This window comes from Burkholderia sp. BCC1640 (assembly GCF_902833125.1).
GTDB lineage: Bacteria > Pseudomonadota > Gammaproteobacteria > Burkholderiales > Burkholderiaceae > Burkholderia > Burkholderia diffusa.
In genome coordinates, this window is the sequence record NZ_CADFEF010000007.1 from 56,755 (window position 1) to 113,587 (window position 56,833).

The 56,833-nt window shown below is 62.9% G+C and carries 52 protein-coding genes, 1 tRNA gene and 2 pseudogenes (2 of these 55 running past the window's edge); 28 read left to right on the plus strand and 27 right to left on the minus strand.

Annotated features, from left to right (window positions below):
- The 4 genes in view from tssM to HWX25_RS09885 are tightly spaced (at most 36 nt apart) and all read left to right on the plus strand, a layout consistent with a single transcriptional unit that may run on beyond the window.
- Window positions 1-3,152, plus strand: partial view of a type VI secretion system membrane subunit TssM gene (gene tssM, locus HWX25_RS09870; protein ID WP_175908391.1) — the 3' portion only. 808 nt of this gene lie to the left of the window's left edge; only the last 3,152 of its 3,960 coding nucleotides appear in the window; the start codon falls outside the window, past its left edge; the stop codon is at window positions 3,150-3,152.
- Window positions 3,149-4,138, plus strand: a complete 990-nt coding sequence (gene tagF / locus HWX25_RS09875; RefSeq protein WP_059532784.1) for a type VI secretion system-associated protein TagF — start codon at window positions 3,149-3,151, stop codon at window positions 4,136-4,138. Before tssM ends, tagF begins: the two co-directional genes overlap by 4 nt.
- A gap of 4 nt (window positions 4,139-4,142) precedes the next feature.
- On the plus strand, window positions 4,143-5,093 hold the full coding sequence (locus HWX25_RS09880; protein ID WP_175908392.1) for an OmpA family protein: 951 nt from the start codon (window positions 4,143-4,145) through the stop codon (window positions 5,091-5,093).
- Window positions 5,094-5,129: 36 nt separating this feature from the next.
- Window positions 5,130-5,705, plus strand: a complete 576-nt coding sequence (locus HWX25_RS09885) for a DUF3592 domain-containing protein (protein ID WP_175908393.1) — start codon at window positions 5,130-5,132, stop codon at window positions 5,703-5,705.
- Window positions 5,706-5,750: 45 nt separating this feature from the next.
- Here the strand turns inward: HWX25_RS09885 and HWX25_RS09890 are convergent, their stop codons facing one another.
- The 13 genes from HWX25_RS09890 to HWX25_RS09950 form a co-directional block, all read right to left on the minus strand.
- Window positions 5,751-5,978: a hypothetical protein gene (locus HWX25_RS09890; RefSeq protein WP_175908394.1), complete on the minus strand. Its 228-nt coding sequence runs from the start codon at window positions 5,976-5,978 to the stop codon at window positions 5,751-5,753.
- 168 nt (window positions 5,979-6,146) lie between these two features.
- Window positions 6,147-6,911: a hypothetical protein gene (locus HWX25_RS09895; RefSeq protein ID WP_244135305.1), complete on the minus strand. Its 765-nt coding sequence runs from the start codon at window positions 6,909-6,911 to the stop codon at window positions 6,147-6,149.
- Window positions 6,912-6,944: 33 nt separating this feature from the next.
- Entirely contained in the window at window positions 6,945-8,351 is a 1,407-nt protein-coding gene (locus tag HWX25_RS09900; protein ID WP_175908396.1) for a hypothetical protein, read from the minus strand.
- A 2-nt stretch (window positions 8,352-8,353) separates the two neighbouring features.
- The gene (locus HWX25_RS09905; RefSeq protein ID WP_175908397.1) at window positions 8,354-11,035 is read right to left on the minus strand and encodes a type VI secretion system Vgr family protein; all 2,682 of its coding nucleotides are present in this window, start codon (window positions 11,033-11,035) and stop codon (window positions 8,354-8,356) included.
- A gap of 65 nt (window positions 11,036-11,100) precedes the next feature.
- The gene (gene tssA / locus HWX25_RS09910; RefSeq protein ID WP_059532808.1) at window positions 11,101-12,222 is read right to left on the minus strand and encodes a type VI secretion system protein TssA; all 1,122 of its coding nucleotides are present in this window, start codon (window positions 12,220-12,222) and stop codon (window positions 11,101-11,103) included.
- Between the two features lie 44 nt (window positions 12,223-12,266).
- Window positions 12,267-14,936, minus strand: a complete 2,670-nt coding sequence (gene tssH, locus HWX25_RS09915; protein ID WP_175908398.1) for a type VI secretion system ATPase TssH — start codon at window positions 14,934-14,936, stop codon at window positions 12,267-12,269.
- 44 nt (window positions 14,937-14,980) lie between these two features.
- Entirely contained in the window at window positions 14,981-16,081 is a 1,101-nt protein-coding gene (gene tssG / locus HWX25_RS09920) for a type VI secretion system baseplate subunit TssG (protein ID WP_175908399.1), read from the minus strand.
- Complete coding sequence (tssF, locus tag HWX25_RS09925) at window positions 16,045-17,880, minus strand: type VI secretion system baseplate subunit TssF (RefSeq protein ID WP_059532816.1); 1,836 nt, start codon at window positions 17,878-17,880, stop codon at window positions 16,045-16,047. The genes tssG and tssF overlap by 37 nt, the downstream gene beginning before the upstream one ends.
- A gap of 79 nt (window positions 17,881-17,959) precedes the next feature.
- Window positions 17,960-18,445: a type VI secretion system baseplate subunit TssE gene (tssE, locus tag HWX25_RS09930; protein ID WP_059465243.1), complete on the minus strand. Its 486-nt coding sequence runs from the start codon at window positions 18,443-18,445 to the stop codon at window positions 17,960-17,962.
- 346 nt (window positions 18,446-18,791) lie between these two features.
- Complete coding sequence (locus HWX25_RS09935; RefSeq protein WP_006477093.1) at window positions 18,792-19,295, minus strand: type VI secretion system tube protein Hcp; 504 nt, start codon at window positions 19,293-19,295, stop codon at window positions 18,792-18,794.
- Between the two features lie 70 nt (window positions 19,296-19,365).
- Entirely contained in the window at window positions 19,366-20,856 is a 1,491-nt protein-coding gene (tssC, locus tag HWX25_RS09940) for a type VI secretion system contractile sheath large subunit (RefSeq protein ID WP_039320274.1), read from the minus strand.
- A gap of 15 nt (window positions 20,857-20,871) precedes the next feature.
- The gene (gene tssB / locus HWX25_RS09945; RefSeq protein ID WP_044845930.1) at window positions 20,872-21,387 is read right to left on the minus strand and encodes a type VI secretion system contractile sheath small subunit; all 516 of its coding nucleotides are present in this window, start codon (window positions 21,385-21,387) and stop codon (window positions 20,872-20,874) included.
- Between the two features lie 44 nt (window positions 21,388-21,431).
- Window positions 21,432-22,064, minus strand: a complete 633-nt coding sequence (locus HWX25_RS09950) for a tetratricopeptide repeat protein (protein WP_059692352.1) — start codon at window positions 22,062-22,064, stop codon at window positions 21,432-21,434.
- A 377-nt stretch (window positions 22,065-22,441) separates the two neighbouring features.
- On the opposite strand from HWX25_RS09950, the gene tssJ reads away from it, so the two are divergent.
- The 3 genes from tssJ (at window position 22,442) to icmH (ending at window position 25,282) form a co-directional block, all read left to right on the plus strand.
- The gene (tssJ, locus tag HWX25_RS09955) at window positions 22,442-23,053 is read left to right on the plus strand and encodes a type VI secretion system lipoprotein TssJ (protein WP_059532823.1); all 612 of its coding nucleotides are present in this window, start codon (window positions 22,442-22,444) and stop codon (window positions 23,051-23,053) included.
- Window positions 23,054-23,156: 103 nt separating this feature from the next.
- The gene (gene tssK / locus HWX25_RS09960) at window positions 23,157-24,503 is read left to right on the plus strand and encodes a type VI secretion system baseplate subunit TssK (protein ID WP_059532826.1); all 1,347 of its coding nucleotides are present in this window, start codon (window positions 23,157-23,159) and stop codon (window positions 24,501-24,503) included.
- Entirely contained in the window at window positions 24,500-25,282 is a 783-nt protein-coding gene (icmH, locus tag HWX25_RS09965) for a type IVB secretion system protein IcmH/DotU (protein WP_059532829.1), read from the plus strand. The genes tssK and icmH overlap by 4 nt, the downstream gene beginning before the upstream one ends.
- Window positions 25,283-25,375: 93 nt before the next feature.
- Here the strand turns inward: icmH and HWX25_RS09970 are convergent, their stop codons facing one another.
- The 7 genes and pseudogenes from HWX25_RS09970 to tssI all read right to left on the minus strand — a co-directional run bounded on the left by HWX25_RS09970 (window position 25,376) and on the right by tssI (window position 35,987).
- Window positions 25,376-25,702: a hypothetical protein gene (locus HWX25_RS09970; protein WP_175908400.1), complete on the minus strand. Its 327-nt coding sequence runs from the start codon at window positions 25,700-25,702 to the stop codon at window positions 25,376-25,378.
- Window positions 25,703-25,914: 212 nt separating this feature from the next.
- On the minus strand, window positions 25,915-26,499 hold the full coding sequence (locus HWX25_RS09975) for a hypothetical protein (RefSeq protein WP_156437288.1): 585 nt from the start codon (window positions 26,497-26,499) through the stop codon (window positions 25,915-25,917).
- A gap of 185 nt (window positions 26,500-26,684) precedes the next feature.
- The gene (locus tag HWX25_RS09980) at window positions 26,685-27,188 is read right to left on the minus strand and encodes a hypothetical protein (RefSeq protein ID WP_175908401.1); all 504 of its coding nucleotides are present in this window, start codon (window positions 27,186-27,188) and stop codon (window positions 26,685-26,687) included.
- Window positions 27,157-27,708: pseudogene (locus HWX25_RS09985) on the minus strand (RHS repeat-associated core domain-containing protein); the annotation flags it as partial. The pseudogene HWX25_RS09985 and the gene HWX25_RS09980, both read right to left, overlap by 32 nt.
- A gap of 44 nt (window positions 27,709-27,752) precedes the next feature.
- Window positions 27,753-28,136, minus strand: a complete 384-nt coding sequence (locus HWX25_RS09990; RefSeq protein ID WP_175908402.1) for an Imm10 family immunity protein — start codon at window positions 28,134-28,136, stop codon at window positions 27,753-27,755.
- Window position 28,137: 1 nt separating this feature from the next.
- Window positions 28,138-32,772 carry an RHS repeat-associated core domain-containing protein gene (locus HWX25_RS09995; protein WP_175908403.1) on the minus strand — a complete coding sequence of 1,545 codons (4,635 nt, stop codon included), beginning with the start codon at window positions 32,770-32,772 and terminating at the stop codon, window positions 28,138-28,140.
- A 35-nt stretch (window positions 32,773-32,807) separates the two neighbouring features.
- Window positions 32,808-35,987, minus strand: a complete 3,180-nt coding sequence (gene tssI, locus HWX25_RS10000) for a type VI secretion system Vgr family protein (RefSeq protein ID WP_175908404.1) — start codon at window positions 35,985-35,987, stop codon at window positions 32,808-32,810.
- Window positions 35,988-36,324: 337 nt separating this feature from the next.
- On the opposite strand from tssI, the gene HWX25_RS10005 reads away from it, so the two are divergent.
- Window positions 36,325-37,125, plus strand: a complete 801-nt coding sequence (locus tag HWX25_RS10005; protein ID WP_059535667.1) for a cystine ABC transporter substrate-binding protein — start codon at window positions 36,325-36,327, stop codon at window positions 37,123-37,125.
- Window positions 37,126-37,206: 81 nt separating this feature from the next.
- On the opposite strand, the gene HWX25_RS10010 is transcribed toward HWX25_RS10005, so the two are convergent.
- Both HWX25_RS10010 and HWX25_RS10015 read right to left on the minus strand, forming a co-directional pair.
- Window positions 37,207-37,410 carry a hypothetical protein gene (locus HWX25_RS10010; protein ID WP_059535665.1) on the minus strand — a complete coding sequence of 68 codons (204 nt, stop codon included), beginning with the start codon at window positions 37,408-37,410 and terminating at the stop codon, window positions 37,207-37,209.
- A gap of 575 nt (window positions 37,411-37,985) precedes the next feature.
- Window positions 37,986-38,090 (minus strand) — tRNA-Thr (locus HWX25_RS10015).
- Window positions 38,091-38,343: 253 nt separating this feature from the next.
- Here HWX25_RS10015 and HWX25_RS10020 point away from each other — a divergent pair.
- From HWX25_RS10020 to HWX25_RS10030, 3 genes are all read left to right on the plus strand, one after another.
- Entirely contained in the window at window positions 38,344-38,697 is a 354-nt protein-coding gene (locus HWX25_RS10020; protein ID WP_175908405.1) for a helix-turn-helix transcriptional regulator, read from the plus strand.
- A gap of 180 nt (window positions 38,698-38,877) precedes the next feature.
- On the plus strand, window positions 38,878-40,146 hold the full coding sequence (locus HWX25_RS10025; RefSeq protein ID WP_175908406.1) for a hypothetical protein: 1,269 nt from the start codon (window positions 38,878-38,880) through the stop codon (window positions 40,144-40,146).
- Window positions 40,139-40,342, plus strand: a complete 204-nt coding sequence (locus tag HWX25_RS10030; protein WP_175908407.1) for a hypothetical protein — start codon at window positions 40,139-40,141, stop codon at window positions 40,340-40,342. The genes HWX25_RS10025 and HWX25_RS10030 overlap by 8 nt, the downstream gene beginning before the upstream one ends.
- 478 nt (window positions 40,343-40,820) lie before the next feature.
- On the opposite strand, the gene HWX25_RS10035 is transcribed toward HWX25_RS10030, so the two are convergent.
- Window positions 40,821-41,873: a phage portal protein gene (locus HWX25_RS10035; protein ID WP_175908408.1), complete on the minus strand. Its 1,053-nt coding sequence runs from the start codon at window positions 41,871-41,873 to the stop codon at window positions 40,821-40,823.
- Entirely contained in the window at window positions 41,873-43,639 is a 1,767-nt protein-coding gene (locus HWX25_RS10040) for a terminase ATPase subunit family protein (RefSeq protein ID WP_175908409.1), read from the minus strand. Before HWX25_RS10040 ends, HWX25_RS10035 begins: the two co-directional genes overlap by 1 nt.
- Window positions 43,640-43,783: 144 nt before the next feature.
- On the opposite strand from HWX25_RS10040, the gene HWX25_RS10045 reads away from it, so the two are divergent.
- The 12 genes and pseudogenes from HWX25_RS10045 to HWX25_RS10100 all read left to right on the plus strand — a co-directional run.
- The gene (locus tag HWX25_RS10045) at window positions 43,784-44,602 is read left to right on the plus strand and encodes a GPO family capsid scaffolding protein (protein ID WP_175908410.1); all 819 of its coding nucleotides are present in this window, start codon (window positions 43,784-43,786) and stop codon (window positions 44,600-44,602) included.
- A gap of 36 nt (window positions 44,603-44,638) precedes the next feature.
- Window positions 44,639-45,664 (plus strand): phage major capsid protein, P2 family, encoded by a 1,026-nt coding sequence (locus tag HWX25_RS10050; protein WP_175908411.1) that lies wholly within the window; start codon window positions 44,639-44,641, stop codon window positions 45,662-45,664.
- Window positions 45,661-46,347: a terminase endonuclease subunit gene (locus HWX25_RS10055; RefSeq protein WP_175908412.1), complete on the plus strand. Its 687-nt coding sequence runs from the start codon at window positions 45,661-45,663 to the stop codon at window positions 46,345-46,347. The genes HWX25_RS10050 and HWX25_RS10055 overlap by 4 nt, the downstream gene beginning before the upstream one ends.
- 104 nt (window positions 46,348-46,451) lie before the next feature.
- A complete protein-coding gene (locus HWX25_RS10060; protein WP_175908413.1) occupies window positions 46,452-46,934 on the plus strand; it encodes a head completion/stabilization protein in 483 nt (160 codons plus the stop codon).
- Window positions 46,934-47,146 (plus strand): tail protein X, encoded by a 213-nt coding sequence (locus HWX25_RS10065; RefSeq protein ID WP_175908414.1) that lies wholly within the window; start codon window positions 46,934-46,936, stop codon window positions 47,144-47,146. The genes HWX25_RS10060 and HWX25_RS10065 overlap by 1 nt, the downstream gene beginning before the upstream one ends.
- Before the next feature lie 2 nt (window positions 47,147-47,148).
- Window positions 47,149-47,523, plus strand: a complete 375-nt coding sequence (locus HWX25_RS10070) for a putative holin (protein WP_175908415.1) — start codon at window positions 47,149-47,151, stop codon at window positions 47,521-47,523.
- Window positions 47,523-47,843, plus strand: coding sequence for a phage holin family protein (locus HWX25_RS10075; protein WP_175908472.1), 321 nt, complete (start codon window positions 47,523-47,525; stop codon window positions 47,841-47,843). Before HWX25_RS10070 ends, HWX25_RS10075 begins: the two co-directional genes overlap by 1 nt.
- Window positions 47,836-48,636, plus strand: coding sequence for an N-acetylmuramidase domain-containing protein (locus tag HWX25_RS10080; protein ID WP_175908416.1), 801 nt, complete (start codon window positions 47,836-47,838; stop codon window positions 48,634-48,636). The genes HWX25_RS10075 and HWX25_RS10080 overlap by 8 nt, the downstream gene beginning before the upstream one ends.
- Entirely contained in the window at window positions 48,633-49,136 is a 504-nt protein-coding gene (locus HWX25_RS10085) for a hypothetical protein (RefSeq protein WP_175908417.1), read from the plus strand. The genes HWX25_RS10080 and HWX25_RS10085 overlap by 4 nt, the downstream gene beginning before the upstream one ends.
- Window positions 49,133-49,543 (plus strand): phage tail protein, encoded by a 411-nt coding sequence (locus HWX25_RS10090; protein ID WP_175908418.1) that lies wholly within the window; start codon window positions 49,133-49,135, stop codon window positions 49,541-49,543. Before HWX25_RS10085 ends, HWX25_RS10090 begins: the two co-directional genes overlap by 4 nt.
- Window positions 49,543-49,992, plus strand: coding sequence for a phage virion morphogenesis protein (locus HWX25_RS10095; protein WP_175908419.1), 450 nt, complete (start codon window positions 49,543-49,545; stop codon window positions 49,990-49,992). Before HWX25_RS10090 ends, HWX25_RS10095 begins: the two co-directional genes overlap by 1 nt.
- A 45-nt stretch (window positions 49,993-50,037) precedes the next feature.
- Window positions 50,038-50,331, plus strand: a pseudogene (locus tag HWX25_RS10100) (ion channel); the annotation flags it as partial.
- 275 nt (window positions 50,332-50,606) lie between these two features.
- Here HWX25_RS10100 and HWX25_RS10105 read toward each other — a convergent pair.
- Entirely contained in the window at window positions 50,607-51,524 is a 918-nt protein-coding gene (locus HWX25_RS10105) for a LysR family transcriptional regulator (RefSeq protein WP_175908420.1), read from the minus strand.
- 129 nt (window positions 51,525-51,653) lie between these two features.
- Here HWX25_RS10105 and HWX25_RS10110 point away from each other — a divergent pair, with 129 nt between their 5' ends.
- A complete protein-coding gene (locus HWX25_RS10110; protein WP_175908421.1) occupies window positions 51,654-52,052 on the plus strand; it encodes a RidA family protein in 399 nt (132 codons plus the stop codon).
- Between the two features lie 304 nt (window positions 52,053-52,356).
- Here the strand turns inward: HWX25_RS10110 and HWX25_RS10115 are convergent, their stop codons facing one another.
- Both HWX25_RS10115 and HWX25_RS10120 read right to left on the minus strand, forming a co-directional pair.
- Complete coding sequence (locus tag HWX25_RS10115) at window positions 52,357-53,286, minus strand: threonine/serine dehydratase (RefSeq protein WP_175863489.1); 930 nt, start codon at window positions 53,284-53,286, stop codon at window positions 52,357-52,359.
- Complete coding sequence (locus HWX25_RS10120; RefSeq protein WP_175891469.1) at window positions 53,283-54,272, minus strand: nitrilase-related carbon-nitrogen hydrolase; 990 nt, start codon at window positions 54,270-54,272, stop codon at window positions 53,283-53,285. The genes HWX25_RS10115 and HWX25_RS10120 overlap by 4 nt, the downstream gene beginning before the upstream one ends.
- A gap of 123 nt (window positions 54,273-54,395) precedes the next feature.
- Between HWX25_RS10120 and HWX25_RS10125 the strand changes: the two genes are divergently transcribed.
- From HWX25_RS10125 to HWX25_RS10140, 4 genes are all read left to right on the plus strand, one after another.
- On the plus strand, window positions 54,396-55,139 hold the full coding sequence (locus tag HWX25_RS10125) for an IclR family transcriptional regulator (protein ID WP_175863491.1): 744 nt from the start codon (window positions 54,396-54,398) through the stop codon (window positions 55,137-55,139).
- Between the two features lie 406 nt (window positions 55,140-55,545).
- Entirely contained in the window at window positions 55,546-56,253 is a 708-nt protein-coding gene (locus HWX25_RS10130) for a phage baseplate assembly protein V (protein ID WP_175908422.1), read from the plus strand.
- Window positions 56,250-56,615, plus strand: coding sequence for a GPW/gp25 family protein (locus HWX25_RS10135; protein ID WP_175908423.1), 366 nt, complete (start codon window positions 56,250-56,252; stop codon window positions 56,613-56,615). The genes HWX25_RS10130 and HWX25_RS10135 overlap by 4 nt, the downstream gene beginning before the upstream one ends.
- A protein-coding gene (locus HWX25_RS10140; RefSeq protein ID WP_175908424.1) for a baseplate J/gp47 family protein crosses the window boundary here: on the plus strand, window positions 56,612-56,833 show its beginning. The gene runs 684 nt beyond the window's last position; 222 of the gene's 906 nt are visible here — the first part of the coding sequence; the start codon lies at window positions 56,612-56,614; the stop codon falls past the right edge of the window. The genes HWX25_RS10135 and HWX25_RS10140 overlap by 4 nt, the downstream gene beginning before the upstream one ends.

Sequence of the window (56,833 nt, forward strand, 5' to 3'; positions counted from 1 at the left end):
TCACCGGCTTCACCGAATTCTTCAGCAGCAGCGACAAGCACGAATACGACCGCGTGTGGGGCGCCACCCTGCCCTACGAGCCAGACGACAAGCGCGACGTCGTCGCGCAGTTCGATACGCACTTCGAGGAACTCTACGAAGGGCTGAAGGAAATCAGCGTCGCGCAGCTGTCGCTGTCGCGCGGCAACCAGCTGTCGCCGGGCCAGTTGAGCTTCCCGCTCGAATTCTCGACGATCAAGCCGGCGCTGCGCGCGTTCCTGGCGACGCTGTTCGAGAACAACCCGTTCCAGTACAAGCCGATCTTCCGCGGCTTCTACTTCACCAGCGCGCTGCAGGAAGGCGAAACCAACAGCGCCGCCGCGCAGCGCATCGCGCACCGCTTCGGCCTCGACGCGAGCGCGCTGCCGAAGCCGCACAGCGCGTTTTCGAAGAACGGCTTCTTCCTGCGCGACCTGTTCTCGAAGGTGATCTTCGCGGACCGCCAGACCGTGCGCCAGTTCGCGAGCCCGACCAAGACCCGCCTGCGCTACGCAACCTTCTTCGGCTTCGTCGCGGCGCTCGCGCTCGCGCTCGGCGGCTGGACCTGGTCGACGATCGGCAACCAGCAGCTCGTCGCGAACGTGCAGGCCGACCTCGACAACGTCACGCGTCTGCAACAGGGCCGCAACGACCTGCAGTCGCGTCTGCAGGCGATGGACATCCTGGAAGACCGCATCGAACAGCTCGAACAGTTCCGCCGCGACAAGCCGGTGTCGGTGTCGCTCGGCCTGTACCAGGGCGACCGTCTCGAACAGCACCTGCTGACCGAGTACTACAACGGCGTGCGCCAGATCCTGCTGGCGCCGGTCTCGCAGAACCTCGCGTCGTTCATGAAGGACGTGAACGCGCACCCCGAACAGCTCGTGCCGATGACGCGCCCGCCCGAATCGGGCGCCGTGCAGGGCGGCGCGATTCCCGTGTCGACGAACCCGCCGGGCGCCACGCCGCTCGCCGGCGCCGCGCAGGGCGCATCCGCCGCGACGGCCGCCGCGCCGCAACAGGCGGCGGCACCGCAGGGCGGGCTATACAGCGACGCATCGCCGACCAACGTGCAGGACGCGTACAACGCGCTGAAGACCTACCTGATGCTGTCCGACAAGCGTCACGTCGAACAGGCGCACCTGACCGACCAGCTCGCCCGCTTCTGGCGCGGCTGGCTCGAGACGAATCGCGGCAACATGCCGCGCGACGAGATGATCAAGAGCGCCGAGCGCATGATCTCCTTCTACCTCGCGCGCGTGAACGACGACGACTGGCCGATGATCGACGCGAACCTCGCGCTCGTCGACCAGACCCGCGAGAACCTGCGCCGCGTCGTGCGCGGCATGCCGGCCCGCCAGCGTGTTTATGAGGAAATCAAGGCGCGCGCGTCGACCCGCTTCGCGCCGATGACCATCGCACGCATCGTCGGCGACGGCAACCAGGGGCTGGTCGCCGGCAGCTACGCGATTCCGGGCACGTTCACGCGCGAGGCGTGGTTCGACTACGTGCAGCCGGCGATCCGCGACGCGGCGACCAAGGAACTGCAGGCGAAGGACTGGGTGCTGAACACGTCGACGCAGGACGACCTGACGCTGGAAGGCAGCCCCGAGCAGATCCAGAAGACGCTCGTCGGGATGTACAAGACCGAATACGCGCAGCACTGGCAGAAGTTCATGCAGGGCATCGCGGTGCAGGGCTTCAGCAGCTTCGGCCAGGCCGTCGACGGGATGAACCGCCTCGGCGATCCGCAGGATTCGCCGATCCGCAAGATCCTCGAGACCGCGTACGACCAGACGTCGTGGGACAACCCGTCGCTGGCGAACGTCGCGATCAAGAAGGCGCAGACCGGCGTCGTGAACTGGGTCAAGCAACTGTTCACGCGCTCGCAGGCCGGCCAGATGGCGGCCGCGAACATCGACATCAACGGCAACCCGGCCGAGGTGCCGATGGGTCCGATCGGCCAGGAGTTCATCGGGCTCGCGCGGATCGTCGCGACGCACGACGGCACGTCGATGCTCAAGGGCTACATGGACTCACTGTCGAAGGTCCGCACGCGCTTCAACGTGATCAAGAACCAGGGCGACCCCGGCCCCGGCGCGCGCCAGCTGATGCAGCAGACGCTCGACGGCAACGGTTCGGAACTGGCCGATTCGCTGAAGTTCGTCGACGAGCAGATGCTGACCGGCCTGACCGACTCGCAACGCAAGTCGCTGCGTCCGCTGCTGGTGCGCCCGCTGATGCAGGCGTTCTCGGTGGTGATCCAGCCGGCGAGCGCCGAAGTCAACAAGGTGTGGAACGCGCAGGTCTACCAGCCGTTCCAGAGCTCGCTCGCGACGAAGTACCCGTTCGCGGCGAACGCGAAGGTCGAGGCCGGCGCCGGCGAGATCGCGCAGGTGTTCGGTCCGGACGGTGCGATCGCGAAGTTCGTCGGCACGACGCTGGGCCCGCTCGCGGTGCGCCGCGGCGACACGCTCGCCGCCCGCACGTGGGGCGACATGGGCATCGGCCTCACGCCCGACTTCACGAACGGCTTCGCGCGCTGGGTCGCCCCGCTCGCCGGCGGCGCCGCAGGCGGCACGGCCGCGGCGGCCGAACCGCAGACCGTGTTCCAGATCCTGCCGCAGCCGAGCACGGGCACGACGGAATACACGATCGCGATCGACGGCCAGCAACTGCGCTATCGCAACACGCCGCCGCAGTGGACCAACTTCGTGTGGCCGAACCCGCAGGGCTCGCCGGGCGCGACGCTGTCCGCGACGACCTTCGACGGCCGCACCGTGCAGCTCGTCAACGAACCGGGCCGCTACGGTCTCGAGAAGCTGATCAACTCGGCGCAGCGCAAGCGCCGTCCGGACGGCACCTTCGACCTCACGTGGGTCCAGGGCAGCGTGAACGTGTCGGTGACGATGCGCATCATCAGCACGTCGCAGCCGACGAGCGGCGGCGGCGACCAGCCGCAGCAGCAGAGCCTGCGCGGCCTGCAGCTGCCGTCGTCGGTCGCCGACGCGAGTGCGGGCGCCGCGCAGAACGCGACGCAGGCCGGCACGGGCGCGCCGGCCGCGGCACCGGCACCGGCACCGGCACCGGCCGTCGCGGCCACCGCCGCAACGAATGCACAGGGGGCGCAATGACGCAAACCGTTCAGGCGCAGATCGCCTACTTCGGCAAGATTCCGTCGCGCGGCGACTTCGTGAAGAGCCCGCACAATCCGCAGCTGCTGCAGACGCTCGATCGCTGGATCGCGCAGGCGCTCGAACTGCTCGCGGAAGATCCGCGCTGGAAGATCGTCTACGAGGATGCGAAGCCGATGCATTTCGCGTTCCTCGGCTCGCGCAGCAAGCTCGCGATCGCGGGGCACATGGTCGCGAGCCACGACGTGTCGATGCGCCGCTTCCCGTTTCTCGGCGCGACCGCGCTCGAGGTCGACCGGCCGCTCGCGTTCCTCGCGCGCAGCCCGCTCGCATTCGCGCGGCTGTGGTCGCGCGTCGCCGCGCAGATGCCGCCGCTGCTCGCGAAGGAGGAGCCGCCCGGCGCGCTGCAGGCGCTCGGCGACACGCAGGTGCCGATCGACGTCGGCGGCCCCGGCACGTCGCATGACGGCACCTTCAACGACTTCATCGAACACCAGTCGCTGTATGGCCTGCAGCAGATGCTGCTCGAAAGCGGCCATCCGGTCCGGCTGCGCGGCGCCATGCTCGCGCTCGGCTCGCTGCTGCGGCCCGTGATGCAGAGCGGCTCGTCGCACATCGAGCGCGGCCTGACGCTGCCGCTGCCGATCGACCCGTTCTATCGCAGCCTCGTCGCCGCGTTCTGGCTCGAACTGATCGCACCGTTCGTCGCGCAGGCCGACTTCGAGCTTGCGATCTTCATCGGCACGATCGCCGAGCGCGAACGGCTGATCATCGGCTTCAACGGCGCGTCGTCGAAGACGCTGCTGAGCGTCGTCGACCCGCAGACCTACGCCGCCCACAACATCGACATCGACGATCCCGAATGGATCGACGCCCATGCGCAAAACGATCAGCAGATCAGCAAGCTCGTCAGCTACCTCGACCAACCGCAACTCTCGCTGCGCGTCGCCATCGACGCGTTCCGCGAAGCGTTCATCGGAGGCTGACGGGATGCAACGCACGATTCACGTCCGCCGCACGCGCTGCTCGGCATTCGTTGCCGCCCTCGCCGCCGCCGGCCTCGTCGCCAGCGGCGCGGCCCACGCGCAGAACACCGGCGGCGCGACCGTCACGCCGGTCGGCAACGGCACGGTCGCGGCCGCGGCCCTGCCCGCGAACACCAACCCCGGCGCCGCGCCGGCCACGGCGTCCGGCACGGTGGTGCACGGCACGGCCGGCACGATCTCGCCACCGCCCGCGAACGCGACGCCCGGCCAGGTGGTGGTCGGCGGCAAGGTGCCCGACGAGGCGACCAAGGCCGCCGTGCTGCAGAAACTGCGCGACACCTACGGCGCGACGAACGTGGTCGACCAGATCGAGGTCGGCGACGTCGCGACGCCGCCGAACTGGAGCGCGAACGTGCAGAAGCTGCTCGGCGCGCAGTTGAAGCAGATCAGCAAGGGCCAGTTGAAGATCAACGGCACGCAGATCGAGATGAAGGGCGAGGTGCACAACGAGGCGCAGCGCCAGCAGCTCGCGAGCGACATGGCGAACACGCTGAATCCGACGTACACGATCAAGAACGGGCTGCGCGTGTCGGCGTCCGAGCAGGGGCTGCTCGACCAGACGCTCGCGAACCGCACGATCGAGTTCGAGACGGGCAGCGCGACGCTGACACCGCAAGGCAGGCAGATTCTCGACCAGATGGCGGCCGCGCTGTCGAAGCTGCAGAACCGCACGGTCGACATCATCGGCCACACCGACAACTCGGGGAACCGGACGTCGAACATCGCGCTGAGCCAGGCGCGCGCGGATGCGGTGAAGGGTTATCTGATCACGAAGAGCATCCCGCCGCAGCAGATGACGACGACGGGCGTCGGGCCGGATCAGCCGATTGCGCCGAATGATACGGCCGAGGGGCGGGCGAGGAATCGGCGGATCGAGTTTAGGGTGGGGCAGTAGGCGGCGCATTCAGGGACAGAGAACCCAGCAAATCCGATGAAATTCGCTTTGCGCTGCTTGCGATCCGCCATTCTCCTGGTCGTCGGTGCGGTCTTCGTGCTGATGGGTGTGGCTAGTGCGATCAATTCGGCCATCCTCGTTCGCGCCGGTGCGTGGCCTCACGTCCCCGCCTTCGTCGAGCAATGCGAGTTGTCTCTGCGATATGGCAAGTCCGACGCGACATGGGAGGCGCGCGCCGTCTTCCGCTATGGTGCAGGGCAGACGCAGCACTACGAGACAACGTGGCAGCCTGCCGGCTCGCCCGTTTATTCGCGATCGGCCGCTTCGAACATCAGCCGCGAACAGTTCGCCGCGTTCACGAAGACGTATTGCAGCGACGCCGCGAACGATGGCCTGCGCGTTTCGCCGATGTTTCCGGGTATTGCCCGACGCAACGAAGCGGTTGTGGGCAGGGAATGGGTACGTGAAATCGGATTCGGTCTGTTTGCGCTGGTCGGCGGGTTGATGCTGTGTGCGATGAGCATTTCGATGCTGCCGTGGATCGAGGATCGCAACAAGTACGCGGTGAGGCGCAAGATGCGGCGGGCGCGGAATCGGGTCAGCGGTTCGTGATGCGGACGTGCAGGCTGGTTTCGGATCGCGCTTGACCTCCTCCACCTATGTAAGGGCGACTGATCGCCGATTCATCGAATAGTGAACATACAACACGATCGACACAAAGCACTGTACCGCCAGCGTCAACTTCCACACCCAGTGCGCCACCACACCAAGTTGCGAGAAAACGTAATAGATGCCGGCCACGAGCATACCGAGCGCCAGCTCGATCACGGCCAACCTTCCGTGCTGATCTATCGGCGAACCATCGTCAAGGTTGGATTTCATCATCAACATAACCAACAACCAATCATGGATCGAGGATGGTGTCGTTGCCGGATTCCCGCTCTAACTCGATCAGCAGGCAGATATGAAATATGCCAACCGCACCATGAAACCCGTGGCCATCAGAGATGGAAAACGGAAAACCAACCATCAACAGAATTAACGGATTAACCTCTATCCAGCCACCAATACACGCTTACCACGCTCTTTTTCGATCTGCCTCGGCAAGGACATCATCAAAATATAGTTACGCACAAGCAAATTAACAAACAGCAGCGCAAGCGGCATACCGAATACCGCCAGAAACAACAGTACACCATTAGTTCCAAAATTAGATGAAAGCAGGCGATTAATTACCAAATAGAACGGCGCAATCGCGAAGACGACATATTTAAAGATCTTCGGCATGATATTCGGCTCGCGATGATATCGGTCGAACTCCATTGCACCACGTTGAACATCGTAGACGAGTGCCCCGCCATGCTCCTTGATCACCCTGTCGAGGAAGGGGGTAGCGTTGACTGTGTGGCGCACGTTGCGCTGTACCACCAGAGCCCAAACGATGTTAAGCGCAATTCCACCAATCAATCCCGGCCATCGCACTCCGCCAGGCATCGGTGCAAACGCGAAATAGCAGAAATAGCAAAATACTCCAAAAAAATAGTAAGTCGAGAGAGTACCAATCGACATAACCATTCCATATGCATACAGATCGTTCGTGCCACGATATCGGACGTAGACGAAAAGCAGCGCGACGCAGCTCAGTACCGCGACCAAAACGCCAATCCTCCATGGCCATGCCGATACCGACAACTCGTCAGAATAGGCTGCATACGATAGCGCTGCTCCCAGCAACGACATCACCAAAACCAGCGGAACCGCTTTCTTCACCACTGCCAGAACGTGGTCCGACTCAGGTTGCGAAATATTCTTTATCATCATCGTTTCTGTTCTCTAGAGCATTACGCACTATCAAGGCGTAAACATCATCGGATAGCCCTCGTAGTCCTTCGGCATGACCTTCTCCAGATAGGTTGCCGCGCTTTTAAGCGACTCGCCTAGCCATTTGAAACCGGCAGTAACAATCTCAGTCGCATGGACCTTCTTGTCCAGATAATCCAGACCGTACCCCACCGCACACGCAACGACGATGGTACCAACCACGATCCCCCATACGGGCAAGCCAGCTGTGCCGAAGAATCCAACAATCAAACCAATGACAAGCGACGTGACGGCCGCATTCAGTCCGGCCTTGGTGACATCAATAAGAATCTTCCCAAGCAAATCGGAGACATGCTTGCGGCGCTTGCCTTCATGATCGATCTGCTCGTAGTCACGCAGCCACTCGGCCGTATCCAATGCAATCGTAAAGACGAACGCGATTCTCCCGGCATTTTTGAACGCCCCCTTGACGGCCTCCTTCGCCGCGGCCGCGCGAGACGCGGCGTTGCCGGCGCCGCCTGCGATCGTCAACACCTTTTCGTGCTGCACACCATATCGCGCCGCAGACATTAGCTGACGCAATTTCTGGTTGCCCGAAAACACGACGTACCACTTCTCCCCAGCATTCTTATGAACGACCTTTACTAATCGAAATTTTTGCGACCAAAGCTCGCTTGCCCATTTCTTGTTGTCGTTAAGGAACGCAGCGACTCCGGCAAGTTGGGCCGTCAGCCAGTTGCGTGTCGCAATCTTGTTTGGATCAATCGCGGTTTCCTCCGCGCCTCCTGACGACAGCGCATCTAGGATTTCGTGGGGCACCGCGGCAAGATTGACTTCGGTTACGTGTGCATACTGCGTCGACTTAACGTCGGCATCGGGACTCAAATTGATAGGTAGGGGAAATGCTCCTGCCTGTCCGATAGACAATGGGTCTGGTTCAAACGTCTGTAGCGGCCGAAGCACGGCCCCTTCCGGACTTGCACCGATCGGCATGCCAAGCCGGCCCACCTGCGTTGCTGCAAACGGGGGCTGACTAGTCGACGTGTTGAGATTCATTGCGATGATGATCGGTTCCGGTTTGGCCTTCGGATCGGAGCTACCGTCAACCAGGCCAAACTGAAGCATTGAATACCGCTGAAACACCTTCCCGTCGCGCTTCAACACCAATTCGCCCTTGAAATCGCGTCCGATCCAGATGTGGTAGCGCTGGCCGTCCGCGAAACGCCCCTGCTTCACACGCTTCTTTTGCGCGACGTCATACATCCAGTCTTCCGGCGCCTCGACGGTATAAGTCGCGCCTTTGCTTATATGAAAATCAAAAATGACATCCCGATGCTTGCGCAGCAGCACCGTGATATCCGACTCGGCCCAGCAACTCACCGGCTCCCCCGGCAGATCAATACAAACGTTATGTTGAACAAGCGCCTTGCCGCCCATTTTCACTCTCCCGTCCGCTTGACCTGACTGGCCACGAACTCGTCAAAATCGATGTTCTTCAATTCCGCCTTGCCTTCCGCGTCGAGCGCGACGCTATGCTCGGTCCCGTCTTCCGTCGTGAACTTGATCGGCTCCCCGTGCGGCACGTTGCCGTCGGCATCCACATAGCGAATCCGCATGTCTGCCTTCTTGCCTTCCGCCTTGAACGTCTTGTGCATGCTCGTCGGTCCGCTGAACGCATGCTGTCCGCCCTTCACGTCGATCTTGCCCGGCGCATGAATCTCGATGTTGCCGCCCTTGATCCGGACATACGCGCCGCCGGAAGTCAGCAGAATCTCCTCCTTAGCGACGCCTTCGATCGTTGAGGTCGCCGACAGCACCTTGATCGTCTTCTGCGCGACCATCTCGACGTTGTCGTTCTGCGCCTGTATCTCGACGGCACCTTGCCCGGCGAACAGCTTCATCCCCGCGTTCTGCGCGAACAGGCTCAGTTTTTCCTTGACGCTCGCCACCAGCGATTTCCCGCTGGTGATGAACGTACTTTGACCACTGACGATATTGGTCTGCCGGTCGCTTGCCAGATGCACCGACTGCTGCGACGCCACCCCGATCCCCGCCGGGCTCGCGAACAGCATCACCGGCTCCTTGAACGCATTCGCGTTCCCCGTCCCGCCGCCGGCCGTCCTGCCCCCGCCCGCGCTCGCTCCCGCCACGCTGTTCTGCGTTGCATCGGTGAACTGCTTCAGCGCATCGTGGCCGGCGCCGAGACTCTCCGCCTGATGCATCTCGCTGACCTGCGACATCGACTCGACCAGCCCCTGCGCATTGGCCAGCTGCTGCTTCGCCTCGCTCACGTCGAGCGGCTGGCTGTTCGCCTGCTTCGGATGCGTCGTCACGTACAAACCCTGCCCGGCGCGCATCGCACCGTACGCATCCGTGCGCAGGTCGAAGCCGGAACCGAGATACGCACCGCGCGTATTGCCGTTCTGCTCGATCAGGTAGCCGAGGTGAAGCAGCGAATTCGCGCTGCTGCTGAACAGGCGCGCGCGGTTCTGCCCGGTCGCGTCGTCGAGCACCATCTCGTTGTGGCCCGACCCCGCATACTCCTTCGACCGGAAGCCCGACAGGATCCCGTCGCTATGCCACTGCGGCTTGACGGCGCCGTTGTACACGCGATGCATGACGATCGGCCGGTCGCAGTCGCCGCCGATGTAGCCGATCAGCACTTCCTCGCCGACCCGCGGAATATGCACGCCACCGTAGCCGCCGCCGGTATCCGACTGCACGACGCGCATCCAGCACGATGCCGTCTCGCGGCCTTCGCTTTGCCGGTCCCAGACGAACATGACCTTGATCCGGTTCAGCTCGTCGGTGTACACCTCTTCGCCCTTCGGCCCGACGACGACGGCCGTCTCGAGCTGCATCGCGGGCTTGCGGTGCTCGAACGGGCTGCGATACGACACGCTCGCGCGCTGCGCCTCGACCTCGACGAGATAGAACCCGGCGGAACCGTCGTCATGCCCGACCTGAAACGCAGCCGCCTCACCATGACCGGCCCTCGCCTGTGCCAACTGGTCCTGCAGGCTATGCGGGAAGTTCGCTTCGTGGTCCGAGATCGGCAGATTGTTCTCGATGTAACGCGTGACGCCGATGGCCGCGAATTCGCGATCGCTCGCCGAATCGCGATCGTGCTCGGGATGACCGGTCAGCGTGAAGCGCCGGCCCGCATCGATCGCGCGCACGCCGCCCACGCCGAAGAAGCGCTTCGCGCGCGACTCCCACTCCTCGAGGCGAATCTTCGACAGATGTTCGCCGCGGTCCTGGCCCGGATACGTGTACGCGCCGGTGTATTCGTAGATTTCCGCCTGGCCCGGCAGGTCGCCCTGGCCGGCCTTCGTCGGCAGCGACGTGCCGTTCGGATTGCCCGCCGACGACGGCGATTTGTAGTCGAACGTGCGCGTCGTGTGCAGCGTGCTTTGCAATGTCCGCGACGCGGCCCATTGCGTGAAACCGGCCGTTTCGGTGCCCGTGCCCGAGCGGTCGAACGTGACGGCATTCGGCGACAGCGCATCGACTGCATGCACGTCGTCGGTGATGACGAGCGTGTGCGACTTCCCGTCTTCGCCGTGCCGCCAGAAACCGAACAGCCCTTCGTCCTCCATCAGCCGATGCACGAAGTTCCAGTCCGTTTCGCTCTGCCGGCAGTACGACCGCGACGGCAACGGTTTCGACAACGCGAACTGGTATCGGCCTCTGGCCTGCGGGTGCATGTCGAACACGTCGGCGAGAATCGCGTCGACGGGCTTGTCCTGCCAGTACCGCATGTCGCTGCGGAACTTGAGGAAATGCATCCACGACGCGAAGCGCAGCTGATAGCTCGACAGGCTGCCGTCGGCGCCGAGCCGCCGCGCCGTGTGCACATAGCCGTTGATCGGCAGATACGACTTGTCCGCCTGCTGGATCCACAGCGTGATCGGTTGCGCGATCAGCGTCTTGAGCTCGACGTCGCTCGCCGTGGACACCAGATCGAGCGTCACGCTGAAATCGCGACCCAGCTCGGAACGGGTCACGGCGCGGCGCGGCACGAGCGCATTGTTCGGCAGCGACGGGATGTCCGTCTTCAGCAAGCGGTCCTGCTGAATCAGGCCGCCGCGGATCGCCTGTGCCAGTTCGGTCACGTTCATGCGTCTTCCTGTTCTTGTTGCCGCGAGCCAGCCGGGCCCGCGCTCTCAGGTCAAGGTTCCGTCGTTCAGGACTGCTCGTCGGGCCTTACCCCGAGCAGTTCGCGGATGTGCGACAGCGACCCGTCGTCCTTCACGACACTCTCCAGCCACTTGTGCAGCGGCATGTCGGCCCATTCGGCGGCCTTGTCCGCGAGATACGCGACCGGGCTGTGCGGCTCGGTCTGGCGGAAGTAACGCGCGACGGCACGCAGCTGGTCGACGGCCTGCGCACGGTTCTGGATGCCGGCGATCATCTGCGTCACCGGCGGACGCGGAGCGGTCTGCGACTGCACGTGGGTCTCCTCGCTGTGGAACGTGTCGCCGAAGCTCGGCTCGATACGCTCGGGCTGCGCCTGCGGCGCCGACGGCGCATGCGGCGCGCTCCCCGTATAACCCTGCTCGCGTGCGAAGCGCTCGACGAGCCGATACACGGTCTCGAACGCGTCGCGCGCCTGCCGGAAGCTCGGCGCCGAATCGCCGGCGCGTTCGACGAGCCGCTCCTCGAACGCATCGAGCGCGAATTCGAACGCCTTCAGGTTCGCGAGCAGCGTCGTGTAGAACGCGATCGACGTCACGCGCCGCGACGCATCGACCTGCTCGACCGACGGTTTGCCGCGCGCGATGTCGTCGGCGTGTTCGGGGTCGCGCTTCACGGCCTGCGCCACGTGCAGCGCGACTTCCCAGTCGAGCGTGGTGAACGCGTTCGACGCGCCGTCCGTCACCGGAATGCCGCGCAGCAGCTCGGCCGTGCGGCCGGACAGCCACGCGACGTTGCCGAGCCGGTATTCGACGTCGTCGCCTTCGGGCAGCGGATGCACGGTGTCCCAGTAGTCTCGGCACAGGCCTTCCAGCAGCGCATAACCTTCGGTGAGGCCGGTGATGCCGTCCTCCAGCGCGAGCGCCTCGGTCAGCCACACGGCGAGCCGCAGGTCCTTGGTGCGCGTGCGCAGCAGCTCGCCCGCGTGATCGACGACGAAGCCCCAGTCGGCCTCCTTGATCTCGGTCACCCACTCGCCCTGGTCGAGCGTCGGATCGTCATAGCGCCGCGCGTCCTGGATCGCGTCGAATTCGTTCGAGAACAGCAGGTCGTCGCCGCTGGGCGACGCGTCGCTGATCGGCGTCAGCAGCTCGGGGAGATTGATCGGCATGGTTCAGTGAATCCGTTGATGCATGAGATGTCGCGCGCGCGGGCTCATTCGACCGTGTACGCGAATTCGCCGGCCTCGTCCGCGCGCACCGCGATGCGCGCGATGGCCGCGCCGTCGGCGATCCGGCCGAGCACGTGGCCCGCGATCTCCGGCAGCAGCGTGCCGTTCAGGATGTGGTCGACGTTGCGGGCGCCCGAATCGACCTCGGTGCAGCGCGCGAGCACCGCGTCGACGAGCGATTCGTCCCACTCGAACGCGGCCTTGTGGTTCGCTTCGATGCGGCGGCGGATCCGTTCGAGCTTCAGCGCGATGATCTCGGCCAGCACGTCGTCGGAAATCGGGTAGTACGGCACGACCTTCATCCGGCCGAGGAACGCCGGCTTGAACGTCTTGTACAGCTGCGGCCGCAGCGCCTCGGCGAGCGCGTCCGGATCGGGCAGCTCCTCGGCCGGCTTGTTCAGGCATGCCTGCATCACCGCCGCCGACCCGACGTTCGACGTCAGGATGATCAGCGTGTTGCGGAAGTCGATCTCGCGCCCTTCGGCATCGTCCATCGTGCCCTTGTCGAATACCTGGAAGAACATCTCGAGCACGTCCGGGTGCGCCTTCTCGACCTCGTCGAGCAGCACGACGGAATACGGATTGCGGCGCACGGCCTCGGTCAGCACGCCGCCCTCGCCGTAGCCGACGTAGCCCGGCGGCGAACCCTTCAGGCCCGACACGCTGTGCGCTTCCTGGTACTCGCTCATGTTGATCGTGACCATCTTGCGCTCGCCGCCGTACAGGATGTCGGCCAGCGCGAGCGCGGTCTCGGTCTTGCCGACGCCCGACGGGCCGACGAACATGAACACGCCGCGCGGCTTGTTCGGATCCTCGAGGTTCGCGGTCGCCGTGCGCACGCGCTGCGCGATCGCGTCGAGCGCATGGTCCTGACCGATCACGCGCGCGGTCAGCAGCGGCTGCAGGTTCAGCACGGTGTCGATCTCGTCCTTCACCATCCGGCCGAGCGGAATGCCCGTCCACGCGGCGACGATCTCGGCGACGACGTGGCCGTCGACCTGCAGCGGCACCATCGGCTCGCCGCCCTGCAGCGCATGCAGCGACGCGACGCGTTCGGCCAGCTTCTCGCGCGTGGCCGGCACGTCGACCGGCTCGCCGTCTTCGGACGGGCCGCGCGCCTTGTCGAGCGTCTCGCGCAGCACGGTGATCTCGGCGACGATCGCACGCTCGGCTTCATAGCGCGCCTCGTCCTCGGTCAATTGCGCGAGCGCCGTGTCGCGTGCGCCGCGCAGCTCGCCGAGCCGCTCGTCGTGCGCCGCGCCGCCCGCCGCCTCGCGCTCCAGCGACGCGATTTCCGCGTCGATGCGCTCGATGCGCTTCTTCGTGTCGTCGATCGCCGCCGGCGTCGCGCTGTGTGCGAGCGCGACCTTCGCGCACGCGGTGTCGAGCACGCTGATCGCCTTGTCCGGCAGCTGGCGACCACTGATGTAGCGATGCGACAGGCGCACGGCCTCGGTGATCGCGTCGTCGAGAATCCGCACGTTGAAGTGCTTCTCCATCAGCCCCGACATCCCGCGCAGCATCGCGGCCGCGAGCGGCTCGCTCGGCTCCTCGACCTTCACGACCTGGAAGCGCCGCGCGAGGGCCGCGTCCTTCTCGAAGTACTTCTTGTATTCGCTCCACGTCGTCGCGGCGATCGTGCGCAGTTCGCCGCGCGCGAGCGCCGGCTTCAGCAGGTTCGCCGCGTCGTTCTGGCCGGCCTGGCCACCCGCGCCGATGATCGTGTGCGCCTCGTCGATGAACAGGATGATCGGGTGCGCGCTCTTCTTCACCTCGTCGATCACGCTCTTCAGTCGGTTCTCGAACTCGCCCTTCACGCTCGCGCCGGCCTGCAGCAGGCCCATGTCGAGCACGTGCAGCGCGACGCCGGAAAGCGGCGGCGGCACGTCGTCGGCCGCGATCCGCAGCGCGAGGCCCTCGACGACCGCCGTTTTGCCGACACCGGCCTCGCCGGTCATGATCGGGTTGTTCTGGCGGCGGCGCATCAGGATGTCGATCGCCTGGCGAATCTCGGCTTCGCGGCCGATCACCGGGTCGATCTTGCCGTCGCGCGCGCGCTGCGTGAGGTTGGTCGTGTACGTGTCGAGCGCGGGCGTCTTGGACGGGCCGGCCGCGGGCGCGGCGCCGTCGCCAACCGGCGCGACGTCGCCGTCTTCCGCATCCGCCTGACGCGGCTCGGCCTCGCTCGACCCGGCCATGATTTCGTCGAACTTGTGCTTCAGGTCCGTCACGTTCATTTCCGCGAACTGCGACGACATGCGCTGCGCGAACTGCGCGAGATCGGGTGCGGTCAGCAGCGCGAGCAGCAGGTGCCCCGAGCGGATGCGGCCGAGCTGCGAATCGAGCGACGCGATCAGCCAGGCCTGCTCGAACAGCGCGATCAGGTGCACGGAGAACACCGGCGTGCGCGTGTTGCCCGTCTTCAGGCGCGTGAGTTCACGCTCGAGATCGGCACGCAGCGCATGCGGATCGACGCGGCTCGCGCGCAGCGCGAGCGGCAGGTCGCCCGTCGCTTCCTCGAGCAGCGCGAGGAACAGATGCTCCAGATCGACTTCGTAGTGGCCGCGCGCCAGGCACGCGCTCGCCGCGCGCTCGGTCGCGTGCCGGCACAGCGGATTCAGTTTCGTGATCAGGGTCTTCAGAGGCGTGCTCATGGCGTCGATCTCAGGTTCGATTGCGTGTTTGTTGTCGTTCGGAATCAGTGAATCACGTGCAGTTCGTAGCGGGCATCCGAGCGGTCGTCGACCGCGTCGCGCGTGCAGAGGAACGCGTCCCAGCCGAGCCGCGAGCCCGCGCCGAGCACGCTCGCGCCGACCTCGGTGCGCTTCAGCACGAGCTTCACCTCGTATTCGAGCGTGACGCCGGCGAGCAGCGTCAGCATCCGCTCGAGCGCGACGGCCTGCGCGCCGCCCGGCAGGAATGCCTCGTAGTCGCGCTTGGACAGCGGGCCGACGACGATCCGCGCGCGCATGTCGCGCTGCCACACGCGTTCGCCGACGAGCGCCGTCGCGCCGAGCACCGCGTTGACTTCGCCGAGCACGCTCAGCTGGTCGGGCGGCACGTCGTACCACTTGCCGACGAACTGGTCGATCTTCACGGGCACGCGGAAATAATCGGACAGCGTGCGCTGCAGGTAGGCGGCGGACATCGGCCGGTGCCGCGCGGCGAGCGCGTAGCCGGCAACGGCCTCGTCGAGCACGCCGCCCGCGCCGGCCGCGAGGCTGTCGCGCACCTCGTCGCTCGGCACGCCGGCGATCGCGAGCAGGAGCGGCAGGTAGCGCTCGTCGCGGTCGAGTTCGTAATGGAACGGCAGCCGGTACTTCTTCCACGCCGCGTAGAACAGCGCGGTCGCGCGGTTCGAGAACACGTCGAAGAAGGCGCGCGCCGCGTGGTCGCGCTTCAGATGCTCGCGCGCGACGATCTGCTCGGTGTAGTGCAGCGGCAGCGCGCCCTGCCCGCCCAGTAGCCCGAAGAATGCGGGCGTCAGCTCGACGTGACCGAGCTCGCCGGCCGCGAGCGCGGCGCCGCGTTGCTCGCCCGAATCGAGCAGCGTGCCGCCGTCGTCGAACGAACGGGCGCCTTCGATCTCGCTCGGCGGGAAGCCGAGCGACAGCGTGTTGCGGAATTCGATGCGCTGCGCGACGACGTCGCCCTGCCGCCACGCGCCGGGCGCATCGGACGCCTGCCGCGCGAACAGCCCCTCGAGCACGCGCACCGCCTGGAAGAACTCGAAGCGGTGCGGCTCGTAGAGCAGCGCGTCGACTACGCCAGGATCGATTCGCCGGTCCGGGGCTTGCATCGGATGATCTCCTCGCCGGTGCGCTTCGACACCACGACTAGTTGAACGAAACTGTTGAGGTGGACGTACAGCCCGAAGAAGCTGTCGAGCACGCGCACGAACGACGCGAGGCTCGCGCCGACGAAGTGCTCCTCGTCGATCGTCAGGCGGATCTCGATGCCGCGCACGAAGGTCGCGAACGGCTTGCCGGGCAGCCACTGCACGGCGCCGCGCTGCTCGACGCCGGCGAGGCCGTCGATCTGGCGCATCGACACGGCGGTGCGCCGCAGGTCGTACAACGTCAGCATTTCCTTGAGCGGCGCGAGCCCGTGCGCGACCAGCGACACGTGGTTCAGCGCGAGATGCGACACGAGCCGCCAGTGCGCGGCGCGACCGCGCTCGAAGCGCACGCTCTGCGTCGGGCGCCGCAACAGCGAGATGCCGCTCGTCTGCGCGCCGCCTTCCTGGAACAGGTCGCCGCCTTCGAGACCGAACGCGAGCATCGACGGCAGGTCGCGGTTCGTGCAGGTGAGGTCGAGGCTCAGCGTGTCGGTTTGCGGCGACGTCGGCTCGAAGTCGATGTCGACGATCGAGATCTCGGTTTCGTAGCCGGGGCTTTTCTGCGCGACCCAGTCGTTGCGGCGCGCGAACCAGTAATGACCGATCCGCGCCGACTCGCCGTGATGCAGCGAATAGAACGGCCGGAACTCGATCACCGATTCTTCATGCGCCTGCTGCCGGACGAGCTTCACCGAATCGATCGAATACACCTCGTACGCGAACGCACGGCGCGCTTCGGCGATCACCGGGTACGACACCGCGCGGTGCGTGATGCGGATCGGCTCGCCGTGCTGGCGGAACAGGTTGACGATCGGCGTGCAGAACAGCCGGAAATGGCTGGCCGTGAGCAGCTCGAGCAGCCGCGCGACGTGCGAATCGCTGCGCACGTCCTGCAGCACCAGATGCAGCGTCGCGCGCTGGCAGCGGCCCGACGCGCGCGCGATCGCCGCGAGGTCGAAATCGACGAAATCGAACTTGTCGGGGAACGCGAAGTATTCGGTGAGCAGGCGATACGCGGGGTGTGACTTCGCCGGGTAGTCGATCAGCGCATCGTCCTCGTCGAAGCCGGCGTGCGCGATCGGCAGCTTGCGCAGCGCGGTCCAGCGGCCGTTGCGCTCGGGCTCGACATACGCGCCGAGCACGTTGACGAACAGGCAATCGGTCAGCGCGGCGACGAACGACTGCTCGCCGTGCAGGTGCGCGCGCAGCGTCGGCAGCTTCAGCGCGCCGAGATCGAGTTGCGCGGCGAGCGATTCGAACGTGATCGAGATCACGCCCGTCGCGTTGGACGGCAGCACCGTCGCGCTCGGCGCGAGCGCGACCGGCGTGAAGCGCGCCTCCGAGATGCGGATCGGCGCGAGCGTCACGTCGTATGCGGTGCGGAACCGGCACTGCACGCCGCGGATCGGACGGCTCTTCAGCTCGGTGCCGCGGTCGATCACGACCGGTTCGGTCTGCTGACCCGGCGAGGCCGGCGTGAACTGCGCGATCGAGCACGACGGGAACGGCCGCAGGTAGTGCGGATACAGCACTTCCAGCAGCGCTTCGGTGAATTCCGGGTAGTCGTCGTCGAGCTTCTTGTTGATGCGCGCGCCGAGCAGCGCGAACGACTCGATCATCCGCTCGACGTGCGGATCCTCGCAGTGCTCGCCGGACAACGCGAGTCGCGCGGCGATCTTCGGATAACGTTCGGCGAAATCTCGCGAATAGCGCCGCAAAAACGATAATTCGCGCTCGTAGTACGGCAGCAATTCTTCCATCGACGACCCCGAGAACCTCAATATTTCCTGCCGGACCCTGAACCATCACCGGGCGGTCCGGCCCGCTCGGCGGCTTGATTTACAGCATTCTGGCCGCGCGCGTGCGCGTGACCGAATACTGCAGCGTCGACGGCTGCAGCATCGCGTCGAAACTCACCGGCTCCTCGGCCGGATGCACGACGAGCAGCGCCTGGATCGCGAAGTACAGCGCGTTGGTCGACTGCTCGTTCAGCTCGAACGTCACCTGCACCTGCTGCAGCCGCGGCTCGTGGCGCGCGATGGCCTGCTGGATCGACTTGCAGATGAACGCGCGGTCGTAGTGACTCGCGAGGCTCAGCCCCGCGAAATCGTTCAGCCCGTAGGTCAGCACCGATTTCTGGCATTCCGGCAGCGCGGCCAGCTCGATTTCGGTGTGCGCGATACGGGTGTTGAGGATCGCCTCGACGTCGCGGGCGACCGTGTTCTTGAGCTCGTCCAGCGACAATTGCCGCATCGCGGCCGAGGCCGGCAGGTGCGGTTCGTCGTCGAACAGCTTGTCGAGAAAACTGGGTTCGAATCGTTTCATAAGGGCCTGTTTCCGCTAATAACGGGCTTGCGAACGTGCGTTGCCGGTCGTAGTGCAAGAAGTGAGGAGCGCCGTTTGGCCGTGCCAAACAAGCGACGAACGACGCCGCAATACGGCCGGCAACGCACGTTCCCCTGTTCTGAAAAAATCCGTTCGTGGGGCTGGCCCCCAGAAGGGCCGATCGCGGCGTCACGCTCCTCGCGAATACGTCGAGTATTCGCTTCGTCGCAATCCTTGCGCTCGGCCCTTCTGGGGGCCAGCGCAAGCCCGTTATTAGCGGAAACAGGCCCTTGTACACAGCGAAAACGGCAACGGGACGCCGAGCGCCCCGTTGCCGCAACCGACGTTAGACCGCGTAGGTCTTGTCGTTCTTCGTCAGGCTCCAGGCGCCTTGCGTGTTGCCGCCCTGGTTGCCGCCGATCTTCTGCTGGGTCTGCTTCCACTGCACGGCCGCGTACTTCAGCGAGAACGTCTCGAGCGGCAGACCTTCTTCGCGAACGCTCGGAGCGATGCTCGAGATGATCACGTACTTGAGCTTCACTTCCAGATACTGCACGCGCTTGCCTTCACCGTCCGCGCGCGAGAAATGGACCGTCACTTCATCGAACGTCGTGCCGCCCGATGCGTGCTGATACAGCAGCGGGCTCGACGAATCGATTTCCTTCGTGAAAATCATGTCGCCGTGCTCGCAGCGCGTCATCGTGTGACCGCCCGCGGTCGATGCCGTTGCCGAACGCGGCTGAACGATCGAGTGATCCCACGATTTCAGTTCGATCCAGCCCTGATGGTCTTTGTCCGCGGATTCGCCCTTCACCGCCGGACTACCAAACTGCAAGTGCATATGTAACATGGCCCTTCGACTCCCCAAAGAGGTGGTTTTAACGTCCTACCCAGGCGGCCCGCCCGGGCGATTTACTCGCTTATGAATTTGCCGGTTTGGGCAGATCAGCGACAAGTCGCAGAGAAATCGAGAGTTCGTCGAGCTGAAAGTGCGGACGCAGGAACGCGACCGAACGATACGAGCCCGGCTTGCCCGGAATCTCCGACACTTGTATGGATGCCTCGCGCAGCGGGAATTGCGCCTTCTGTTCCTGCGACGCGTTGTCATCGAGCAGGACGTACTGCGAAATCCACCGGTTGAGGAAAGTCTCCACGTTCTGCGCCGATGCGAAGCTGCCGATCTTGTCCCGCATCATCGCCTTCAGGTAGTGCGCGACGCGCGATACCGAGAAGATGTACTGAAGCTGGGCGGACAGGACGGCGTTCGCATTCGCGCTGTCGGTGCTGTATTTTTTCGGTTTCTGCACCGATTGCGCGGCGAAAAACGCAGCGTAATCCGAGTTCTTGCAATGCACGAGCGGGATGAAGCCGAGGTCGCTCAGTTCCTTCTCGCGGCGATCGGTGATCGCGATTTCGGTCGGGCACTTCAGCGCGACTTCACCGTCGTCGGTCTTGAACGTGTGGGTCGGCAGGTCCTCGACGAGGCCGCCGCCTTCGACGCCGCGGATCGCCGCGCACCAGCCGAAGTCGTCGAACGCGGCCGTCAGGCGTGCCGCGAAGGCCCATGCCGCGTTGCACCAGAGGTACTTGTCGTGCTCGGTGCCGTCGACGTCCTCGACGAAGTTGAAGTTCTCCGCGGTCTGGCCGTCCTTCGGATTGAACGGCAGGCGACCGAGGAAGCGCGGCAGCGTCAGGCCGACGTAGCGCGAATCTTCGGCGTCGCGGAACGACTTCCACTTCGCGTATTCGACCGTGTCGAACACCTTGCCGAGGTCGCGCGGCTTGCCGAGGTCGGAGAACGACTCGAGGCCGAGCAGCTCCGGCGACGCCGACGCGATGAACGGCGCGTGCGCGGCCGCCGCGACGTGCGACATCTGCTCGATGAAGTACATGTCTTCCGGCTGGCGCGAGATCTCGTAATCGCCGATCAGCGCGCCGAACGGCGAGCCGCCGAACGTGCCGAACTCTTCTTCGTAGACCTTCTTGAACAGCGCGCTCTGGTCGAACTCGCTCGCGCCCTTGAAGTCGCGCACGAGGTCGCGCTTCGGTGCGTGCAGCGCCTTGATCTTGATCGTCTGGCCGGTGTTGCTTTCCTTGACCAGATAGTCCATCCCGCGCCACGTGCTTTCGAGGCGCTGGAATTCCGGCGCGTGCATCACCGCGGACAGCTGCGTGGAGATCAGGCGGTCGAGTTCCGCGACGCGCGCGTCGATCGTCGCCGACAGGTTGTCCGACACGATCACCGTGCCGTCGAGCACCTGGTGCACGAGTTCGCCGATCAGGTCCTTCGCACGGGCATGCTCGGAATCGGATTTCGCGACCTTGCTCTTCTCGACGATATCGTCGAGCAGCGAAGTCCCGGCGGCGTATTCCGCGCCGCTCGCTTGGGCCGCAGCCGTTTGCTGGTTCATCTCAACACTCCGTCGTCATTCGCCGTCTTTGTCGCCGCCGGTGCCCTTCGCGAGCTCCTGCAGCTGCTGCGTGTTCTTCAGCACCTCGGACAGCAGATCCTCGAGCTTGTCGTTGCCGGCGAGCTTGTTGCGCAAGTCGGCGAGCTTCGAGCGCGCCTCGAGCAGGCGGCGCAGCGGCTCGACCTGTTCGACGACTTCGTCCGGGCTGAAATCCGACAGCGAACGGAACTTCAGGTCGACTGCGAACTTGCCGCCTTCCGGGCTCAGGCGGTTTTCCACCTGGAACGCGGCGCGCGGCTCGATCGCCTTCATCACGTCGTCGAAGTTGTCACGGTCGATGTTGACGAACTTGCGGTCGCGCAGCTTCGGCTGCTCGACTTCCGACTGGCCCGCCAGATCGCCGACGACCCCGACGACGAACGGCAGTTCCTTCACCTCGATCGCGTCGCCCTTCTCGACCTCGTAGGTCAGCTGGACGCGCGGCGGCCGTATTTTCTGCAAGCTTTTCTGAATGCTTTCTTTCTTGGCCATCTCGACGGCTCCCAGGTTAGTTGTGGTTATCGCGTCTGTTGCGGTCAGTTGCGCAGCGCGCTGAACGGATCGGCACCGCCCTTTTGCGGCGCGGCGGCCGGCGTCGGCGCGGTGGTTGCGGCTGCGGCCGCCTCGGTGGCCGGCGCCGCGCCGGCCTTCGGACGATGAATCACTCGACGCGCCGTACGCGCCTTCGTGGCGCGCTGTTCCGGCGGGAACAGTGCCGATTCGCCGAGCGTGTCGCGCAGTTGCTTCGCGAGCGCCTGCGCGTCCGACTTCGCATCGCCCGCGAGCGATGCATCCTGGCGCAGCTCGCCGAGCGACTGCGTCGCGATCCGCAGCCCCGCGACGGCGAGCACGCTCTTCGCCTGACGATCGGTCGCGTCGCGCTGCAGTGCCTCCTGCGCGGCGACGATCGCCTGGCCATAGTGGTTCTGGGCAAACTGGATCTGCGCGATGCGCGACCACGGTTCCTCGCGCGTCGGATCCGACTTCGCGAGCTGCTGGTACAGGCCGAGCGCCTTGTCCTGGTCACCCGACTTCGCAACGGCGTCCGCATCGGCCAGCGACTTGTTGAACACCTCGGCAGTCGGCGCCGGCGGCTGGCTCGCACAACCGGCGATCACGCCGCAAGCCAGCACTACCCCAGACAATTTTGCGAAGAGACGGTCTTTCATCGTTATATCCACCGGCGCGTGAGTATTAAAATCGTTGAGAATCTGGTTCTTTTGCTTTGCAAGAAGCGCGCGGGTATAGTACCGATCAATTTTTCATAATTCAATCGCTGCGTGCAGAGTAATTCCTTTTAAATCCGTGCGCTACCCCCTCGAAACGTCTCCGGCAACGGCCCGGCGGCGGTTTTTCGAGCGACCGGAATGCGCAAGTTTTACTTGCTCGACAACGCTTCGCGCGGGTGACGGAAAAAATTTCCGGAAACGCGATGCGCCGCACGTGTGCTTAATAGTTGAACGGCAGATAAGCCGGCATTCGCGAGGAACGCGGAAATGCCCGGTAGTTTTGACAGGGGAGTTAAAGGCGGCACGCCGGAAACACGATGAGATCGTCCATGATTCGCTATGCGCTGCCGCTGATTGCCTGCGCGCTCCTGGCCGGATGCGCGGCCGCCCCGCTGCTCGGCTCCGCCGCGAGCGCCGTGATGCAGGCCGCCGGCATCGGCAAGCCCGAACTGCCGGATGCCCAGAAGCCGCCGCGCAACATCGGGCTCACGCTCGCCGCCGCGCCGAACCTCAACGCCGCGAACGATCGCAAGCCGCTCGCTTTAGTGGTGCGGCTCTACGCGCTGAAGGATCCGACTTCGTTCCAGCAGGCGCCGTTCGATGCATTCACCGATCCGGCCAAGGAAAAGGCCGCGCTGGGCACCGATCTGCTGAACGTGCGTGAAATCACGCTGATTCCGGGCCAGCGCTATACGGCAACCGAAAAAGTGTCGCGCGAAGCGCAGGCATTCGGCATCGTCGCACTGTTCCGCGATCCCGCCATCCAGCGCTGGAAACTGACGTTCGACCCGGCGAAGTCGGAGAAATCCGGCATAATCATCGGCCTGCATAATTGCGCGATGACGGTCGCCGACGGCTCGGTCATCGCACCGCAACAGGGCGCGCCTTCGCAACCGCTGAATTTGCTTTCGTCGGTCACCTGCGGTTAAGCATGACGCACGAATGTCAATTAACAAGAGTTAACAAATTGGCGATTTAATTCGGGCATGAACAAATCGATTACATCGCAACGCCACATTAACCGGATTTGACATGAGTTATTCGGCCAAGGTGCTTTGGGGGGAAGGGCTGTTCCTCCGGCCCCAACACTTTCAGCGGCAGGACGCCTATCACGAGGCGCGCCTGTTCGAATCCATCCAGGCGATCCAGCCGTACAACTGGGGCGTGCGCTCGGTGCGCATCGACCGCGATGCGCTCGGCAGCAACGTGCTGCGCGTGGCCGAGCTTGCGCTCGTGTTCCCGGACGGCGCGCTGTATGCCGCGCCGCAGGCCGACGACCTGCCGCCGCCGATCGCGCTGGACACGCTGCCCGACGGCATCAACGAATTCGTCTTCTACCTCGCGCTGCATCCGCTGCGCGAGAACGGCACCAACTACAGCGATGATCCGGCCGCCGGCTTCATGACGCGTTTCGTCAGCGAGCAGACGAGCGTCGCCGACAACTTCACCGACGCCGCCGAAGCCGACATCACGTTCCTCAAGACGCAGGTCAAGCTGATCGCGCACAGCGAGCCGCGCGACCAGCTGCTGTCGGTGCCGCTCGTGCGCGTGCGCCGCACCGCGACGTCCGGCTTCGAGATCGACGACAGCTTCGTGCCGCCGTGCCTCGCGATCGAAGCTTCGCCGATCCTGCACCAGCGGCTGCGCCAGCTCGTCGACGCGCTGCAGGCGAAGGTGAACGCGCTGTACGGCTTTCACCGCGAGCCGTCGAAGAACATCATCGAATTCCGCTCGGGCGACATCGCGTCGTTCTGGCTGCTGCACACCGCAAACGCCGCATTCGCGACGCTCGCGCACCTGCACCAGCATGCGGCGCTGCATCCGGAGCGGTTGTTCCAGGAACTGCTGCGCCTCGCGGGCCAGCTGATGACGTTTTCGAAGGGCTACACGCTCGCCGACCTGCCCGTGTATCGCCATGACGATCCCGGGCCGAGCTTTGCGCGCCTCGACCTGATGCTGCGCGAGTTGCTCGATACCGTGATTTCGACGCGCTACTTCGCGATCACGCTCGACGAGGTGCGTCCATCGTTCCATCTCGGCCGCCTCGATTCGGGCAAGATCGACGACAAGACCGAGTTCTACCTGGCCGTGTCCGCGGACATGCCGAGTGTCGAGCTCGTCGATGCGGTGCCGGCACGCTTCAAGGTCGGCGCGCCCGACGACGTCGACAAGCTGGTCCTGTCGGCAATGCCCGGCGTGCGGCTGTCGTACATGCCGCAGGTACCGCCCGCGATTCCGGTGCGGCCCGGCGCGTGCTATTTCCAGCTTGATTCGCGCGGTGCGCTCTACGAGCGCATGCTGCAGGCCCAGTCCGCGATGATCTACGCGCCGACTGGCATCAATGACCTGAAATTCGAACTGATCGCGGTCACATCATGAGCTACGCGCCTTCCCTGTTCGGCGACAACGCGCCGGCCCCGCTGCATACCCCGGCGTCGACCGACGCCTCGTTCCAGGCCCGTTCGCTGCTCGACCTGCTGTACGACGGGTTCTTCATGCTGTTTCTGCTCAAGAACGGCCGCGAGCCGGACAGCGCGAGCGAGTTCAGCACGAAGATCCAGGAGTTTCTGTCGGATTTCGAGCGCGGCGCGAAGAAGCTCAACATTCCGGCCGAGGACGTGTATGGCGCGAAGTTCGCGTATTGCGCGGCCGTCGACGAGATGGTGCTGTCGTCGCAGTTCAAGATCCGGACCGACTGGGAACGCCGGCCGCTGCAGCTCGTGCTGTTCGGCGAGCAGCTCGCGGGGGAGAAGTTCTTTCAGTATCTCGAGGAATGTCGGGCGCAGGGCGCGGCGCGGTTGCAGTCGCTCGAGGTGTTTCATATGTGCCTGCTGCTCGGGTTTCAGGGCAAGTATCTGCTCGAGGGGCCGGAGAAGCTCGCTTACCTCACCGCGCGGCTGGGGGACGAGATCGCGCACATGAAGGGCAAGCGCGCCGCGTTCGCTCCGCATTGGCCGCTGCCGGACCAGATCGCGCATCGGTTGAAGCGCGAGGTGCCGGTCTGGGCGATCGGGGCTGTGTTTGCGCTGGTGGCCCTGCTCGGGTATCTCGGGCTCAATACTTATCTGAAGGACAAGACGCTGCAGGCGTTGGCGCCTTATTCGCAGGTGATCAAGGTGGGGCCGGAGTCGGCTAATTTGACGATTTCGTTGCCTTGAGGCGTGCTTCGTTCGGGTGTTGATGCTTCATGAAAAAAGGACCGCTCGGCGGTCCTTTTTTGCTGTGGCGCGTGGTGCGCGTGGTGCGCGTCGTCAAAGCAGAATGAATTCTTCGTTGTCGACGTAGAACACGAACGCATCGAACAGTTGCGTCACGCTCGGTTCATCGACCTGGTCATGCGCGTTGATCACGATGTCCTCGATCGTCGCGCTGGACAGCGTTATGCGCCAGCCGGGTTGCGGTGCAGTGGCGGGAGGTGTGTCGGTCTCGGGGTCGTCGGCGTCGTTGGCGTCTTCGGTGAATACGCCGTCCGTATCGAGCGTCCACGGCATCGGCGGCAAGCAGAGCCAACCGGAGAAATCGCCCGGGTGTTCGAGAATGTGTTTCAACGACGCGGTGGTCGTGGTGAGGGTCGACATGAGTAGTGCGGTGGTAACTGGGCTGGAGTCAATGCGCTCGGAGCGAGATGCGGCAGTTGCACGAGTGCGCCTGCGCCGCGGCGTTCGTGCCGGCAAGGCGTGATTATGCCAATGTCTTATGCACGAGGTTGGCGGCGGCAGTGTGCCAGTCAGTTGTCGGACGCGGTACCCACATTCGAGATCACGTCCAATTTCCCGCGTCGGGCTGCCCTTCAGGGTTGGTAGCGAACTGTCTCGTAGATTTTCGCCATGCCCTGCTTCGCGGGATTTTCGTTGGCGGCCAGACCTGTCGAGAAAATGATGCAGGTCCAGCCGTCGCCGCAAGGCTTGCTCGCAATCAGGTCGAGCCGATGTGCATATACCCGGTCGTCCTTGAAAATCTTATGCGAGTAGCGCGATGCGAGCGCGGGATATTTGCCGTTCAGCACGATCGGCTCGTAATTCGCTTTCGTGTACTGAGCAGGCTTGTCGTCGACTTGCAGGTTGTAGAGATACGCTGCCGTTCCCTTTAGCGTCGGCGCGACCTTGGTGGGCACAACCTGAACCGTGACACCCAACGTCAGAACCTCGAATGCCGCCTTGTCGGCTTCGATATCGACCCCCTGCCCATTCGTATCCTCCAGCCTGCCACTCCACGTAACCGTCCAGTTCGAAGGAAGCTGGAAGCTGACGCCGTTCGCGGCATAAGGTTTGAGATGCACCAGATCAGGCGCGTCCGCGGCCCTTGAATCAGTGTTATCGGCAGACGCTGCCGTTACGGTCGCAAGCAAGATAAGCGCAAGAAGTGAACGCCGCATGGAGAATCCTTATTTTATTGAGTGTAGATGCTTCCTTCATCGCTATCCCGGTCGACCGGGCGTAGTTAGGAAGGCTGCAAAGCTATCTGCAATCGCTGACGCATGCCTTGTCTCGTGCGACCAAAGAACTACAACAGGTTCTCCAGCGTCGCCAAGGCATCAAACGTTCAAGAGACATCCATCCCCTACATTTCGATCCAGGACGGCTCATCCTCGTAACAGTAAAGAATCGAGTAGACACTTGAAAATTGATTACCGAAATTAAACTTTTTATTCAAGACTTCAACAGGAGTAAAAATCATACCAGCCTCCTCCATGTTCTTTATCAGTGGGTACACTGAATTGGTTGATGGCAGATCAATACTCGGTGAGCCTTGACTTCCGTCCGCCGACAACGACGATAAATAGTAGTACGGACCAACAAACGATATTCGCAATATGAAATCCGCACCATCACCCCTCACGAAATATCCGTGACTTACGTCGGTGTTGGGCTCGGTATCCTCATAGAAATAAAAATTCTTTTCAAGAAATTGAATCACACCAGGGTACTTTGTCGCAGCAAGATTCTCTTTAACGAACGAGTAGTCCGGGGATTCAAAACTCCCGTACGACTCAATAACAGAACGCGAGAATCCTTCCCAATCAAAATGCGAATCATGGGGTCTCTGGGCCTTTGGGATGTCCATGCATTTCTCTTCCAGTGTCTTGGTGAACGCGCACTGAAGTTTGAGTGCCTCCGTTGAGGCCAAAACCAATAGGCGTCTTGAAATCGTGGTCCCGTACATTCGGGCGCCCAGGTACGGGGCTACCCTTGCTCCAAGCCTCATCTGTGTACTGCACTGCATCGTCCCAATCACAGAAGCACGAGGTGGGCTTACCTTGTTTAACTCGATTGTCATACTGGGGCTCACCCAGTACATGACCCGCTTGCTTCTGCTGCGATATATGCGGTGGAACCGATGGTTTCTTTTGCAAACCCGGCGGATCGGTCCACGGCGTCGGGTTCGGCGCGTACTGGTAGACGTTGATCCCACCGGCCAGCCCAATCCGGTCCTTCGATATGAATCGTCCCGACGTGGGATCGCAGTACCTGTGCCAGTTGTAATGTAGCCCCGTCTCGCGATCGAAGTATTGGCCCGCAAACCACAGCGGGTTCGCGATCCCCGCTTTCCTAGCCGCCTCACTGATGACTTCGCGCGCTTCACCCCACGCCTTGTAACGAGCCGGCCGCGCGACCTCACCCGACTCGTTTAATCAAGCGCGACTTTGGTACTCGTACCGGAGAATATAGCCGACAGCCATGCCTTCAAACCCTCGCGGTCCTTGGCTGCTTGTACATCGATCTGCATCGACGACAGATCTTCCCTCCACTTGGCATCATCTTCAAGTTCAATGTTCAACGTGCCGGCATGAAGTGAAACCGACTTGACCCCGCCATATCCCGCAACCCCATCAGCGCAGACTTCCACGTAATAGGTGTCCTGACCCAACTTCCGATCTTGCTCATCGAACTCAGTCCCACGCTGCAGGATGACGTAGTCCTGTGGCTCATTTGCGCTATCAACTAGCCCAAGGACATGAACTCCATCCTCGAACGTATAGGTCACGTCATTTGCGATAAATTCAAATTTCATTCTATTTACACCCCTTGGAAGGATTAGCCATCCACGTCTTTTGCTGCCCGTCCTCCTGCCAGTTATATTGGATCGTCGCACCTGACTGTATAGCACGTGCGTTCATCTTGCCTTTGCACGATGTACATGGCGGATACTGGCCGTCGATGATCATGTGATCCCCTGGCTCTAATGGAACTTGCGAGACCGCACGCGCCTCAGTATGGGTAGCCAGAGTATTCTGCGGGAATCCTAACGCCTTTTCCTCCGGCGTCATGTTACCGCTCTGAAAAACGCCACAGTGCCTTTTGGAACCGCCCGCGCCGCGCACAGTAACTTGGGCCGTATGCGTTCCTTTCCCTGACCCGAAGCGAGCCAAACCTAGCGGATCAATCCAATCAACTGGATTTGGCGCGTACTGGAAGACGTTGACCCCGCCGGCCAACCCAATCGGATCTTTCGACACGAAGCGCCCACTACTCGGATCGTAGTACCGATGCCGGTTATAGTGCAGCCCCGTTTCATCATCAAATTGCTGCCCCTGGAACCGCAGCGAATTCCTCGGAGCGATCCCTACCGCCCTCGACGCCCGCGCGATCACCTCGCGAGCTTCACCCCACGCCTTGTACGACGCCTCCCACACCACATCGCCATCGTCATCCGTCAGTACCTGTGGAGTGCCGATCTGATCACAGTGGTAATAGAAGGCATGCACCTGCCCTGCCCGCTCCGGTACCCGTTGCAGCGGATCATCTTCCGGCACGTAGCGATCTGTATCGCCACGCGACGGTGTCTCGCATCCACTGACCGGTGCACCGACGTATTGCACCATCGGCACGAACGATTCTGCTTCGTACAAGTAATGCGTGCTACCGTGCTCGCCGCTCTCATACGCCAGCGTATCTCCGTCCCAACCGAACACCGTACGCTCGCCGTTCACCTCTTTCGCAATCCGGCGGCCCAACGCATCGTAGTAATACCGTGACTCACTGCTGCGCGCAGTCTCCTGCACGCTCGCAGCCGTCATCCGATTAAACGCATTCCACTCGTAACGTTGCTCGCCCGCCGGCGATCTGCGATGAACGAGGTTGCCACGCGCGTCGTACTCGAAATGCCGCCCGGCATATTGCTTCAGCAAATTGCCCAATACCTTGGGCACTTCGGGAGGCAACGAACTTTCCGCACGCACCGGGCTCGGCCTGCTCTCTTTGCGAGCCGTCTCAACGCGTGCCGGATCGACGATGTTGCTTGCCGGATCGAATGCGAACCGCTCCTTGCCGGCCGGTCCGATCGACTCGAGCAACCGTCCGACCGGATCGTAGCGATAGTCCGTCAGCCCCTTGAGATTGTCTTCGATCTGCACGAGCTGGCCAGCCGCGTCGTAACGGTAGCGGCGCTCGGCCAGCGGTGCGGGTGCATTCGCACGCTGCACGGTCCGCTGCGCCAACCTCCCTGCCGAATCGTACGCCGTGCGTTGATCGATCTTGCTCGGCAACGTGCGCAACGTCTCACGGTGCAGATCGTCACGCTCGATCTGAACGAGCTCCTTGCCGTCCAGCATCATCCCGTGGACGTGCCCCGAGCCATAGATGAGCCAATCGACCACGCGACCATCGGGCCGGATCGTTTTGATCCGATTACCGATTTCGTCGTACTGGTGATGCCACACGAAACTCCGGCTCGCGCCGAACAGGTCGTAAGCATGATGCTCACGCACCAGATTGCCGACCGGATCGAAGAAGCGCTGCACGCGGCTGTATCGGTTGCTCGCTTCGATCAATCGCCCCAACGGGTCATAAGTGAAACGTTCCGCCTCATCGTCGACCGCGCGGCCTTGAAGACGGCCACCGCGATCGTGAGACATCGTCATGATCTGGCCAGCCTCGTCGATCGACTCCAGACGGCTGCTCGCCTCGTCGTACGAGTAGCGCGTCGCCTTCCCGTCGAAATCGATCTCCTCGATCAGCCTGCCCGTCGCGTCATAGCGAAACGCGTAAGTCGCGTGATTCGGATCGGTCAACGCAACCAGACGCCCGAGCCGATCATAGCGATATGACAACGACTGCCCCGACGCATCGGTGCGGATATTGATACGTCCGCTCGCGTCGTAGCCGTAGCGTGTATTGCGATTCAGCGGATCGGTGTGCGTCAGCAGACGCCCTTCCGCGTCATAGCTCAGTTGCTCGCGACCTGCGGGCGACACGACCTCGATCAATTGGCCGTTCACACCATAGCGGTATACCGTCACCCCGCCTGCTGCGTCTTTCGCCTCCGAGAGGCGGCCTTGAGCGTCGTACACCCATTGGGTCGTCTTGCCCGAGCAGTCGGTGTAGCTGATCAACTGACCGGCAGCGTCATACTTCAGCGACTTCGCGCCGCCCTTCGCATCCTTGATCTCGGTAACCAGTCCTCGTCCGTCGTACGCGTATTCGGTCTTGTGCCCGAGAGGATCGACCTGTACCACCATGTTGCCGGCATCGTCATACTCACGCAGCCACGGATGTCCAAGCGGATCCGTCACGCGAACGAGCTGATCCTTCTGGTCATACGTCATCTCGATCACGCTGCCATCGGTACGCTGATGACGCACGAAGTTGCCACGTGCGTCGTACTCCATACGTTCGACGGTACCGTCACGATGGATGTACTGAACCAGCCTGTCGTTCTCGTCCCGATACATCCACTCTTCGCTGCCGTCCGGATGAATCACACGGAAGGAATAGCCCTTGCTGTCGTAGTAGTGGTGGGTGACGTGACCAAGCGCATCGGTCACGCTGACCATCCGGAAGTCCGGATGCCACGCCAGCGTGACCTCGTCGCTGCCGTCATCTCCATACTCGCGGAAGCACTTCGCCTTTGGCCCGTTGCCGTTCCATTCGAGATTCACGCCGCGACCGGTACGATCGGTGTACCGCGTCACAAGATGGTGACGGTAACGGTATTCGCGACGGTTGCCGTAGCGGTCGGTCGCGCCGATCAGATCGTTTTCTTCGTTGAACTCATAACGGGCAAGCGTGCCGATGTATTCGCCCTGCGCGTCATGATGCGTCGCTTCGACGATACGACCGCGCACGTCGTGACGGAATGCGACCTGTGCATGCGGCGCAATCAACCGATGCAACCGCCCTTGCGCATCGTATTCGAGCGTCACCTGATTGCCGGCGCGATCCTTGACGAACGCGAGACGAAACACATTGCCGTGTCGCTCAAACGCTTCGAGCAGCACGTGCCCACGCGTCAGCGTCAGCCACCGATCGTCAAGGCGCAATAACGTGTGGCCCTCGGACAGGTCGTCGTGAGCACTGCCTGCGTCGAGCAACGGATATTCGAGACTGCGTCCGGTTTCGTCGTGATAGACGAGCTTGCTCTCGTCAATATCAAAGCGCGTCGTGTACGGCGTAATCCAGCGCGCGCCCAATTCGCCGTGCTCGTCGTTCGCGTCGAAGAACGACCGATAGGTGCGCTGCCAGGCAATGGGCAACGGCCCCTCGATCGTGAAGTCCTCGTGGTTGATCTGCTCATCGCCGAGCGCGAATCCGATTGAATGCTCGGTGGCCGCAGGTGGCGTCTTCACCGGGGAATGCGTAAGGCAACAATTCGGCCCCGGATGCTTTGCCTCCGTGGTCGTTCGCACCTCATCCACCCGATGCTCTGCTCGCTGCTCGGCAACCTTCGTCGTCCCGTGCTCCTGAATCCCCGTCGCATGCGGCTTCGGGTTGCGCTTGCGCCAGCTCCGCATCCCGTCTTCGCCGATCATGATCAACCAGCCGATCTTGCCCGCATCGTTCCCGTCCAACTCCCGGATGCACTTCTGGACCGTCGGAATTCGCTTGTAGATATCGTCGGCGAAAAGCTGCAGCTTCTTCGGCGCTTCGTCGTCCACCATATTGGCGACGGTGGTGACCGTATTGATGGCAGCCTTCGCTTCAATTTTCACGAAATCCGTGAGAAACCCAAGCCCGCTGCTGAGAACTTTCCTGCCGTCGTACGCAACGAGCGCCTGCCCGACATCCTTCAAATGCGACCCGGCCGACGTCACGTTGTGCCCAACTTCGTACTTCTTCCCCGCCGCATGCGCGAACAGATCGGCAATCGCCTTCATCAGATCGCCGATGAATTTGGCGCATTGATCGAGCACCTCCTTCAGTCCGTCGCGCATCACTTTCAGGAATTGCTCGATTTCGCCCGCGTAGCGTTCCTGCACATTCGCGACGATTGCCGCGATGACCGAGTCGCGCAGCACCTGCAACGCCGCCTCGCCCACCGCCTTTCCGCTCTTGACGATCTCTTGTCGAATAAGCTTCAACACCGGGCGGGCACCCAGACGAAGCTCGGCAGTGCCCGGCGGCAACGGCACGACCCCGATGAGGTCGAGACCGAGATTGACCCAATCGAACATGCCGATCGCGTTGCTGCCGCGCTCGATCATCTCCTTGATATCGAGCACCGCGTCGACTGCAGCAAAGATATTGGCCAGAACCGGCACGTTCTCCGCGACCATCTTCAGCCGGCTGACGTTGACGGCGCCACCGCTGACCTTGATCAGCCACTTGTCGAAAACATCGATGCCGGCTTGTACATCGGCCTCCGTGATCTTCATGATCGGAGACACGAACACATCGGTAGGTTTGGGTTGAATGACGCCCGCAGCGGTCATGATCTTCTATTCCGGGAAAATTGAAAGGGCGACGCTCAACTCATCTTCAGCACGGCAGCGGTACTACGTGCCGTTTGCGCGAGACCGCTGACCTGCTGCGCTGCGGCGCTCAACTGTCCTGCTTGCGACAGGGCCGCCTGCGCGCCTGCCGGCAGCACACTGCCCGCCGCCTGCTGCGCGATGCCGAGGCCTTGACCGGCCACTGCCTTCGCGAGGGCAGCGCCGCCTTGCGACGCCGAACTAGCCAAGTCTGCGAGCGTATTCGCCGCGCCAAGCGCATTCGACGCGCCCGCGGGCAACATCCCGCCCAGTGCCTGCCGAGCCATGCCCATGCCTTGACCGACAGCAGCCTTCGCCAGCGCGGCGCCGCCTTGCGACGCCGCGCCCGCCAATCCCGTCAACGCACCCGCCGCGCCACCGGCCGCCGGCAAGAACGAACCCAGCTGCGCCTGTGCCGTTTCAGCAGCACCTGTCGCCGGCGCCGGATTAGCCGGCCACGGCGCCACATCGAACCGGCTCGATTGCTGGTCCTGCGAACGCGGATCCTCTCCGAACTTCACCTGCACCGCTCCAGGTGGCAGGCCGCTCACGATCATGTGCCCGTTGCCGTCGAGCGCCCCTTTCCTCAACAACCCACCATTTGCATCGAATACCGAGAACAAGCCGCCCTTCACCGGCTGGCCATTCCCGTACGTATGCAGCAACTCCAACTGCCCCGGCTGATCCGGCCGCGGGCTCGGCAACGGATACCCCATGCTTGCCGGCCCGGCGAACGTATGCGACGCACCCTTCACATCCACCGCGCCAGGCGTATGGATCTCGATATTCCCGCCTTGGATGCGGATATACCCGCCGCCGCTCGTCAGCAGGATCCCTTGATCAGCCGCGATCTCGATCCGATCGGTTGCGGACACAACCTTCACCGCCTTCTGAGCAGTCACTTCGACGTTGTCCGACTGCGCCTGGATCTCGACCTTGCCCTTGCCCGCGAACAGCTTCATCCCCGCGTTCTGCGCGAACAGGCTCAGCTTCTGCCCGATGCTGCCGATCAGCGACTTGCCCGTCGCGACGTGCACGCTCTGTCCGCTCGCGACGTTCACGTGATCGTTCGCGACCAGGTGCAGCGACTGCTGCGTCGACATCCCGATCCCCGACGGGCTGCCGAACAGCATCACCGGTTCCTTGAACGCATTCGCACTACCCGTGCCGCCACCCGCCGTGCGGCCGCCGGACGCGCTGCCCGACGCGCTGTCCTGCGTCGCGTCGGTGAATGCGCGCATCGTCTCGTGCGCATCCTTCAGGCTTTCCGCCTGATGCTGCTCGCTCACGCCCGACATCGCCTCGACCAGACTCTCGCCCGTCACGAGCTGCTGCTGCGCTTCCTTCACGTCCAGCGGCTGACTATTCGGCGCTTTCGGATGAGTCGTGACGTACAGCCCCTGACTCGCCCGCACCGCGCCATACGCATCCGAACGCAGGTCGAAGCCGCTGCCCAGATACGATCCGCGCGAATTGCCGTTCTGATCGATGAGGTAGCCCAGATGCAGCAGGCTGTTCGCGCTGCTGCTCATCAGCTGCACGCGGTTCTGTCCGGTCGCGTCATCCATCACGAGATGGTTGTAGCCGCTGCCCGAATATTCTTTTGACCGATAGCCGGAGAGAATCTCGTCGCTGTGCCACTGCGGCTGATTCGCGCCGTTGTACACACGCCCGACCGCCAGCGGCCGATCGCAATCGCCGCCGACATAATCGATCAGCACTTCCTCGCCGATCCGCGGCACGTGCACACCGCCGTAGCCACCGCCGGTATCCGACTGCACGACGCGCACCCAGCACGACGCGTTCTCGTTGCCCGGGTTGAGGCGATCCCACACGAACTGCACGCGGATCCGGTTCAACTCGTCGGTATAGACTTCCTCGCCCTGCGGCCCGACGACGAGCGCCGTCTCGAGATGCATCTTCGGCTTCTCATGTTCGAACGGGCTGCGATAGGGCACGCTCACGCGCTGTGCCTCGACTTCGACCAGATAGAAGCCGACCGAGCCGTCGTCGTGCAGCACGCGAAACGCCGGATCGGCACCGTAGCCTTCCTGAGCTTGCATCAACGCGTCGCGCAGGCTGTACGGAAAGTCCGCGCTGCTGCTCGCCACGGGCAGGTTGTTCTCGATCCACCATTCGACGCCGATCGCCGCGAATTCGCGCTGGTCGGCCGGATCGCGATCGTGTTCGGGATGGTCCGACAGCGTGAAGCGCCGGCCCGCGTCGATCGCGCGCACGCCGCCCGCGCCATGGAAGCGCTTCGCGTGCGACTCCCATTCCTCCATCCGCACCTTCGTCAGATGGTCGCCGCGCGCCTGGTCCAGATACGTGTACGCACCCGTGTACTCGTACACTTCGAGCTGGTCGGGCAATTCGCCCTGGCCACTCATCGTCGGCAGCGTCGTGCCCTTCGGGTTCGACGGTTGCGACGGATTCTTGTAGTCGAAGGTGCGCGTCGTTCGGGTCACGCTCTGCAGCGTGCGCGAGCCCGACCATTGTGTGAACGCATCGGCTTCGCTCGCCGCGCCGCCGCGATAGAAGCGCACGGTTTCCGGCGACAGCGGCGCGAAGGCCTGCAGGTTGTCGGTGATCACGAGCGTATGCGACTTGCCGTCGTCGGCCTGCTGCCACGTGCTGTAAAGGCCTTCGCTCTCCATCAGCCGATGCACGAAATGCCAGTCGGTGTCGTGCTGGCGCGTGTACGAACGGCTCGGCAGCGGTTGCGACAGCGCGAAGCGGAAATGCCCTCGCGCCTGCGGATGCTGGTTCAGCACATCGCTGATGATCTGGTCGACGGTCGTATCGTTCCAGAGCCGCTGGTCGCGGCGAAACTTCAGGAAATGCGTGAAATCGGCGAACGTGAGCTGATAGGTCGTGAGCCCGCCGTCGGCGCCCAGGCGGCGCGCGGTGTGGACGTATCCGTGGATCGGCCGGTAGCTGCGATCGCCCTGCTGGATCCACAACGTGACGGGTTGCGCGATCAGCTTTTTAAGTTCCAGATCGCTATCGGTCGACAGCACGTCGAGCGTGAATTCGTACGCGCGCCCGATGCGCGAACGGCCGACGGCCCGCTGCACGGTCAGCACGTTGGCGCCCAATGGCGTATCGAGCTTCAGCAGCCGGTCCTGCTGAAGCAACCCGCCGCGCAATGCGGCAACAGTGTTCTGCATGTTCATGGCAACGGCCTTTTCTTCTTTTGACGCGCCCTCGGATGGCGCGCTATGCGATTTCGCTCGCGCGATTTTACAGACAAATTACTGCGAATCTCCAAAAATAGAACTGATTTAAAAGAGTTTTTCAAGCGTCTTCCGAGCGGCCCGGGCGAACCGTTCGAACACTTGTTCGACGGGGTACGGCTCGCCCACGGCCCGCTGAAATCGATTGCAATCAGGGCCAATTCGACTTCCGGCGCGGCCCGGTTGCGAGTAGTGTCTACGTGCCCGTATTCCGGCCCAGTCCGGGCACGACCGATGCCCGGCGCTCGATTACCACACTGAACACTGGAGATCTGCGATGAAACGTTCGAAGTTCCTGCTGTCGGGCCTGCTGCTCGCGTCGGCCCTCGGTTTCACAGCCGTTGCCGCACATGCGGAAGACCTGCTCGACTCGGTGAAGAAAGCCGGCGTGCTGCGCGTCGGCCTCGAAGGCACGTATCCGCCGTTCAACTCGCGCGGCACGTCGGGACAGCTCGAGGGCTTCGACGTCGATGTCGCCAATGCCGTCGCCGGCAAGCTCGGCGTGAAGACGCAATTCGTGCCGACCGAATGGAGTGGGATCATCGCGGGGCTGCAGGCCGGCAAGTTCGACGTGATCGTCAATCAGGTCACGATCACGCCGCAGCGCAAGGAAGTGCTCGACTTCAGCGAGCCGTACACGTATTCGGCCGCGCAGCTGATTCAGCGCAAGGACGACACACGCAACTTCAAGTCGCTCGAGGATTTCAAGGGCAAGAAGCTCGGCGTAACGCTCGGCACCAACTACGACCAGATGGCGCGCAGCGTGCCGGGCATCGAGGTGCAGACGTATCCCGGCGCGCCGGAAAAGCTGCGTGACCTCGCCGCGGGCCGGATCGAGGCGACGCTCGACGACCGCCTGATGCTGCCGTACATGATCAAGACGTCGAACCTGCCGCTGCGCTCGGGCGCGGTGCTGAACGGCGGCAAGCAGGAGATGGCGATCCCGTTCCGCAAGGGCAATCCGAAGTTCGAGAAGGCGATCAACGATGCGCTGGAGTCGCTGCGCAAGGACGGCTCGTTGAAGAAGATCTCGATGCACTGGTTCGGCAGCGACGTGACGGTGCCGGTCGCGCAGTAAGCGGTTCGCCGCACTTGCGTTGCGTCACGTCCTTCGCTGCGGCGAAGGCGTGACGCCCGTCTGCATGACGCTTCCCTTCTCTCAAGCCGCTTCGTCGAAGCGCGCAAGCAGCATCTGGCCGATCGGCGTGAGCGCCGGACGCGCCGCCACCGCATTCACACGCACCTGCGTATCGTCGACCAGCCGCTTTTCGACGAGCACGGCGAACGCCGGGTTGGACGGGTCGACGCTGTCCGGCGCGCGGGCAATGCGCAGCAGCATCGAGAATTCGTGCGGACTCAGCATGGTCCTTGTCTCCTGATCGTCCGCGATCCGGTTCGAACCGGCGTCGATCCTGTCTTTTGATGAAATGGCCCGAAGGCATAGGGATGCGGAAATGCGCGGCCGTTTGCGACGAGGGCACGTCGTCGCGAGAAGCCAGGCGCTCCCTGAGCGGGGCGATGTCATCGGATCCGCTGGATGCGTACGCCACGGCTGGGACGTGCAACGTTATTGGGGCATCGTGACGCGGCAGTGACAGCAAAAGAGGGGGGCATCTGGCCGACCGATACCGACGACCGCGCTCATCGTCGACGGCAGGTTGCTCGTTTGCAGACAGCGCCTGAAAGATTGGCTGCGGCGCAACAGCATCGCTTGGAGAGGCATTGCAACCGAGGGAATGCGCCGCTCCTGACACGAGGCGTCGCGGGCCGGCCGGGAAATGTACGGCACCGAATCGAGAAGGAAATCCCGCGTGCTCGCGTCCGCACATGCAATACGCTGAAGCGACTTTGCCGCGCGCCCCGCGTCGGGTTTGTCGGTTCGCGGTGCTGAAACGACGAAGGGCCGGGAGAAAAAATCTCCCGGCCCTTCGTTCAATTTGGTGCCGGCTGCAGGACTCGAACCCGCCACCTGATGATTACAAAGCACTTGAAAACATCAAACATTACAACAACTTAGCCGAATTCGACGTTTCCAAAACCGGCGAGTACGCTGACTTCTCGGCCTTATCCAGCAACGGGCTGCTGCGAATTGGAAACGTCCGCGCACGTCGACGCACGGTTCTCGCATGGGCGCAACGCTCGCCCCAGCGACGATGCTGCTCGTATGAGCCCGCCGCACGCGACGTACTGATGCAACCCTCGCAAATTCACCCCGCAGGTAAAATAATTTTACCCGCAAGGAAAACTCATATATAGTGCCCCACGTACATGAGTGGCGGTCGAAAAGTGGGGAACCATGACTAACGTTACAGAATTCGGCAAGTGGGTCCGCAAGCTCCGTCTCGAGCATGGAGAGACGATGCAGGACATGAGTGAAAAACTCGGTCGCTCACCCTCATTCCTGTCGGCAATGGAGACGGGTCGCAAACCCGTTCCGGCCCAAATCGTCAACGCAATTGCGAAGACCTATGGTTTGGATGAATCGGAAGCGGCGGAGCTACGGGAAAAAGCAGCCAGCGGCCACTCAGCGTTTCGCTTGGCACCCAGCAACAATGGTGATCGTGAACTCGTCGCGGCTTTTGCAGCGCGGTTGGAATCCCTGAGCGAGAAACAACGCGAGGCGATCTGGAGCGCACTGAAAGATTCGTAAGTTATTGCGCAGCGTAATAGTGGTACGGCTTATATATCGGTCTGAGCTCGAACAATGTACTTTTCCCCGCAGAATGCTTGTAGCATGTGAGCGCAACAATCGCACGTGATACTAGAAAGCGTTGTTCGAGGGGTGCTCTACAAGGCGCCCACAAAAAAACTAACCATAAAGAGTCCTGTCATGACCGCAGAAGTAGCAATTTTGAATAAATACGGGGTCGCGCTCGCGGCCGATAGCGCTGTTACGATCGGCGGCAGGAAGATTTACAACAGTGCAAATAAATTATTTGCGCTAACCAAACATCACCCCGTGGGGATTATGATATTTGGTTCAGCGCAATTCAACGGCGTCCCGTGGGAAACACTGATCAAATATTACCGTACACGAATTTTGCTTGATCGAAAATTCGACACAATTGATGGATACAAGGAAGATTTCCTGTCTTTTTTGAAATTAACACCAACAATTAGCGCGGAAAGCGAAGACCACTTCATTCGCCACTTCATTTCAACGGCCTGCAAAAAGGTCGTAAAGCGGATCGAGCGAGCAGCGAAGAAAGTTATTGTCACAAGCGGCAAAATCACAAAAAGTCAGACAAATGCATTAGTGAAAAGCACGATCGAGCATTGGGCAGACTCTCAAATTTCCAGCTGCACCTTTGAAGGTGGCGAGATAAAAGATCTGGTTTCAAAATATGGAACCATCTGCGACGAATCCATTACGAGCATCTTTGAGAATCTAGCCGTAACGAAAGGATCTCGCAGCAAATTTGTCAAAGGCATCATCTGCGGCCTTTCTAACGATAACGCGAATACCGGCGGCTCGGGAATTGTCATTGCTGGCTTTGGCGAAGACGAAGTCTTTCCATCAATCACGCGCTTCATGATTGAAGGCCGAGTTAATGGTCACCTGAAAATTACCGAGCAATCGCACAGCAGCGTAGCCATCGATAACAGCGCCATCATCATGCCATTTGCACAGCGCGAAATGGTTGCAATGTTTATGGAAGGGATTGACCCTGAATACAGGGATGCCGTAAGTGCCGCCGTTAACGAGGTTGCGAAAAAAATTCCGACTCTTATTTCCGGCAAGCATGGCGTCGCGATCAGCCCAACGGTGAAGAACGCGATCGCAAAGGACATTGATGAGATCTTAGAGAAGTTTGAGGAGGGGTTAGCGGCCGCGCAACAGATTGCATTTGTTCGGCCGGTACTTGAAAGTGTCGCAGCGTTGCCACTAGACGAACTGGCCCTTATGGCCGATGCGCTCGTTAATCTGACATCATTTAAACGACGTGTTACCATGGTGCTTGAATCGGTAGGCGGACCAATCGATACGGCAGTTATTTCAAAAGGTGACGGTTTTATTTGGATAAAGCGCAAACATTATTTCGCGCCCGAGCTTAACCCTCATTTTTTTGTGAATTCTAAAGGAGCCAGCCATGCCTAACGTCCCGAACAAAGCCGTGACCTCTGTTGCAGAGTGGAAAGCGACGTTTCTTCCGAATGCTGTTACGGAAGACCCGAATAGCGACACACCAAACCTGACCGTGCTCGCTCACGCGGCGGCAATACGAGCTATTGATCAGGTTAAAAAGAAGCCACAGGCGAAGCGCCGAGCGGCCGGCCCGGCCGCCAAAAGTTGATATCGATCAGCGTCCAGCCAAGCCCTGCACTCATGCAGGGCTTTTTTTTGCCCGTTACGCGATCTCGCCACCCGGTGCGCGGGTCGGTGACGCTGCATAACCAAGGCGCATAAACGTGCATGACGAAATCGGCCGGTGGGTCGCCGAGCGGCCCGCGCCGGGCGGCCCGGTGCGCCCTGTGCATGCCTGCATAAAAACCGTTCATTTTTGCGGGCAGGTGGGGCGGGGTCACAACTGCGCGCGCCGGGTCTGAATCGTCATCCCAAGGGCAGGGTCCGGCCCTTGAGGTAGCGCCTCCGGCGCGTCAGGCGGCCCGCCACGGCCCTGCGACGAGCTCGTCCGACCCTTGGGTGCATCCAGGCGGCGGCCGCCCTGAGGCGCTCTAATCCGCCGACGTCGCGCCCATGCGACGGACGCAAAAAAGCCGCCGGCACCGAAGTGCCTGGCGGCTTTGCTTTGCCGGTTGCGCGGTCGGGCGTCAGCCCTTCTGCATCTCGAAGTCCCTGAACCGCACGACCTCGATCCCGAGCCAGTCGTTTACCTCCCGCAGCCGCGCCTTCAGCGGCTCGATCTCCAGGCCGTTGAACACCTCGGCCGCATCGTGCACGTTGCCGAACCCGCCCGCGTTCGACGGGATGATCCCCATGAGCTGCGGCGGCACGCGGTGCGCCGCGAGCTGATCCTCGACCGTCACCTTCTTGATGTTCCAGAACTCATCCTTCGCCGCGACCTCGCCGATCGGCAGGAGCTGGATGCCGTCCTTCTTCCCCTTCGGCGCGTACATGAACAGGTTCCGGAAGTTGCCCGGGCCCTTCGCGTTCTTCAGTGCGGAACGCAGGTTGTCAACGTCTTCCTGCTTGTCGGCCGGGTCCGTCATGTACAGGATGAAGCCCGCGTGGCTGCCGTTCTTGTAGTAGCGCCGGCGGAACAGCGTCGCGCTTTCGTTCAGCCAGGTCGAATTCAGCGACGACATGTATTCGGGCAGCCCGTAAATTTCCTGGTTCAGGTCAGGCTCGAACAGGTGATAGACCGCTCCCTTCGGAAACGCGTGCGGCTCGCGCACGTTCGTCACGAACCAGAACTGATCCGGCTCGACGCCAACCCGCGTGTATTTCGCGAGCGACGACTTCAGCGCCATCGGCCTGCCGAGCCGGTTCGTGCGCAGCTCGAGGTAGCTGTTCGCGAAGACCAGGTACTCGAGCACGAACCGGCTGAAGTCCGCACGCGACAGCAGCGGATGCTCGATGTACGCCTGGACGAGGATGTTGCGTTTCACGTAGATGGCCGAGCTGTGATGGGGCGCGGCCCGGAACGAGCGCGCAAGCCCATCCAGCGGCAGCGGTGGCTCGTACCAGTTCCCCATCCGCATGCATTCAACGTAGTCGAGCAGCTCGCGCCGGTCCAGCACTTCGACCGGATCGCCGAACGAGAACACTTCCGCGCGCGTGGCCGGCGCCGGCGTCGAGACAGCTGCCGTCTCCGCGCGGTCGTGCGTGCGGCGCCCAGCGCCGCGTCGATACTTCCGTGACATCAAAAAATCTCCATGAATCCGGTATTGGTGCCCGTCGCGCCTTCGAGCGGTTCGTTCGCGAGCGCGTGCATGCACGCCCAGGCCAGGTCGCCGTGGCTCGCCTCTTCCGAGCGGCTCGCCTTGTACGTGACCTGCAGCCCGCTGGGCGTGATCGTTTTCTTGATCGCCATGAACGACGCGGCGAGATCCTTCCAGCCCGAATCGAATTCGAGGCGGCCCTTGCGGATCACGTTTTGCGCCTTCATCACGAGCGCGGTCTTGATCTCGACCGAGTAGTGGAACGCTGTCGCCGCCGGGAAAAACTTCGTGACGAGCTGATAGACGCCCTGCCCGATCCCGGTCGTGTCGATGCCGATGTAGGTGACGCGGTAGCGCCTGGTCAGCGCCTCGATCTGCGCGGCCTGCGCTTCGAAGTCCAGGCCGTGCCACTGGAACCGCTCGAGCACGCGGAATTTCCCGCCCGGATACTTCGGCGGTGCAATGACGACGCAGCCCGCGCTGTCGCCCGTGTGCGACGGGTCGTAGCCGACCCACACCTCTTCGTCGCCGAACGGACGCAGGTACAGCGGCTTGAAGTCGTCCCACACTTCCCAGGTGTCGACCATGCACGTCTGCAGCGTCGCCAGCGGGAAGACCGACAACGAATCGTCGATGAACTGGCAGAGCAGCAGGTTCGCGTATTCCTCGGCGCTGTACTCGAGCCTCAACCGCTCGAGGTTGAACAGCGGCCTCGCTCCGCTGTTACAGCCACCGCGCACCGCATCCTCCACGGTCACGATCTGGCGCCACTGCCCATCCGGGCATGAAAGCCCGCCGGCCAGCGCCGTATGCGAGATGTCGATCGATACGTGCTGATCCTTTGGCCGGCCGCGGTTGAACAGCTTGCCCGACCAGAACGGATAGGCGTCGTGCGCGAGGCTCGACGGCGTCGAGAAATACGTCTGCCGCCAGTGATCGTGAATCGCCATGCCGGACGCGACCTTGCGCAAATCCTGGAAGCGCGGCACCCAGAAGTACTCGTCGAAATACAGGTTGCCGTGATAGCTCTGGGCGGTGCGCGCGTTCGTGCCGAGGAAGTACAGCGTCGCGCCGTTCGGCAGCACGATCGGGTCGCCCTTCAGCTCGACGCCGACCGCGTCTTTCGCGAACTGGACGATGTACTGCCGGAACACGTGCGCCTGCGCCTTGCTGGCCGACAGGAAGATCTGGTTTCGCCCCGTGTTCAACGCGTCAAGCAGCGCCTCGCGCGCGAAGTACCAGGTCGCGCCGATCTGCCGGCTCTTGAGGATGTTGCGAATCCGTTCCTTGAAGCCCGCGCGATACCAGGTGCGCTGATAGTCGAAGATCGACTCGAGGAACGCATCGTTCAGTTTCGCGGCCTGCTCTTCGCTGAACGCATTGCGATCATCCGAGCTGCGCGACCGGCGCGTGCCGCCCACACTCCCGGATTCACTCACCTTTGCATCGTTCGCCGGGCGCGAGCGCAACCGGTCGAGCTGGCGCGTCAGCAGGTCGATTTCCTTGTAGTCGCGCCCCTCCTTCGCCTCCTTCGTCACGAGCTTGATCAACTGCGCTTCGATCGTCATGTTCACGCGATCGATCGGCTCGGTGTCGTCCCACCGATCGCGCTTTTTCCAGCTATAGAGCGTGGCCGGTTTCACGCCGAGCTGCTCGGCGATACGCGCGATGCGATACCCCTGCCAATACAGGTCACGTGCGCGTCGGCGTGGATCAACGTCGGACGATTCGATGGGAAGTGCAGTCATGCAGCAAGGCTACCGACGCGCGCGCGTAGGCCCTACTGCATACGGTTGTATCGGTTGCGTGCACAACCATCATTCATTGCGACACGCGTTCGAACTGCCGACACTGGAATCCCTGAACACAGCCCCCTCTCAGCGGATTCGCACATGGCACAGGACGCAAAGAAGACGAAGTTTTTCTGCATCGCGACGGAAGGCGCGACCACTGACGGTCGCAAGATCGACCGCACGATGCTCGAGCAGATGGCGAGCAGCTACGACCCGAAGACGTACGGCGCGCGCATCAACATGGAACACATTCGCGGCATGTATCCGGACAGCGCATTCCGCGCGTACGGCGATGTGATCGCGCTGAAGACCGACGAACACGACGGCAAGTTGCGCCTGCTCGCCCAGCTCTCGCCGACGAAAGACCTGGTCGAAATGACTACCGAGCAGCGCCAGAAGGTCTATTCGTCGATGGAAGTCGACCCGGATTTCGCTGGCACCGGCGAGGCGTATCTGGTCGGCCTGGCCGTCACCGACAACCCGGCGAGTCTCGGCACCGACATGCTCGAGTTCAGCGCAAAGCACAAGGCGTTCGACACGCGCAAGCAACGCCCGGAAAACCTCTTCAGTGCCGCGATCGAAGCCGACATCGAACTCGACGACGAAACGCCGCGCACGAACGACACCAGCCGCTCGCTGTTCTCGAAGGTGTCCGGCTTGCTGAATCGCAAGAAGGCTTCCGACGACCAGCGCTTCTCCGACCTCTCGCAATCGGTCGTCGCACTCGCCGAAAGCCAGGGCCAGGTGCTCGAGCAGCTCGAGAAGTTCAACGCGAATTTCGACGAGCTGCAGAAGGCGCAGCAGGCCGGCGACAAGCGCCATAACGACCTGGTCGTGAAGCTGTCGCGCACCGATAGCAGCACGCAACAACGGCCGACGTCGACGGGCAGCGACAACGGCGTGCAAACCGACTGCTAACCCGCCCCTCATACCCTTTCGAAAGACGGAGAACCCATGCGGAACGATACCCGCGAACTCTACAACCGGTTTCTTGGCCGCATCCAGGAACTGAACGGCGTCGGCGATGCAACGAAGAAGTTTGCGGTCGCGCCGTCCGTGCAGCAAACGCTCGAAACCAAAATGCAGGAATCGAACGCGTTCCTCGGCCGGATCAACATTCACGGCGTCGAGGAAATGGAGGGTGAGAAGATCGGCCTCGGCGTGTCCAGCCCTATCGCGAGCCGAACGGATACGACGAAGCGCGATCGGCAGACGCGCGACGTGTCGGCGCTCGACAACCAGCGCTACCGCTGTGAGAAGACGGACTACGACACCCATATTCGCTACCAGCAGCTCGACGCGTGGGCGAAGTTCCCCGACTTCCAGGCGCGCCTGCGCGATTCCATCATCACGCGCGCGGCGCTCGACCGCATGATGATCGGCTGGAACGGCGTGAAGGTCGCGCCCGACACCGACCTCGAGGCGAACCCGCTGCTGCAGGACGTCAACATCGGCTGGCTGCAGCAGTACCGCAACAACGCGAAGCAACGCGTGTTCTCGGGCGTGAAGATCGGCAAGGGTGAGGAATTCAAGAACCTCGACGCAGTCGTTTCGCTCGCACGCAACGAGTTCCTCGACCCGTGGTACGCGGAAGACCCGAATCTCGTCGTTATCTGCGGTCGCGAGCTGTTGCAGGACAAGTATTTCCCGCTCATCAACCAGGCGCAGCCGTCGACCGAAACGCTCGCAACCGACATCGTCGTGTCGCAGAAGCGCATCGGCAATCTGCCGGCTGTCAGCGTGCCGTTCTTCCCGGCGCACTCGCTGATGGTCACGCGCCTGGACAACCTGTCGATCTACTGGCAAATCAGCGCCCGCCGTCGCGCGCTGAAAGATAAGCCGGAGCGCGATCGCATCGAGAACTATGAAAGCTCGAACGACGCGTATGTGATCGAGCAGTACGGCGCGGGCTGCGTGGTCGAGAACATCCAGCTCGTCGATGCCGCACCGGCACCGGACGCACCGAAGGCCGGCGCATGACGAACCCGTTCCGCCAACACTTCCAGCGCACCGTCGCGGCCCGTGCCGCGCGCGGTACGCCGACGAGTGTCGGCGGGCTGCGCGACGACTCGGCGTACACGCTGATGCTCGCGCAGCTCGACGAACACCGCCGGGCGCTGAAGGCCGTCGAGTCGCTCGAGCGCAAGGCCGACCTGAAGCGGCAGTTCCTGCCCGCGTACGACGCGTGGGTCGCCGGCGTGCTGGACGGCGCGGCCGGCGCCCAGGACGACGTGCTGATGACGATCATGGTCTGGCGCGTCGACGTCGGCGACTTCCGGGGTGCGCTCGAGATCGGCGCGTACGCGCTGCGGCACAGCCTCGCACTGCCCGACCAGTACAAGCGCAGCACGCCGTGCCTGCTCGTCGAGGAATTCGCCGAAGCCGCGCTGCGCGCGAATCGGGCGGGTGAGCCGATCCAGGTCGATCCGCTGATGGACATCGAGCAGCTCACCGCATTAGCTGACATGCCCGACGAAGTGCGCGCGAAGCTGCACAAGGCGATCGGCTTCGGCCTGGCCGCGTCCTATCCCGCGAACGCACTCGACCACCTGCGCCGCGCGTTGCAACTCTTCGCGAACGTGGGCGTGAAGAAAGACATCGAGCGGCTCGAGCGCGAGCTGAAGAATTCCGCCAACGGGGACCAGTCCGGCCCCGGTGGCTGATACCGAGCGTACCCCGCGCACCAGGCGGCACGGGGCCGTAGCCGGCACTGTCCGCGCGAAAGCCCCGTCCACCGCCTCTACCGATCAACCCGACGAATTCGACCATGTCCTTTGTCTCGACCCCGCCGCTGCCGCGTGCGCCGGCGGATACGGAACCCGCCAAGCCGATTAAGAACGACCCGTTCTATCCGGATGTGTCGCTCGGGCACGCGCGCGACACGATGCGCCTCGACGGGTCGATCACCGACGCCCGTCTGCGGCACGAGCTGCTCGCCGCGATCGCCGAAGTAAACGACGAGCTGCGCAGCGCACGCGCGGCGTGGCGCGATGCCGGCATCACGTGCCTGGTCGACATGCCGGCCGACCAGCTCGACGGCGAAAGCGTACGGCTGCAGCACTACCGGCGCGCGGTGTATTGCCTGGCGAAGGCGACGCTCATCGAGCGATACCGCGACTACGACACGACAGGCGATGGCGCACGCCGCGCAGACGAGCTGGAGCCCCAGGGCGACGAGCTGCGCCGTGACGCCCGCTGGGCGATCAGCGACATCATCGGCCGCCCTCGCATGACGGTGGAGCTGATCTGATGGAGGTGCGCGCGCTCCAGGGGGAAACCATCGACGCGCTTTGCTGGCGCGTGCTCGGCCGCACGCGCGGCGTCGTCGAAGCGGTGCTCAACCTCAACCGGGACCTGGCGCAGTACGGCCCGATCCTGCCTCACGGGCTGCTCGTCGAGCTGCCCGACGAAGTACCGCAAGCGGCGCAATCCAGCGCCGAGCGGCTCCAGTTATGGGATTGAAGATGGCTGAACCAATTTCCACGTCGTCCGCGACGATCGCTGCGCTCGGTGTCACGACGCTGTCGCTGTTTCCCGGCGTCAACGCCAACGTCGTCATGGGCGCGTTCGCCGGCTCGCTGCTGTTTGTGATGACGGCCGCCGACCCCTCTATCCCGAAGCGCATCGCGTTCTTCGTGATCTCGTTCGTCGCCGGGTGTCTCACGGCCGAGCTGTTCGCCGCCGCCCTCGACGCCGTGCTGCCGGCCCGCGTCGAGGTGCACGCCGGCATCGGCGCACTGATCGCATCCGCGCTCGTCGTGAAACTGCTGCTGTGGCTGATCGCCCAGGCCGACGCGCCCGATCGGCTGCTGAACGTGTTCAAGGGGAGGGAAAAGTGATGCTCACGACCGTCTACGTGCTGCTGTGCGCGGCGCTCGCGCTGCGCCTCGTGACCTTCCGTCGTGGCACGAGCGCCCACCGGCCGCTCGCGGCATGCCTGGCCTACACGATCGCGGTCGCCGCCGGCGCCGCGCCGATCCGCGCCGCGTTCGGCATGCTGCCGCCGGTGAATCTCGCCGACACGGTGCTGGTCGGCGTCCTGTGCCTCGCCGTGTACGGCGTGCGCGGCAACGTGGTCGAGCTGTTCCACCGTGGCAACCCGCGCGACTCCCTGATCGCGCGCGTGCTGCAATTTAAGGTATGGGGACGCCATGTATAAGACACTTCGCCTCGGCAACCGTGGCGCCGACGTCAGCTACCTGCAGCGCCAGCTCGTCGCAGCCGGCGCGCGCCTCGACACCGACGCAATCTACGGCAGCGCCACCCGTAACGCCGTGATGGCGTTCCAGGCCACGCATGGACTGGTCGCGGACGGCATCGCCGGCCCGAAGACCTGGTCAACCCTTGCGGCCGGCCGGCGCGATCCGCGCCATCTTACGGACGCCGACCTGCAACGCGCGGCGGATCGGCTGCAGGCTGATCTCGCGGCCGTGCGAGCCGTCAACGAGGTTGAATCGAAAGGCGCCGGGTTCCTGCCTGACGGTCGGCCCGTGATCCTGTACGAGCGGCACATCATGTACCGCCAGCTCGGGGCGGCCGGCCTAGACGCGGACGTACTGGCGGCGAAGTATCCGGCCGTGGTCAACCCGAAGCGCGGCGGCTACGCCGGCAACGCTGCGGAATACGCGCGTCTCGCGAGCGCATCGCAAATTTCGGCCGCGTGCGCGCTCGAGGCGACGAGCTGGGGCGCGTTTCAAATCATGGGCTTCCACTGGCAGGCGCTCGGCTATCCGGACGTGTTCGCGTACGTCGAGGCGATGAAGATGAGCGAGGCGGAGCAGCTCGAGGCGTTCGTGCGCTTCATCCTCGCCGACAAGACGCTGCTCGCCGCGCTGCGCGGCCGGAAGTGGGCGAAGTTCGCCGAGCTGTACAACGGCAAGGCGTACGCAGAGAACCTGTACGACGTGAAACTCGAACGGGCATTCGATCGCTACAGCCGGGCGGCCGCGTGACAGCCGGTACCCGCATCTTCGTCGCCGGCGCGATCGCGCTCGCCGCGGCTGCCGTCGTCATCGCGGTCCAGCACGCGCGCCTGGTCAACGCCGGCCAGCGCGTCGACGATCTCGCGCACGACGTCCGCGACCGGACGGCCGAGCGAGATGCGGCACGCCGCGACGTGAAGGTCGTCACGCAGTACGTCGACCGTGTCCAGGTCGTCCGCGAAACGGGCGACACGATCATTAGGGAGGTACCCGTCTATGTCGATCGCGAAGCCGATCGTGCTTGTGTTGTCCCTGTCGGCTTTGTCCGCGTGCACGACGGCGCCGTCGCCAACGTGCCGGTGGGCGATCCCGGAAGCGCTGATGCGGCCCCCTCGGGCGTTGCGCTCTCTGCCGTCGCCGCAACCGTCGCCGGCAACTACACCACCTGTCACGAAAACGCCGAGCAGTTGATCGCGCTGCAGGCGCGCGTGCGTGATATCGACGAACCGCAGGAGGAACCGGCCCCATGAACAAGCCCGACAGCCTACGCGCGGCGCTCACGGCGGCGCTACCCGAGTTCGCGCGCAATCCCGACCGGCTACACATCTTCATCGAACACGGGTCGATTGCCGTCACCGCTGCGAAGTCCCTGTCGTTCGAGTATGCGTACACGCTCGACATCGTCGTGACCGACTACGCCGGCCATTCGGATCACCTGATGGTGCCGATCATCGCCTGGCTGAAGATCCACCAGCCCGAGCTACTGCTGAACCGCGACCTCTGCCGCGACGGGTTCAAGTTCCAGGTCGAGCTGCTCGACAACGGTAAATCCGACGTCGAGATTCTGCTGAAGCTGACCGAACGCGTCGGCGTCGTCGAGCAGCCGGACGGATACGCGATTCGCCACTTCGGCGAGCCGCCGATCGCGGGGACCTGATGGTCGACCGACTGTCCCGCGCCGAAGAATGGGCGTCCGGCCTGCTTGACCAGCTCACGCCCGCGCAGCGCGCGGTCCTGGCGAAAGGGCTGGCCATCGAGCTGCGCCGGCGCCATTCGCGACGCATCGCCGAGGCTCGCAACCCCGACGGCAGCCGGTACGAACCCCGAAAGCCGCAGGCCCGACGCAAGAAGGGCCGCATCCGCCGCGCGATGTTCGCGAAGCTGCGCACCGCCCGCTTCCTAAAAACCGCGTCGAGCGCGGACGCATCGGTGCTGCATTTCACGCGCCAGGTCGAGCGCATGGCGCGCGTCCACCAGGAGGGTCTGCGTGATCGCGTTGAACGCAACGGCCCGATCGTGCAGTATCCCGCGCGCGAACTGCTCGGTCTGGCAGACGCCGACGTTGACCGAATTGCAGACGTCGTTCTCGACTTCCTGGCGCGGTAGTGCAGTACGTGGGCCCTGTCCGTGTTCGGCCATGAGCCGTCGTTCGTCTTAACCGTGATGCTGCTGACCTTGCTCTGCAACTTCGCCCAGATGGCAATCTGGGCTGCGCTGTTCATGATCTTAGGCGAGTTTTCCGATTTCGCCACTGCGCTATATCACTCCGCGGTCAACGTCATCACGCAGGGCTACGGCGACATAGTCATGTCCAAGCAATGGCGCATGCTTGGTGCAATCGAAGCTGCCAACGGCATCCTTATGTTCGGAGTCTCAACCTCGATGATGACGGCTGCGATCATGGTTGTGATTAAGTACCATCATGCCCGGCTGCAGCAGGAGTAGCAGCGCTGGGGATGATTGCAGCAGCACTGGCCGGGTGCGCCATGACGAACATAAGCAAGATGGGTCCAAACGCTCGGCCCGTCCACTTGAATGAGGTGCTACGCCTGAGATTGTTTGAGCATTCTGGCAGCGGCACCCACGGCGAAGGCTGTCACTTTGCCGGTAGCAAGATGGGTAATGGCCGACTGTTCAACGTGCCACCCCGGCGCGATGCGGCGAAGCGAACGGCGTCGTCCCTCGCCAGACGATCTTGACGAAGCGCCGTGCCTGTCGCGTCATTGCATATGCACGGGAGCATGTTCGCCCATCAGTTCGACGACCCAGTCGATGAACACACGCAGCTTCGCGCTGACATGGCGGTTCGGCGGATACGCGATGTAAAGCGGCATCGGATCGAGCTGCCAGTTCTCGAACAGCGCGACGAGTTCGCCCGCTCTCGGATGAGCTTCCGACATATAGCGCGGCAGCCAGAGGATGCCGAGGCCGGCCAATCCGGCCGCGAGATAGGCATTGCCATCATCCACGGCGAGCGCGTAACGGCTTTGCACCTTTACCGTCTCGCCGCGGCGATGCATGACGAGCGGATAGAGACTGCCCGCGCGTCCCCATGAGAACCCGATGATGCGGTGATGTGAGTTTTCGAGTTCCCGGGGATGCGAAGGCGTGCCTGCCAACGCGAGATATCCAGGCGATGCGAAGACGCCGAGCGGAAGCTCCGCCACGCGACGGGCGACCATGGACTTGTCGTTCGGCTTGCCTCCACGCACGACGCAATCCACGTTCTCGCCGATGATATCGACGATGCGGTCGCTCACGCCCAAGTCAAGTTGAATGTCGGGATAGCGGGCGAGGAACGCTGGCAGCGCCGGGATGAGGATCAGGCGCGCGAACGGACTCGGCACGTCCACGCGAAGGCGGCCTCGCGGCACAGCCGATGCGCTCGACAGGCTCGTCTCGGCATCGTCCATATCGGCGAGCAGCCGGGTCACGCGTTCGTAGTACGCGATGCCATCCGGCGTGACGTTGATCCTGCGCGTCGTCCTGTTCAGCAGCCGGACGCGCAAGCGCGCTTCGAGTTGCTGGACCAAATGCGTCACCGTGGTTTTGCTCATATGAAGCGTCTCGGCTGCTTTCGTGAAGCTGCCTGCCTCGGCTACCCGGACGAAAGCACGCATTGCATCGAAACGGTCCATGAGTGTTTGCCTCGCGATTGAATTGTTTGCATTCTACAAACAGTCATGGACAGGGTTGGCAGTTTATCGCGCGTGCGCCGGTCGGTAGAGTGAGCTGATCGAAACCAATGACTATCAACGGAGGTTAGAGTGGGCAAGCGCGATGTGGTATTTCCGCCGGGACGTCGGGCGCTGTACGAGCGTAACCGGTATTCTCCGGCGGTACGGGCGAGTGGTTTGCTGTTCGTATCAGGTCAGGTCGGCAGTCGCGAGGACGGAACGCCTGAGCCGGATCTGCAGGAACAGGTGCGGCTTGCTTTTCGAAACCTGAATGCGATCCTGCACGAGGCCGGATGCACGTTCGACGATGTGATGGACGTCACGGTGTTCATGGTCGATCCGCAATCGACCCTTGAGCGCGTCTGGCAGGTCGTGCCCGAGTTTTGGGGCGACGCGCCGCATCCGACGCTCACCGCTGTCGGAGTGACCTGGCTTTACGGCTTCGACTTTGAGATCAAGGTCGTTGCGAAGCTTCCGCTCAATGATTGACGTGTCAGTCGAGCGGGCCAGCGTCTTTCCCGGACGACGGGCGGGGGCCACTGTGGAATGACGACTGTGCCCTCGAAATGAGACGTAACACTGGGCAGATATCGAAGGACAGCTCAGGGCGAAAGACAGCTCAGGGTCGCCTACAGCCGAACGCGTCGGGCTGCAGTCGGCCACTTTCGGCCATTCGGCATCGGTGCCTGGATCGTTGACAACGCCTTCCGATCAATGGCCATCTCTCGCGGCGCATTCAGGCTCTCCGTCCGTCGGCTTCAGCAAGGCGCTGGAGCCAATGTCGTCCGGATGCTCATTGTGCGAACGACACTGGATCGGCGTTGCCTCCGCAGATGACCACGGCTATTTTCTCACCGGGCGAGCGGACATAGGCGCCCGAAAGCAGGGCTGCGAAAGCGGTTGCGCCTCCGGGCTCCGAGGCAATCTTGAGCTTTTCCCATAGAACCCTTTGCGCATCGCGAATTTGCTCATCCGACACCAGTACGGAGTCGCGCACTGTCGGAAGCAGAATGGAAAAAGGCACGTTACCGATACGCCTGCACCCGAGAGAATCCGCCGCAATGCCCCCCGTCTCGACGTCGACCGGCATGCGAGCCTGCAACGCGCGGTTTAGCGTCGGGCAGTTCTCCGGTTCGACAGCGACGACTTTTACGCGTCCGGAAAACCACGCTGCGATACCGCCAATAAATCCACCGCCACCCACTGAAACTAGCACCGTGTCGATGTCCGGCAACTGCGTGTCGAGTTCGATCGCAATTGTGCCTTGTCCCGCTACCGTCGCGGGATGGTCGAACGCATGCACGTTCAGCGCCCCCGATTCAGCGGCCCGAGCTTCGCTAGCCGCGAGTGCCTCGACATAGGTATCTCCGGCTACAACGACCTGCGCACCAAGATCCGTCAGCATCTTGCGCTTGAGCGCGGTTGCGATGTTCGGCACATAGATCTCCGCACGGACGCCGAGCTTTTGCGCTGCGTATGCGACGGCGATACCGTGGTTTCCTCCCGAGGCCGCGATCACGCCCGCAGGCGGAACAGGCTCGCCGAGCAAACGATTGAACGCACCTCGTGGCTTGAACGAGCCGGTGACCTGAAGGGATTCGAGCTTCATGAAGGTGTCGCCAGGAACATCGAACCAACCGGCCTCCAGCTGGATAACGGGCGTGGTACGAATGAACGGGGCGATACGCTGTGCGGCCACCCGGATGTCCTCTTTCGTGATCATTTGAGCAGATCCTCGTGATTGGCTTCATGTTGACGCATCGAAGGGATGATGGTCACCGGCGCGTGACGACGTTCGTCAACCGTCAGGCGAAAAACGTCGGGGCGGCTGTAATGGCCCGTTACATCGAAATCAAATTTGCCGCGCGCAATATTTCGCAGGTCTATTTCTGCTGTGAGAATGGTTTCTTCACCAAACGCGGGGCCTGCAAGGATTTGTCCAAACGGATCGATGATGCAGCTCCCCCCGGCCTGAACCACCGCGTCGGGATCGTCTCCGAACACACTGGCATAAGTGTCAGGAAAATCGCGTCGCCGGAGAAACTGATTGCTTGCAAGTACATAGCATCGGCCTTCGACGGCGATGTGTTGCATCGACGCGACCCACGTCGGCCTGGAATCGGCCGTCGGTGCGCAGTAAAGCTGAATCCCCTTGGCATACATGGCCGTGCGCATCATGGGCATGTAGTTTTCCCAGCAGATCACAGCGCCGAGTTTTCCAAGGGAGGTGTCCAGTACAGGCATGGTTGATCCGTCGCCATAACCCCAGATAAGACGTTCGGCGCCGGTCGGCATCAGCTTGCGGTGTTTGCCAAGGAAATCTCCTGTCGGGCCGAAAAATAGGACACAACAATAGAGGGTTCCCGCATCGCGTTCGATAACGCCGATCACCATATGAACGCCGTGACGCCCTGCAATTGCGGCAAGTTCGTCCACGCACGGCCCCGGTACATCGATCGCCGCTTCCCAATACTCGCGATAGGCGTCCCTTCCTTCGTCGCTGCGTCCGCCAACGTACGATCCAAACGCATGCCCCTTCGGATAACCGCCGACGAACGCTTCCGGAAATACGACCAGCCGGGCGCTTCGGGACACAGCAGATGCAACCAGATCCTCGACCTTTGCCAGGGTCCGCCGCTGGTCAAAAGGAATGGGCGTTCCCTGGATGACGGAAGCGATCCACGGCGCCCCCATGTTCGACTCATTCACTGATGCCTCCTTGTGTATCAATAATGAACGTGATAGTATCAATAAAGAACAGCATACTCGCTTGCCCGACGCCGGGCAAGCGATGGGTGTGCGTCTTCGCGTTAACCATTAAGGAGAGCGGTGATGGGTGAAATCGCAACAGTCAATAGCGTCGAGCACGCCGTCCGTCTCGTCGAGTTGCTGGCTGGTTCGTCGAATGTCCTGAGCGTCAGCCAGATGGCACAGTCCCTCGACCTGCCGCGGGCGACGGTTTACAGGTTACTTAAAACGTTGGCGCAACGAGAGTGGCTCGTTCAGGAAGACAAGACCTATCGGCTCAGCTTCCGCCTAACAGGGCTCTTCGGTAGCGCCGGCGCGAGCGCGGAGGCGGCACTGGCCGAGCGAATAACGCCGCTGTTGCGCCATCTGGTGAATGAAACGGGGGAAACGGCTCACTTTGCCGTGCTCGACGGTGATCGCGTTGTCTATCTTGCGAAAGTCGATTCTCCGCATCCGATTCGCATGTTTTCCCAGATCGGCTGGCGCGGACCCTTACATGCAACCGGTGTGGGCAAGGTGCTGCTTGCTTCGGCCGAAGCGAAACTCCTTTCACGAATTTGTGATCAAGGACTAGAACGATTTACGCAAAATACGATCGTTGAAAAAGAGCAGCTCCAGGCAGAGCTGGCGCAAGTCCGCAAGCGGGGATATGCGCTGGATGCTGAAGAGCTGATTGCCGGTCTGACCTGCGTTGCGGTGCCGGTGGTGAGCGGAGAAGAGGTTCGCGGAGCGATATCCGTTGCAGCGCCAACGGCGCGACTTGGCAATCCAGAAGCATTGGCGGAGATCCTGAAAGCAGCCGCGAAAACGTTGCCGACATCCTTGTAGTGGTCAAGGACATTTCCGTGTCCGACCCGCAAACAGTGTCTTGTCTTGCGTGAGGCGAGTTTCCAGGCTGCCACCTACCTGAATGCAGCGATAGTTTCGAGCGTGACTCGACGATCGCCCAGACAGCGATTGTCTATCGTCGTAGCTGGGAGTCGTGGTTTCAACCAAGACGTTCATGATCTTTGAACGGCCGCTATCGGAAGCGCTGAGTGGCTGTTCCGGGTCGGCAACGGTCGGTCGAAGGCAGGTCGTCTTGCCTCGTCAAAGCTAACACCACTTCTATTTCCCTCCCAATCGGTACGCATCCCTCGCAGTAGCGTTACGCACTGCCGGGTTTGCGTTGTCGCCCGCTCCTGCACAACCGATCTCGCGTGACCCTCTCCCGCGCGCGCGGCATCCTTGCCGCATGGATGATTTTGCTGACCTGAACCGCCGCCTCGAAAGCCTCCTGCGCGAAGGCACCGTGATCGACGTCGACCACGGTGCCCGCCGCGTACGCGTGGAATCCGGCGGCCTCGAAACCGACTGGATTCGCTGGCTCGCGCAGCGCACCGGCAACAGCATCGAGTGGGACCCACCGACGATCGGCGAACCGGGGTTGCTGCTCTGCCCGTCCGGCGAGCCGACAACGGGCCTCTTCCTGCCTGGCGTCTACTGCGACGGCCACGACTCGCCCAGCTCGAATCCGAACGAACACGTGCGCGTCTATCCGGACCGCGCGCGCATCGCGTATGACTTCGCCACGCATGCACTCACCGCCACGCTGCCGGCCGGCGCCACCGTGCACGTCTTCGCACCAGGCAGCGTCACGGTCGAAACCAATACTGCGACCGTCAAGGCGAAATCCGTCACCCTCGACGCCGACGATACGATCGTAACCGGTTCGTTGCTCGTGAAGGGGCCGCTCACGTTCGAATCGGGCGCGACCGGCAAGGGTGGCGGCGGCACCGGCGGCAGTGGCCCCGTGATCGAAATTCAGGGAAGCGCGCACTTCACCGGCACCGTGACCGCTGACGTCGACGTACGCTCGCGGAACGTCAGCCTCGTGGAGCACCCGCACCAGGCACAGGGCGAATTCGCCAAGACCACGAAGCCGATCGCGGGTGGCGCATGATCGGCATGAACGCACGTACCGGCCGCGCGATCGCCGGCCAAGTCCACATCGAGCAGTCCGTCGCGGACATCCTCTTCACGCCGCTCGGCACGCGTGTAATGCGTCGCGAATACGGTTCGCTCCTTCCCGAGCTGATCGACGGCCCGGTCAATCCAGTGATGCGCATGCGCGTGATGGCGGCGTCCGTCATGGCGCTGGCCCGGTGGGAACCGCGCATCCAGGTCGACCAGGTCGACTTCGGTAGCACGGGCATCGACGGCGGCGCCGTGCTCGAGCTGCAAGGCGAGCGCACGGACGGCCCGCGCGCCGGCACACCCTTCTCCATGCGCCTGCCGACGACGAACGGGCGAGGTGCGGCATGAGAACAACCCCGATCGATCTGTCGCAGCTCCCGGCCCCGGACATCGTCGACGAACTCGACTACGAAACGATCCTGGCCGAGAAGAAGGCCCGCCTGGTCTCCCTGTACCCGAAGGAACAGCAGGACGAGATCGCGGCCGCGCTCGAACTCGAATCCGAGCCGATGGTGAAGCTGCTGCAGGAAGCCGCGTACGAAAAAATGCTGCTGCTCGCGCTCATC

What these genes read in the sequence shown, in the direction of transcription:
- tssH (WP_175908398.1), bottom strand. Translation starts at nt 14,936, where the DNA reads ATGAGCACGCCTCTGAAGACCCTGATCACGAAACTGAATCCGCTGTGC.
- HWX25_RS09900 (WP_175908396.1), bottom strand. Translation starts at nt 8,351, where the DNA reads ATGGGCGGCAAGGCGCTTGTTCAACATAACGTTTGTATTGATCTGCCG.
- tssG (WP_175908399.1), bottom strand. Translation starts at nt 16,081, where the DNA reads ATGCAAGCCCCGGACCGGCGAATCGATCCTGGCGTAGTCGACGCGCTG.
- tssJ (WP_059532823.1), top strand. Translation starts at nt 22,442, where the DNA reads ATGAGATCGTCCATGATTCGCTATGCGCTGCCGCTGATTGCCTGCGCG.
- HWX25_RS09995 (WP_175908403.1), bottom strand. Translation starts at nt 32,772, where the DNA reads ATGACCGCTGCGGGCGTCATTCAACCCAAACCTACCGATGTGTTCGTG.
- HWX25_RS10090 (WP_175908418.1), top strand. Translation starts at nt 49,133, where the DNA reads ATGAACAAGCCCGACAGCCTACGCGCGGCGCTCACGGCGGCGCTACCC.
- HWX25_RS09880 (WP_175908392.1), top strand. Translation starts at nt 4,143, where the DNA reads ATGCAACGCACGATTCACGTCCGCCGCACGCGCTGCTCGGCATTCGTT.
- tssA (WP_059532808.1), bottom strand. Translation starts at nt 12,222, where the DNA reads ATGCCGATCAATCTCCCCGAGCTGCTGACGCCGATCAGCGACGCGTCG.
- HWX25_RS10005 (WP_059535667.1), top strand. Translation starts at nt 36,325, where the DNA reads ATGAAACGTTCGAAGTTCCTGCTGTCGGGCCTGCTGCTCGCGTCGGCC.
- HWX25_RS10070 (WP_175908415.1), top strand. Translation starts at nt 47,149, where the DNA reads ATGGCTGAACCAATTTCCACGTCGTCCGCGACGATCGCTGCGCTCGGT.
- HWX25_RS10080 (WP_175908416.1), top strand. Translation starts at nt 47,836, where the DNA reads ATGTATAAGACACTTCGCCTCGGCAACCGTGGCGCCGACGTCAGCTAC.
- HWX25_RS09950 (WP_059692352.1), bottom strand. Translation starts at nt 22,064, where the DNA reads ATGAAAGACCGTCTCTTCGCAAAATTGTCTGGGGTAGTGCTGGCTTGC.
- HWX25_RS10040 (WP_175908409.1), bottom strand. Translation starts at nt 43,639, where the DNA reads ATGACTGCACTTCCCATCGAATCGTCCGACGTTGATCCACGCCGACGC.
- tssC (WP_039320274.1), bottom strand. Translation starts at nt 20,856, where the DNA reads ATGAACCAGCAAACGGCTGCGGCCCAAGCGAGCGGCGCGGAATACGCC.
- HWX25_RS09980 (WP_175908401.1), bottom strand. Translation starts at nt 27,188, where the DNA reads ATGGACATCCCAAAGGCCCAGAGACCCCATGATTCGCATTTTGATTGG.
- HWX25_RS10095 (WP_175908419.1), top strand. Translation starts at nt 49,543, where the DNA reads ATGGTCGACCGACTGTCCCGCGCCGAAGAATGGGCGTCCGGCCTGCTT.
- HWX25_RS10030 (WP_175908407.1), top strand. Translation starts at nt 40,139, where the DNA reads ATGCCTAACGTCCCGAACAAAGCCGTGACCTCTGTTGCAGAGTGGAAA.
- HWX25_RS09970 (WP_175908400.1), bottom strand. Translation starts at nt 25,702, where the DNA reads ATGTCGACCCTCACCACGACCACCGCGTCGTTGAAACACATTCTCGAA.
- HWX25_RS10035 (WP_175908408.1), bottom strand. Translation starts at nt 41,873, where the DNA reads ATGTCACGGAAGTATCGACGCGGCGCTGGGCGCCGCACGCACGACCGC.
- tssF (WP_059532816.1), bottom strand. Translation starts at nt 17,880, where the DNA reads ATGGAAGAATTGCTGCCGTACTACGAGCGCGAATTATCGTTTTTGCGG.
- HWX25_RS10020 (WP_175908405.1), top strand. Translation starts at nt 38,344, where the DNA reads ATGACTAACGTTACAGAATTCGGCAAGTGGGTCCGCAAGCTCCGTCTC.
- HWX25_RS10115 (WP_175863489.1), bottom strand. Translation starts at nt 53,286, where the DNA reads ATGATCACGAAAGAGGACATCCGGGTGGCCGCACAGCGTATCGCCCCG.
- HWX25_RS10125 (WP_175863491.1), top strand. Translation starts at nt 54,396, where the DNA reads ATGGGTGAAATCGCAACAGTCAATAGCGTCGAGCACGCCGTCCGTCTC.
- HWX25_RS09905 (WP_175908397.1), bottom strand. Translation starts at nt 11,035, where the DNA reads ATGAACGTGACCGAACTGGCACAGGCGATCCGCGGCGGCCTGATTCAG.
- HWX25_RS10055 (WP_175908412.1), top strand. Translation starts at nt 45,661, where the DNA reads ATGACGAACCCGTTCCGCCAACACTTCCAGCGCACCGTCGCGGCCCGT.
- HWX25_RS09990 (WP_175908402.1), bottom strand. Translation starts at nt 28,136, where the DNA reads ATGAAATTTGAATTTATCGCAAATGACGTGACCTATACGTTCGAGGAT.
- HWX25_RS10075 (WP_175908472.1), top strand. Translation starts at nt 47,523, where the DNA reads ATGCTCACGACCGTCTACGTGCTGCTGTGCGCGGCGCTCGCGCTGCGC.
- tssE (WP_059465243.1), bottom strand. Translation starts at nt 18,445, where the DNA reads ATGAAACGATTCGAACCCAGTTTTCTCGACAAGCTGTTCGACGACGAA.
- HWX25_RS10050 (WP_175908411.1), top strand. Translation starts at nt 44,639, where the DNA reads ATGCGGAACGATACCCGCGAACTCTACAACCGGTTTCTTGGCCGCATC.
- HWX25_RS10065 (WP_175908414.1), top strand. Translation starts at nt 46,934, where the DNA reads ATGGAGGTGCGCGCGCTCCAGGGGGAAACCATCGACGCGCTTTGCTGG.
- tssI (WP_175908404.1), bottom strand. Translation starts at nt 35,987, where the DNA reads ATGAACATGCAGAACACTGTTGCCGCATTGCGCGGCGGGTTGCTTCAG.
- HWX25_RS10135 (WP_175908423.1), top strand. Translation starts at nt 56,250, where the DNA reads ATGATCGGCATGAACGCACGTACCGGCCGCGCGATCGCCGGCCAAGTC.
- HWX25_RS09935 (WP_006477093.1), bottom strand. Translation starts at nt 19,295, where the DNA reads ATGTTACATATGCACTTGCAGTTTGGTAGTCCGGCGGTGAAGGGCGAA.
- HWX25_RS10045 (WP_175908410.1), top strand. Translation starts at nt 43,784, where the DNA reads ATGGCACAGGACGCAAAGAAGACGAAGTTTTTCTGCATCGCGACGGAA.
- HWX25_RS09975 (WP_156437288.1), bottom strand. Translation starts at nt 26,499, where the DNA reads ATGCGGCGTTCACTTCTTGCGCTTATCTTGCTTGCGACCGTAACGGCA.
- HWX25_RS10130 (WP_175908422.1), top strand. Translation starts at nt 55,546, where the DNA reads ATGGATGATTTTGCTGACCTGAACCGCCGCCTCGAAAGCCTCCTGCGC.
- HWX25_RS10105 (WP_175908420.1), bottom strand. Translation starts at nt 51,524, where the DNA reads ATGGACCGTTTCGATGCAATGCGTGCTTTCGTCCGGGTAGCCGAGGCA.
- HWX25_RS09885 (WP_175908393.1), top strand. Translation starts at nt 5,130, where the DNA reads ATGAAATTCGCTTTGCGCTGCTTGCGATCCGCCATTCTCCTGGTCGTC.
- tagF (WP_059532784.1), top strand. Translation starts at nt 3,149, where the DNA reads ATGACGCAAACCGTTCAGGCGCAGATCGCCTACTTCGGCAAGATTCCG.
- tssK (WP_059532826.1), top strand. Translation starts at nt 23,157, where the DNA reads ATGAGTTATTCGGCCAAGGTGCTTTGGGGGGAAGGGCTGTTCCTCCGG.
- tssB (WP_044845930.1), bottom strand. Translation starts at nt 21,387, where the DNA reads ATGGCCAAGAAAGAAAGCATTCAGAAAAGCTTGCAGAAAATACGGCCG.
- HWX25_RS10010 (WP_059535665.1), bottom strand. Translation starts at nt 37,410, where the DNA reads ATGCTGAGTCCGCACGAATTCTCGATGCTGCTGCGCATTGCCCGCGCG.
- HWX25_RS10060 (WP_175908413.1), top strand. Translation starts at nt 46,452, where the DNA reads ATGTCCTTTGTCTCGACCCCGCCGCTGCCGCGTGCGCCGGCGGATACG.
- HWX25_RS09895 (WP_244135305.1), bottom strand. Translation starts at nt 6,911, where the DNA reads ATGATAAAGAATATTTCGCAACCTGAGTCGGACCACGTTCTGGCAGTG.
- HWX25_RS09890 (WP_175908394.1), bottom strand. Translation starts at nt 5,978, where the DNA reads ATGATGAAATCCAACCTTGACGATGGTTCGCCGATAGATCAGCACGGA.
- icmH (WP_059532829.1), top strand. Translation starts at nt 24,500, where the DNA reads ATGAGCTACGCGCCTTCCCTGTTCGGCGACAACGCGCCGGCCCCGCTG.
- HWX25_RS10025 (WP_175908406.1), top strand. Translation starts at nt 38,878, where the DNA reads ATGACCGCAGAAGTAGCAATTTTGAATAAATACGGGGTCGCGCTCGCG.